41 protein-coding genes, 1 other RNA gene and 1 pseudogene are annotated in these 48,580 nt (G+C 45.1%); 28 read left to right on the top strand and 15 right to left on the bottom strand.

Translation table 11 applies throughout. The features are described from left to right. Positions 1 to 225 precede the first annotated feature (225 nt). The 4 genes from leuO to ilvN all read left to right on the top strand — a co-directional run bounded on the left by leuO (position 226) and on the right by ilvN (position 5,889). Positions 226 to 1,185 carry a transcriptional regulator LeuO gene (gene leuO / locus VOR_RS0111350; RefSeq protein WP_010319825.1) on the top strand — a complete coding sequence of 320 codons (960 nt, stop codon included), beginning with the start codon at positions 226 to 228 and terminating at the stop codon, positions 1,183 to 1,185. A 229-nt stretch (positions 1,186 to 1,414) separates the two neighbouring features. Next, positions 1,415 to 3,223 carry an AMP-dependent synthetase/ligase gene (locus VOR_RS0111345; protein WP_010319824.1) on the top strand — a complete coding sequence of 603 codons (1,809 nt, stop codon included), beginning with the start codon at positions 1,415 to 1,417 and terminating at the stop codon, positions 3,221 to 3,223. Between the two features lie 430 nt (positions 3,224 to 3,653). Then, positions 3,654 to 5,393, top strand: a complete 1,740-nt coding sequence (locus VOR_RS0111340; RefSeq protein ID WP_010319823.1) for an acetolactate synthase 3 large subunit — start codon at positions 3,654 to 3,656, stop codon at positions 5,391 to 5,393. 1 nt (position 5,394) lies between these two features. Further along, positions 5,395 to 5,889, top strand: coding sequence for an acetolactate synthase small subunit (gene ilvN, locus VOR_RS0111335; protein WP_010319822.1), 495 nt, complete (start codon positions 5,395 to 5,397; stop codon positions 5,887 to 5,889). A gap of 82 nt (positions 5,890 to 5,971) precedes the next feature. Here ilvN and serA read toward each other — a convergent pair whose 3' ends face one another. The 5 genes from serA to VOR_RS0111315 form a co-directional block, all read right to left on the bottom strand. Next, positions 5,972 to 7,201 (bottom strand): phosphoglycerate dehydrogenase, encoded by a 1,230-nt coding sequence (serA, locus tag VOR_RS0111330; RefSeq protein WP_010319821.1) that lies wholly within the window; start codon positions 7,199 to 7,201, stop codon positions 5,972 to 5,974. 262 nt (positions 7,202 to 7,463) lie between these two features. Continuing rightward, positions 7,464 to 8,120 carry a ribose-5-phosphate isomerase RpiA gene (gene rpiA, locus VOR_RS0111325; RefSeq protein ID WP_010319820.1) on the bottom strand — a complete coding sequence of 219 codons (657 nt, stop codon included), beginning with the start codon at positions 8,118 to 8,120 and terminating at the stop codon, positions 7,464 to 7,466. Positions 8,121 to 8,184: 64 nt separating this feature from the next. Continuing rightward, complete coding sequence (locus VOR_RS0111320) at positions 8,185 to 8,775, bottom strand: 5-formyltetrahydrofolate cyclo-ligase (protein ID WP_010319819.1); 591 nt, start codon at positions 8,773 to 8,775, stop codon at positions 8,185 to 8,187. A gap of 2 nt (positions 8,776 to 8,777) precedes the next feature. Further along, a non-coding RNA gene (gene ssrS / locus VOR_RS18460) (6S RNA) lies at positions 8,778 to 8,962 on the bottom strand. Positions 8,963 to 8,982: 20 nt separating this feature from the next. Next, complete coding sequence (locus VOR_RS0111315; protein WP_010319818.1) at positions 8,983 to 9,291, bottom strand: cell division protein ZapA; 309 nt, start codon at positions 9,289 to 9,291, stop codon at positions 8,983 to 8,985. Between the two features lie 243 nt (positions 9,292 to 9,534). On the opposite strand from VOR_RS0111315, the gene VOR_RS0111310 reads away from it, so the two are divergent. Genes VOR_RS0111310 through VOR_RS0111300 form a run of 3 tightly spaced genes read left to right on the top strand, consistent with a single transcriptional unit; the run spans position 9,535 to position 12,546 of the window. After that, on the top strand, positions 9,535 to 10,110 hold the full coding sequence (locus tag VOR_RS0111310) for a YecA/YgfB family protein (protein WP_010319817.1): 576 nt from the start codon (positions 9,535 to 9,537) through the stop codon (positions 10,108 to 10,110). A gap of 12 nt (positions 10,111 to 10,122) precedes the next feature. Then, positions 10,123 to 11,304, top strand: coding sequence for a 2-octaprenyl-6-methoxyphenyl hydroxylase (ubiH, locus tag VOR_RS0111305; RefSeq protein ID WP_010319816.1), 1,182 nt, complete (start codon positions 10,123 to 10,125; stop codon positions 11,302 to 11,304). A gap of 12 nt (positions 11,305 to 11,316) precedes the next feature. Next, positions 11,317 to 12,546 carry an FAD-dependent 2-octaprenylphenol hydroxylase gene (locus tag VOR_RS0111300; protein ID WP_010319815.1) on the top strand — a complete coding sequence of 410 codons (1,230 nt, stop codon included), beginning with the start codon at positions 11,317 to 11,319 and terminating at the stop codon, positions 12,544 to 12,546. Positions 12,547 to 12,620: 74 nt separating this feature from the next. Here VOR_RS0111300 and VOR_RS0111295 read toward each other — a convergent pair whose 3' ends face one another. Next, positions 12,621 to 12,827, bottom strand: a complete 207-nt coding sequence (locus VOR_RS0111295) for a DUF1107 domain-containing protein (RefSeq protein ID WP_010319814.1) — start codon at positions 12,825 to 12,827, stop codon at positions 12,621 to 12,623. Between the two features lie 636 nt (positions 12,828 to 13,463). After that, positions 13,464 to 14,436 (bottom strand): annotated as a pseudogene (gene ygfZ / locus VOR_RS17910) (tRNA-modifying protein YgfZ). Positions 14,437 to 14,583: 147 nt separating this feature from the next. On the opposite strand from ygfZ, the gene VOR_RS0111280 reads away from it, so the two are divergent. Then, positions 14,584 to 14,844 carry an FAD assembly factor SdhE gene (locus tag VOR_RS0111280; protein WP_010319812.1) on the top strand — a complete coding sequence of 87 codons (261 nt, stop codon included), beginning with the start codon at positions 14,584 to 14,586 and terminating at the stop codon, positions 14,842 to 14,844. Next, positions 14,768 to 15,241: a protein YgfX gene (locus VOR_RS0111275; RefSeq protein ID WP_350303900.1), complete on the top strand. Its 474-nt coding sequence runs from the start codon at positions 14,768 to 14,770 to the stop codon at positions 15,239 to 15,241. The genes VOR_RS0111280 and VOR_RS0111275 overlap by 77 nt, the downstream gene beginning before the upstream one ends. 54 nt (positions 15,242 to 15,295) lie before the next feature. Here the strand turns inward: VOR_RS0111275 and nadB are convergent, their stop codons facing one another. Continuing rightward, positions 15,296 to 16,903 (bottom strand): L-aspartate oxidase, encoded by a 1,608-nt coding sequence (nadB, locus tag VOR_RS0111270; protein WP_010319810.1) that lies wholly within the window; start codon positions 16,901 to 16,903, stop codon positions 15,296 to 15,298. Positions 16,904 to 17,303: 400 nt separating this feature from the next. On the opposite strand from nadB, the gene rpoE reads away from it, so the two are divergent. The 11 genes from rpoE to acpS all read left to right on the top strand — a co-directional run bounded on the left by rpoE (position 17,304) and on the right by acpS (position 26,449). After that, the gene (rpoE, locus tag VOR_RS0111265) at positions 17,304 to 17,876 is read left to right on the top strand and encodes an RNA polymerase sigma factor RpoE (protein ID WP_010319809.1); all 573 of its coding nucleotides are present in this window, start codon (positions 17,304 to 17,306) and stop codon (positions 17,874 to 17,876) included. 34 nt (positions 17,877 to 17,910) lie between these two features. Further along, positions 17,911 to 18,534 carry a sigma-E factor negative regulatory protein gene (locus VOR_RS0111260; protein ID WP_010319808.1) on the top strand — a complete coding sequence of 208 codons (624 nt, stop codon included), beginning with the start codon at positions 17,911 to 17,913 and terminating at the stop codon, positions 18,532 to 18,534. Continuing rightward, complete coding sequence (gene rseB / locus VOR_RS0111255) at positions 18,531 to 19,511, top strand: sigma-E factor regulatory protein RseB (protein ID WP_010319807.1); 981 nt, start codon at positions 18,531 to 18,533, stop codon at positions 19,509 to 19,511. Before VOR_RS0111260 ends, rseB begins: the two co-directional genes overlap by 4 nt. Continuing rightward, the gene (locus tag VOR_RS0111250) at positions 19,508 to 19,978 is read left to right on the top strand and encodes a SoxR reducing system RseC family protein (protein ID WP_010319806.1); all 471 of its coding nucleotides are present in this window, start codon (positions 19,508 to 19,510) and stop codon (positions 19,976 to 19,978) included. Before rseB ends, VOR_RS0111250 begins: the two co-directional genes overlap by 4 nt. A 112-nt stretch (positions 19,979 to 20,090) precedes the next feature. After that, a complete protein-coding gene (gene lepA, locus VOR_RS0111245) occupies positions 20,091 to 21,884 on the top strand; it encodes a translation elongation factor 4 (protein ID WP_010319805.1) in 1,794 nt (597 codons plus the stop codon). Between the two features lie 93 nt (positions 21,885 to 21,977). Then, complete coding sequence (lepB, locus tag VOR_RS0111240; protein WP_010319804.1) at positions 21,978 to 22,874, top strand: signal peptidase I; 897 nt, start codon at positions 21,978 to 21,980, stop codon at positions 22,872 to 22,874. Between the two features lie 36 nt (positions 22,875 to 22,910). Further along, positions 22,911 to 23,588 (top strand): ribonuclease III, encoded by a 678-nt coding sequence (gene rnc, locus VOR_RS0111235; RefSeq protein WP_010319803.1) that lies wholly within the window; start codon positions 22,911 to 22,913, stop codon positions 23,586 to 23,588. Then, complete coding sequence (era, locus tag VOR_RS0111230; RefSeq protein WP_010319802.1) at positions 23,581 to 24,555, top strand: GTPase Era; 975 nt, start codon at positions 23,581 to 23,583, stop codon at positions 24,553 to 24,555. The genes rnc and era overlap by 8 nt, the downstream gene beginning before the upstream one ends. A gap of 47 nt (positions 24,556 to 24,602) precedes the next feature. Continuing rightward, positions 24,603 to 25,331 carry a DNA repair protein RecO gene (recO, locus tag VOR_RS0111225; protein ID WP_029627126.1) on the top strand — a complete coding sequence of 243 codons (729 nt, stop codon included), beginning with the start codon at positions 24,603 to 24,605 and terminating at the stop codon, positions 25,329 to 25,331. Continuing rightward, a complete protein-coding gene (gene pdxJ, locus VOR_RS0111220) occupies positions 25,328 to 26,059 on the top strand; it encodes a pyridoxine 5'-phosphate synthase (RefSeq protein ID WP_010319800.1) in 732 nt (243 codons plus the stop codon). Before recO ends, pdxJ begins: the two co-directional genes overlap by 4 nt. Positions 26,060 to 26,068: 9 nt before the next feature. Next, complete coding sequence (gene acpS, locus VOR_RS0111215; protein WP_010319799.1) at positions 26,069 to 26,449, top strand: holo-ACP synthase; 381 nt, start codon at positions 26,069 to 26,071, stop codon at positions 26,447 to 26,449. Between the two features lie 73 nt (positions 26,450 to 26,522). Here acpS and VOR_RS0111210 read toward each other — a convergent pair whose 3' ends face one another. From VOR_RS0111210 to barA, 3 genes are all read right to left on the bottom strand, one after another. Further along, positions 26,523 to 27,452, bottom strand: coding sequence for a universal stress protein (locus VOR_RS0111210; protein ID WP_010319798.1), 930 nt, complete (start codon positions 27,450 to 27,452; stop codon positions 26,523 to 26,525). Positions 27,453 to 27,461: 9 nt separating this feature from the next. Continuing rightward, positions 27,462 to 29,123, bottom strand: coding sequence for a cation:proton antiporter (locus VOR_RS0111205; RefSeq protein WP_010319797.1), 1,662 nt, complete (start codon positions 29,121 to 29,123; stop codon positions 27,462 to 27,464). A gap of 156 nt (positions 29,124 to 29,279) precedes the next feature. After that, the gene (gene barA / locus VOR_RS0111200) at positions 29,280 to 32,057 is read right to left on the bottom strand and encodes a two-component sensor histidine kinase BarA (RefSeq protein ID WP_010319796.1); all 2,778 of its coding nucleotides are present in this window, start codon (positions 32,055 to 32,057) and stop codon (positions 29,280 to 29,282) included. A 183-nt stretch (positions 32,058 to 32,240) separates the two neighbouring features. On the opposite strand from barA, the gene rlmD reads away from it, so the two are divergent. The 5 genes from rlmD (at position 32,241) to eno (ending at position 40,026) form a co-directional block, all read left to right on the top strand. Continuing rightward, on the top strand, positions 32,241 to 33,563 hold the full coding sequence (gene rlmD, locus VOR_RS0111195; RefSeq protein ID WP_010319795.1) for a 23S rRNA (uracil(1939)-C(5))-methyltransferase RlmD: 1,323 nt from the start codon (positions 32,241 to 32,243) through the stop codon (positions 33,561 to 33,563). Positions 33,564 to 33,626: 63 nt separating this feature from the next. Beyond that, complete coding sequence (gene relA, locus VOR_RS0111190; RefSeq protein WP_010319794.1) at positions 33,627 to 35,849, top strand: GTP diphosphokinase; 2,223 nt, start codon at positions 33,627 to 33,629, stop codon at positions 35,847 to 35,849. 134 nt (positions 35,850 to 35,983) lie between these two features. Further along, complete coding sequence (mazG, locus tag VOR_RS0111185) at positions 35,984 to 36,781, top strand: nucleoside triphosphate pyrophosphohydrolase (RefSeq protein WP_010319793.1); 798 nt, start codon at positions 35,984 to 35,986, stop codon at positions 36,779 to 36,781. A gap of 223 nt (positions 36,782 to 37,004) precedes the next feature. Beyond that, positions 37,005 to 38,645, top strand: a complete 1,641-nt coding sequence (gene pyrG, locus VOR_RS0111180) for a CTP synthase (protein WP_010319792.1) — start codon at positions 37,005 to 37,007, stop codon at positions 38,643 to 38,645. Positions 38,646 to 38,724: 79 nt separating this feature from the next. Continuing rightward, a complete protein-coding gene (gene eno, locus VOR_RS0111175) occupies positions 38,725 to 40,026 on the top strand; it encodes a phosphopyruvate hydratase (protein WP_010319791.1) in 1,302 nt (433 codons plus the stop codon). A 113-nt stretch (positions 40,027 to 40,139) separates the two neighbouring features. Here eno and VOR_RS0111170 read toward each other — a convergent pair whose 3' ends face one another. Further along, complete coding sequence (locus VOR_RS0111170; protein WP_010319790.1) at positions 40,140 to 41,351, bottom strand: multifunctional CCA addition/repair protein; 1,212 nt, start codon at positions 41,349 to 41,351, stop codon at positions 40,140 to 40,142. 88 nt (positions 41,352 to 41,439) lie between these two features. Between VOR_RS0111170 and VOR_RS0111165 the strand changes: the two genes are divergently transcribed. Then, positions 41,440 to 43,038 carry an ExeA family protein gene (locus VOR_RS0111165; RefSeq protein WP_010319789.1) on the top strand — a complete coding sequence of 533 codons (1,599 nt, stop codon included), beginning with the start codon at positions 41,440 to 41,442 and terminating at the stop codon, positions 43,036 to 43,038. Beyond that, entirely contained in the window at positions 43,038 to 43,805 is a 768-nt protein-coding gene (locus tag VOR_RS0111160; protein WP_010319788.1) for a general secretion pathway protein GspB, read from the top strand. The genes VOR_RS0111165 and VOR_RS0111160 overlap by 1 nt, the downstream gene beginning before the upstream one ends. Before the next feature lie 59 nt (positions 43,806 to 43,864). Here the strand turns inward: VOR_RS0111160 and VOR_RS0111155 are convergent, their stop codons facing one another. The 3 genes from VOR_RS0111155 to VOR_RS0111145 all read right to left on the bottom strand — a co-directional run bounded on the left by VOR_RS0111155 (position 43,865) and on the right by VOR_RS0111145 (position 46,716). Continuing rightward, on the bottom strand, positions 43,865 to 44,473 hold the full coding sequence (locus VOR_RS0111155; protein ID WP_010319787.1) for a TIGR04211 family SH3 domain-containing protein: 609 nt from the start codon (positions 44,471 to 44,473) through the stop codon (positions 43,865 to 43,867). A gap of 158 nt (positions 44,474 to 44,631) precedes the next feature. Beyond that, positions 44,632 to 45,891, bottom strand: coding sequence for an inorganic phosphate transporter (locus tag VOR_RS0111150; protein ID WP_010319786.1), 1,260 nt, complete (start codon positions 45,889 to 45,891; stop codon positions 44,632 to 44,634). A 144-nt stretch (positions 45,892 to 46,035) separates the two neighbouring features. Then, the gene (locus VOR_RS0111145; RefSeq protein ID WP_010319785.1) at positions 46,036 to 46,716 is read right to left on the bottom strand and encodes a TIGR00153 family protein; all 681 of its coding nucleotides are present in this window, start codon (positions 46,714 to 46,716) and stop codon (positions 46,036 to 46,038) included. A gap of 205 nt (positions 46,717 to 46,921) precedes the next feature. Between VOR_RS0111145 and VOR_RS0111135 the strand changes: the two genes are divergently transcribed. Beyond that, positions 46,922 to 48,445 carry a CYTH and CHAD domain-containing protein gene (locus tag VOR_RS0111135; RefSeq protein WP_010319784.1) on the top strand — a complete coding sequence of 508 codons (1,524 nt, stop codon included), beginning with the start codon at positions 46,922 to 46,924 and terminating at the stop codon, positions 48,443 to 48,445. Positions 48,446 to 48,580 lie beyond the last annotated feature (135 nt).

Here is a 48,580-nt window from a genome sequence, read left to right as displayed (position 1 = left end):
GTTTTATGGTTTTTTATAAAAACACATCATACTGATAAATAAGAACAATCTTTTTGTTCGGATAAAAAAAACTGATATTTTATCAATCTTGTTGCTAATCGATAAATGCTTAGCAGATAGTAGCCTCCACCCAGTCGTGTCTGGGTAAATATAATAATGACAGGTTATCTATTCTAAAAATTTACTTTTACAGTATTGACGATAACAACAAGAGGCGTCCCAAAAATGTTAGATAAAAAAGATGCAATGAGCGCTATTGCTAGTTACCGCATGGAAAGCACATTACGTGGTGTGGATTTAAACCTGTTGACTGTTTTTGATGCAGTAATGCAAGAACAAAACATTACTCGCGCCGCCCATAATTTAGGTATGTCTCAACCTGCAGTGAGCAATGCGGTGGCACGTTTAAAAGTGATGTTTAATGATGAACTGTTTATGCGTCAAGGTCGCGGGATTCAACCGACCCAACGCGCGCGTCAGTTGTTTGGCCCGATGCGCCAAGCTCTGCAATTAATCCGTAATGAATTGCCAAGTTCTGTGTTTTCTCCTGAGACATCAACACGCTTGTTTAAATTAGCGATTTGTAGCCCTTGTGATATACGTTTCGCGGCGAAAATTATGTCATCAGTTCATGAGCAAGCACCTTTGGTCCAACTTCATCTTGATGCGGAATTTAACCGCTTGTTAGCCGAGCGTATGCGTTATCAAGAGATCGATTTTGTGATTGATTATGCACGTTTTGATGAGCAAGGTTTCTCCAGTACGGAAATTTTCCAAGATGAATTAGTGGTGGTGGCATCCAAGTTTCACTCTCGAATTCAGGGAGCCGTTAGCGCTGATAGTTTAATGGTCGAAAAGCATGCAAAGTTGTCTCGAGTGCACGGTCAACGCAGTTTTTCTGAGCAAGCATATCGCGAATTAGACTGTGTGCCTTCTTATGAAGGTACCAGTTTAAGTAACGTGCTTTATGTGGTTGGCCAGTCAGAATTGGTGACAATTGCGCCTCGTTGGATGGTTGAGAATGCGGCTAACCGAGATCAGTTACAAATCCTCGATTTCCCATTTGCAAATGGTCAAATCAGTGGCTATCTCAGTTGGCATGAGTCTAGCGAAAAAGACAAAGGCCATATTTGGTTGCGTGATCAGTTAATGATTATTTGCGGCGAAGTCGTTGCATTGAACTAAACGTTTACTTGTTAATTCGTACTGTGATCTAAACTTATTGATACGCCTCTTTTAGCCTTGAATCGGTTATACCCATTCAGGGCTTTTTTCTATGGATGTTTATTTTTTCTATGGATGTTTATATGCATGTTTAATCGATAACTTTGATATCAGTCAGTTGCCTTTTTTGCTTCTAAATGTACACTTGTGCGCTCAAAAAGCTTACATGTGTAAGCGATAGGTAAAAAAGATGTCCAATTTAAATTTTCATATCGTAACCAGAATTCGTGAACAAATAGTGAAAGGCGGCGAGTGCATTGCTCTAAAACACAAAATAGAGAAAGAGTGGCATGGGATCAGATGGAAGCAATTTGGTCAACGGATCGATGCGATGTCACTTGCACTTTTAGCACAAGCTATAAAAATCCAAGATAAAGTCGGGATTTTTTCTAATAACATGCCGCATTGGACGATAGCTGACTTAGCCGTTTTACAGGTAAGAGCGGTGACAGTTCCTATTTATCCAACCAATACGCCAGCGCAGGCTAGTTATATTATTCAAGATGCTGATGTCAAAGTGCTCTTGGTTGGTGAACAGGCACAATACGATGCGGCACTGGATTTTTTTGATGAGTGCGAACAGCTTAAATTAATTGTCGCCATGAGTGATGGCATTGATCTAAAAAGTTTTCAACATGGCATCCATTGGCATACTTTTATTGAACAAAATACAGATGGCCAGCAAGCGGAATTAGAGTCTCGCCTTGAACAGGCTAATATCGATGATCTGCTGACGCTTATCTATACTTCTGGCACCACAGGCCAGCCTAAAGGTGTAATGCTCGATTACCGCAATATTGGTGCTCAGCTTGAAGGCCACGACGAGCGCTTAAATATCACCAGCGATGATGTGTCACTCTGTTTTTTACCGCTTTCGCACGTGTTTGAGCGAGCGTGGACCTTTTATATTCTTTACTGCGGTGCAACTAACTGTTATTTGCAGGATACGATGCAAGTACGTGATGCATTGAGTGATCTAAAACCAACGGTAATGTGCGCCGTTCCTCGTTTCTACGAGAAAATATTTTCTGCTATCCATGAAAAAGTCTCGAAAGCGCCGTTGCATCGAAAAGTGCTGTTTACTTGGGCTGTTAATATGGGAGCTAAGATGGCTCTTTGCCACCAAGAAACACGCCAACCATCCTTCATGTTGAAAAAGAGCTACGCGTTAGCCGACAAAATCGTGTTGTCTAAATTGCGAGCATTGCTTGGTGGGCGGATTAATTTCATGCCTTGCGGCGGCGCAAAATTAGATGAAACCATCGGCCGATTTTTCCATGCCATTGGCATTAACGTGAAGTTGGGCTATGGCATGACGGAAACCACTGCAACGGTTTCTTGTTGGGATGATCGGTGTTTTAATCCTGATTCAATCGGCATGTCGATGCCAGGAGCTCAGGTCAAAATCGGTGACAACAATGAAATTCTAGTTCGCGGGCCAATGGTTATGCGCGGCTACTATAAAATGGCTGAAGAAACGGCGTTAGCATTCGATGAACAAGGTTTTCTCAAAACAGGAGATGCTGGGCATATTGATGAGCAAGGTAATGTCTTCATCACTGATCGTATCAAAGAGCTGATGAAAACCTCCGGTGGTAAATACATTGCGCCACAAGTTATTGAGGGAGCGATTGGTAAAGATCACTTTATTGAACAGATTGCGGTGATTGCTGACACACGTAAATTTGTATCGGCTTTAATTGTACCTTGTTATGACAGCTTGGAGGTTTACGCCAAAGAGCTCAACATCAAATATCATGACAGATTAGAGCTTATCAAGAACAACCAAGTGGTTGAGATGTTAGAAAAGCGAGTCAATGATTTACAAAAAGAGCTAGCCAAATTTGAGCAAGTGAAAAAGTTTAAATTATTACCTAAGGCTTTTTCAATGGACAAAGGTGAGCTGACGCCGACTCAAAAACTGCGTAGAAAAGTCATTAGCGATCGTTACCAAGATGAAATCGAAGAAATGTACAAAGAAAAGACTAAAGGCGAGTAGATTATCTTAAGATAGTTTTTGAATTGTTTAAAAATCCTCCATTTGCTTTTCAGATAAAGCGTGGGGGATTTTTTATATTACGATGGAAGTTAAGTCTCGCTTCCTTATGACGTTACATTGCTGAATGGTAATATTTTTTGCTTTATTTTTGCTAATTATGCATGAATTTAGCTGTTTTTAATGCCAGTTTTACGATAGTTGCCTAATAAAATTCCATTTAACCAAATATTCGCCAAAGTGTGCACTATTTGGTGTTCGACCCGATGATAAGAAAGAGTTACAGTTGTTGCGTTACCTTGTTTTTTGTTATGACAAAAGCAAGACATAGCCGAAAGTGGAAAGTTTTCGAATTAGGCTACAAATAAGCCCTAAACTATGTAAAACCAGGCCCATTTACTGACCATGTGTTGGGTACTGGTAAGGAGAAAAAATGGCAACGCAATCCAATCAACAGATGTTATCTGGCGCAGAGATGGTGGTTCAATCTCTGATCGAAGAAGGTGTAGAGCAAATATTTGGATACCCAGGCGGTTCCGTTCTTGATATTTACGATGCGCTGCACGCAAAAACCGACCAAATTAAACATGTCCTTGTTCGCCACGAGCAAGCGGCTACGCACATGGCAGATGGCTATGCTCGAGCAACCGGAAAAACGGGTGTGGTACTTGTTTGCTCTGGCCCAGGGGCGACGAATACCGTCACAGGAATTGCTACCGCTTACATGGACTCAATTCCAATGATTGTTATATCAGGCAACGTGCCAAATAACCTCATTGGTAATGATGCGTTTCAAGAATGCGACATCGTTGGGGTTTCTCGTCCGATCGTCAAACACAGTTTTCTTGTAAAAAAAGCCGAAGATATTCCTGAAACCATTAAGAAAGCCTTTTATATTGCTTCAACAGGGCGTCCTGGCCCTGTTGTGATCGATCTACCTAAAGATGTGTTGAATCCTCAGATCAAACTCCCTTATACATATCCTGAGTCAATCAAACTGCGCTCATACAACCCAACCACTTCTGGTCATAAAGGGCAAATTAAAAAGGCACTAAAAGCGTTGTTAGAAGCCAAAAAACCCGTATTGTACATCGGTGGTGGCGCTGTTATTTCAGGCGCAGATCAGCACATTTTACAGCTGGCTGAAACGCTCAATTTACCCGTAGTCAGCACGTTAATGGGGCTTGGTGCTTTCCCGGGGACTCATAAAAATGCGTTAGGCATGCTTGGAATGCATGGCATGTATGAAGCCAATATGGCGATGCACAATGCGGATTTGATTTTCGGCATTGGCGTGCGTTTTGATGACCGTACAACCAATAATCTAGAAAAATATTGCCCGAACGCTAAGATCATGCACATTGATATTGATCCTTCGTCGATCTCTAAAAATGTGCCAGTCGATCTGCCGATAGTAGGCTCCGCTGATCAAGTATTGGAAACGATGCTGCAATTACTCAGCGAACAAGGTGGCTGTAATGATTCGCAGGCGCTTGAACTATGGTGGCAAGATATCCAAAGCTGGCGCGACCGCCAATGCCTAGCTTATGAGAAATCCAGCGAACGCATTAAGCCGCAGCAAGTGATTGAAACTTTGCATAAACTGACTAATGGAGACGCATATGTGGCCTCCGATGTCGGTCAGCACCAAATGTTCGCCGCACTTTATTATCCATTCAATAAGCCTCGTCGTTGGATCAACTCTGGCGGTTTGGGCACCATGGGATTTGGTTTACCCGCGGGAATGGGGGTTAAATTTGCCATGCCAGAAGAAGAGGTAGTGATTGTCACTGGGGACGGCAGTATTCAAATGAATATTCAAGAGCTTTCTACTGCGTTGCAATATGATATTCCAGTGAAAATTATTAACTTAAACAACCGTTTTCTTGGCATGGTAAAACAGTGGCAAGATATTATTTATCAAGGACGTCACTCAAATTCTTATATGAGTTCTGTTCCTGATTTTGCAGCCATTGCAGAAGCTTATGGCCACGTTGGCATCCGTATCTCACAGCCTGATGAACTTGAAGCCGGGCTTAAAAAAGCACTCGATATGAAAGATCGATTGGTTTTTGTTGATATTAATGTGGATGAAACGGAGCACGTCTACCCAATGCAAATTAAAGGTGAAGGGATGGACAAAATGTGGTTAAGCAAAACGGAGAGAACATAATATGAGACACATTATTTCAATATTAATGGAAAACCAATCAGGTGCTTTGTCTCGCGTTGTTGGTCTATTTTCTCAACGTGGTTATAACATTGAATCACTAACGGTTTCGCCAACCGATGATGCAACATTGTCACGCTTAAACATCACCACTAAGACCGATGAAATGCAACTTGAACAAATTCAAAAGCAACTGCATAAGTTGATTGATGTGCTTAAAGTGCAAGAAGTGTCGGAGTGTGAACACATTGAACGTGAGCTGATGATGGTGAAAGTCAAAGCCAGCGGCTTTGCGCGCGCCGAAGTGAAACGTACGGCGGATATTTTCCGTGGGCAGATCGTGGATGTCACTGCGGCGCAATATACTGTGCAGCTTGCTGGAACCAGCGAAAAACTCGATGCCTTTATTCAAGCGTTGTCGGAAGTCACTGAAGTAATCGAAGTCGCGCGAAGTGGCGTGGTAGGTATTGCTCGCGGGGAGCGAGCGCTTAAAGCTTAATTTACCGAGTTCCCTATCGAAATAAGGAAGGCCACATTTTATGTGGCCTTTTTGTCGTTTGGTGCTTTTACTGGAGAAGTGCTTAGTGAAGAATACGCGCACGAATGGTGCCGCTGATGATTTTCAGCTTAGTAAGAGCTTCCGTAGAGCGAGCGGTTTCTACGTCAATCACCACATAACCGATATCCGCTGACGTTTGTAAGTATTGAGCGGCGATATTGATCCCTTCTTCAGCGAAGATGGTGTTGATTTGTGTCAGAATACCCGGACGGTTTTCGTGAATATGCAGTAAACGTGAACTATCGCGGTGAATTGGCAGCGATACTTCAGGGAAGTTCACGCTTGATAAGGTTGAGCCGTTATCTGAATATTTCGCCAACTTACCGGCTACTTCAATACCGATATTTTCTTGTGCTTCTTGCGTTGAGCCACCAATGTGCGGTGTCAGAATGACATTATCAAAATGCATCAGTGGGGATTCAAAAGGTTCAGAGTTTGTGGCGGGTTCTTCTGGAAATACGTCTATTGCAGCTCCAGCCAAATGGTTTGATGCCAATGCATCGCAGAGTGCGGGAATATCGACTACCGTTCCGCGTGCCGCGTTGATAAAGATAGCGCCAGGCTTCATACGTGCAAACTCTTCTTTACCCATCATATTTTTAGTATCTGGAGTTTCAGGCACATGCAGAGAAATGACATCACATTTATTCAGTAGCTCGCTCATGGTATGTATTTGCGTTGCATTACCGAGTGAGAGTTTGTTTTCTATGTCATAGAAATAGACTTGCATACCGAGGTTTTCGGCAATGATACCGAGCTGGGTGCCAATGTGGCCATAGCCAATAATACCTAAGCGTTTACCGCGTGCCTCATAAGAGTTATCAGCACTTTTTTTCCAAATACCACGATGCGCCAATGCATTTTTTTCAGGAATCCCACGCAGTAGTAGCAGTGTTTGGCCTAAAACGAGTTCAGCAACACTGCGAGTATTCGAAAATGGTGCATTAAAGACAGGAATACCGCGTTTTGCGGCGGCATTGAGGTCAACTTGGTTGGTGCCAATGCAGAAGCAGCCGATAGCAACCAACTTCTCTGCCGCGTTGATTACCGCTTCGGTCAAATTAGTGCGCGAACGAATGCCGATGAAGTGAGCATCTTTCACCGCTTCGATCAGTTGTTCATCACCCAGAGAACCTTTGTGATACTCAATATTGCTGTAACCAGCCGATTGCAGTACTTCAACCGTTGAAGGGTGTAGCCCTTCGAGGAGTAAGATTTTGATTTTGTCTTTTTCGAGTGACACTTTGGCCATTATTCTCGTCCTTAAAAATGGGAAGGTGGGCAAACACGGAGCACATAAAGCAAAAGGGCTAATGTAAAGAGGAAGATTAACCATTTTGTTGGAAGACAAACGTTTTCCTTGTGCGTCTTCTGACCAATAAAGTAACAAACTTTTTTGTTTTGGGTAAGAAAATTACGAAATAAGGCATGATTTTCTAGGACATAGCGAAGAAAAACGGCACCCATGGGTGCCGTTTGTAATGAAATAACGGAAAGTAGCCTTATTTTGTGACTTACTCTTCGATTTTGGCACCATTTTCCGTGCCAGTGATGACGACATCAGCACCTCGGTGAGCGAATAAACCAACGGTTACTACGCCGACAATCCCATTAATTTTATCTTCTAATGCTTTGGCATCAGTAATTTTTAGTCCGTGCACATCCAAGATAACGTTACCGTTATCCGTTATTACGCCATGGCGATAGGCTGGATCACCACCAAGTTTAACCAGTTGACGTGCCACATAAGAGCGTGCCATTGGGATCACTTCAACTGGAAGTGGGAATTGACCTAGAACATCGACCGCTTTTGTGCCATCAACGATACAAATGAATTTATCCGCAATAGCGGCAACGATTTTTTCTCGAGTGAGCGCAGCGCCGCCGCCTTTGATCATATCGCGCGCAGGGTTGATTTCATCTGCGCCATCAACATAAATATCGAGTTGATCGACATCATTGCAGTCGAACACTTCAATACCTAGGCCTTTTAGCTTCTCTGTTGAGGCGATAGAGCTTGAAACCGCACCTTTAATATCATCTTTAATCGAACCCAGTGCATCAATGAAGTGATTCACCGTTGAACCCGTCCCCACACCAACGATACTGCCTTTTTCTACATATTTGAGTGCGGCCCAGCCGGCGGCTTTTTTCATTTCATCTTGAGTCATGCCAATCTCCTGATATCGATTTATAGTGACGGTAATGTTGCGGGGCGATTATAGCCTCAATAATTTATGATTCCCATTGCCAGATTTGGCTTGGAGTCACTATTTGAGGTAAAGGTATATCCCATGCTTCGCTCGGCAGATGAGTCACTTGTTGGCAATCATGAGCTAAACCTATGGGTAGGGCACCTTTACCCGTTTTAAACCAAGCTTCTAACGTACGATCATAATAGCCGCCGCCCATCCCGAGCCTTTGCCCTGTTTGATCAAAGGCCACCAATGGTGTGCAGATGATATCTAGCTCATTTACTGGTTTGATCAATGTTTGGTTGAGCTTGGGTTCGGCAATGCCGTATTTATTTCGCGTCATTATGGTTTGAGCATCATAGTGCAAGAACAATAAATTCCCACTCGAGAAGGGGTGCAAAACGGGAAGATAGGTCTGTTTGCCTTGTTGCCATAACCACGCTATGAGCGGTTGTGTTTCAAGCTCACCATCGGTCGCTAAGTAGAGGGCAATGTGCTGACTCGTTAAAACTTCAGGCAGTGTTGAAAAACGAGAGACAAGTTCAATTGAAGCGTGTTTTTGCTGCGTAGGTGATAGCTGTTTACGCCGCTGGCGGATGACTTGACGAAGTGTGTGTCGAGTGTTTTGCATAAGGATACCCCAGAGTGCCGTTGCGGATTTTGGCCCTTGAACCAGCTGGTTCAAGGCGGATCAGCAATGGTAACCGCAGGCTTCTCGGTACGAGCCGAGCTTGCTCAATAGCTACCAAGTACTAACCCTTTGGTGTTGCTTATCGGCTCAGGGACTTAAATCCGGCTGACAAACACTCTAGGGTAAATTTGGTTACGCTGGTAAAGACTACTGCTGTCCTAGCTTCACTTTACTGATGGCATCTTCAAGAGATGCAGCGAGCTGTTCCATGCGCTCGGTTAATTGATTTTGTTGGCCTAGGCTCTCATTGTTTTTAGTTTGCAATTCATAACAAATGTTGAGCGCAGCAATCGTGAGTAGTTTTACTTCATTAGTAACTTTAGTACGCTCTGCCATCTCTTTCAATCGGTTATCAAGATCTTGTGCCGCTTGGATTAAAGACTGCTCTTGTCCCGCAGGGCAATTCACACGAGTCAATTTTCCTAAAATTTCTACGTCTACCGCTTGATTACTCATGATGGATGAACTCTTATCGCGCTGTCTAAGATGGTGCCACTCACATGCCCATCGAGGTGGAAACTATAGGTAAAGCGGCCCTAAGATTCAAGCTTTTCAAAGCGAGCAGTAAAAAATGAGGGACTAAAAACACAGTTATTAGGCAAATTGAGTAAAAGCTACCCACAATTAACGCTTTGAGCATTTTCGCATTGGAAGCTAAGTGGTAGGATCGCGCTTATTTGATTTTATTACGAGCTTCCCATGAGCGAAAAAAAACAACCGGATTATCTTTCTCTTGCCACTGCCCTTCAATCTGCAGCACTTGCGGTTAACCCTGCTGAGTTGCATGGGTTGCTAACGGGCATGCTAGCGGGTGGTCTGGGCTTAAATGATAAGAGCTGGCAGCCACTTATTTTTGATTACACTAACGAAGGTATGGGTTGGCCAGATCGTCCATTGACATTGGCTGAACAAGTACTCACCTTTACAATCGAAGAGCTCACTGGCAGCGAGATGGAGTTGTCACTGCTGTTGCCAGATGAAGAGGCGAGTGCCAGTGTATTTGATTTGGCTGATGGCGTAGCCGACTGGGTAAATCACTTCATTTCTGGGCTTGGCTTGATTGGGGTTGTTTTGAAAAAAGCGTCCGCAGAAACTAAGGAATCCTTGGCTGATCTAGAAGAAATTGCCAAGCTCGGTATCGATGAAGAGGATGATTTGGATGAGCAAGCTCAACTTTTGGAACACGTCATTGAGCATGTAAAAGCTTGCGTGTTAACAATTCATGCTGAATTTGGTATCAAACCTCTACAAGAAACTCAGCCGACCGTGCATTAAAGAGAGGTTACTGTGAAGCAATTTGATGTGATTATCGCTGGTGGGGCGATGGCTGGTGCGACACTGGCGTTGGCCTTAGATACGCTTTCTCAAGGAAAGCTTGCGATTGCTGTGGTCGAAGCGTATCCGCTGGATGATAAGCTCGCCCATCCCGGCTTTGATTCGCGTTCAATTGCTTTATCCTACGGTAGCGTGCAAATTTTGCAAAATCTCTGCTTGTGGCCATCACTGCAAGAGGTCGTCACCCCAATTACACATATTCATGTGTCGGATCGGTCTCATATTGGGATGACCGATATTACTTGCCAGCAACTCGATTTAGAAGCATTAGGTTACGTGGTTGAATTAGCCGATGCGGGGCAAATTTACGCGCAAAAAATGCAGCAGAGCCCGCATATTGAGTTATTTTGCCCAAGCGCGGTTCAGCAAGTGGAACGCAGTATGGATAAGGTCATTGTCACCCTTAACGATCAACAAACGATCCAAGCTAAATTATTGGTCGCAGCTGATGGGGCGATATCGACCTGCTGCGAGCAAATCGGCCTCATCCAACAAGAGCATGATTTTGAACAGGTCGCGGTTATTGCTAACGTGGTGAGCTCAAAAGCTCACCAAGGACGAGCGTTTGAACGATTTACCGCCGATGGTCCTGTAGCGTTATTACCAATGAGTGATAATCGACTCTCTTTAGTTTGGTGTTTACCTCCCGCGAAAGCCGAGCAAGTTTTGTCACTCAGTGATGAGGGTTTTTTAGCACAGCTTCAAGATGCGTTTGGTTGGCGTTTAGGGCGAATGAATAAAGTAGGCACTCGTGCCTGCTATCCATTACAACTGCGTTATCGAGAGCAGAACATTTCACATCGTTTTGCCATAGTGGGCAATGCCGCTCAGACATTACATCCGATTGCGGGACAAGGTTTTAACTTAGGTATTCGAGATGTGGCAAGCTTGGCGGATGAGCTTATCAAGCAGCAAGCCGATGTTGGCTGCTATCGCGGTTTACAAGCTTTTTCCCAACGCCGAGAAGCGGATCGTGATGCCACCATTAAGCTGACATCATCACTGGTGCATCTCTTTTCCAATGATTGGTTAACCACTCGTATTGGTCGCAATGTAGGCCTCATGATGATGGATAATTTACCGTGGCTGAAAATGCCGCTACTGCGCCGAACGCTTGGCGTAGTGAATAGATAAAAGGGTCTGTATATGATGCAAAGTGTCGATATTGTCATTGTGGGTGGCGGAATGGTTGGCCTTGCACTGGCCGCCGCATTAAAGCATAGCGAACTGCGCATCGCCGTGATTGAGGGCCGAGTGCCCAGCCTTGAACTGGCAGAGCTGCCTGATGTGCGAGTCTCCGCCTTAAGTCGTTCCAGTGAAATCATGTTGCGAAACCTTGGTGCATGGCAAGGTATTATTTCTCGTCGCGCTGCGCCTTATTCGGCGATGGAAGTGTGGGAACGCGATAGTTTTGCGCGGATCGAATTTAGTGCCAATCAAATGACTCAGCCGGATCTGGGACACATTGTTGAGAACCGCATCATTCAATTAGCCTTACTCGAACAAGTACAAAAGCAAGCGAATGTGACACTCTTTATGCCCACTCAATGCCAATCGCTGGCTGTCGGAGAGGGTGAGGCGTGGCTAACGCTCGATAACGGCCAATCACTCACCGCAAAATTGATAGTGGGGGCGGATGGCGCAAACTCTTGGGTTCGTCAGCAGCAAGACATTCCATTAACCCATTGGGACTATGGACACAGTGCGCTGGTGGCAAATGTCCGCACGGCGGAACCACATCAATCGACGGCAAGGCAAGTGTTTACACCACAAGGTCCGCTGGCCTTTTTACCTATGTCTGATCCTCATATGAGCTCAATCGTTTGGTCTACAGAGCCCAACCGAGCACAGCGCTTGCTCAGCCTGTCCGAGCTCGAATTCAATAAGATACTGACCGCTGAGTTTGATCATCGTTTAGGTTTGTGTGAGGTGGTTGGTGAACGTGCCGCTTTCCCACTTAAAATGCGTTATGCCCGAGATTTTGCCTTACAACGAATCGCACTCGTTGGTGATGCGGCGCACACCATCCATCCGCTAGCCGGGCAAGGCGTTAATTTAGGTTTACTTGATGCTGCAAGCTTAGCTCAAGAACTACTCACGTTGTGGCATCAAGGTGAAGATATTGGTTTGCTTAAAAATTTGCGAGGTTATGAACGTTGGCGAAAAACAGAAGCTGCCAAAATGATTGCCGCGATGCAAGGTTTCAAAGATCTTTTTGAAGGTGATAACCCGGCGAAGAAACTGATCCGTGGCATTGGCATGCACTTGGCTGGGCATCTTCCTGGGGCCAAAGATGAAATTATGAAAAGAGCACTGGGTTTAAAAGGTGATTTACCTGATCTGGCCAAGAGAAAAATGGTGCTGCTTGAGCCCTAACCGTGATTAACCTAATGATGGCAAAAGGGCTGGCTTATGGCCAACCCTTTTAAAATTCTTTAATGAAACTCGTATTATGCGTAGGCGCAGCGTAGTCTCATGATTTCCTGATTCACTTCCTTCACCGTCTGAAAGTGGCGCTTGTCTGCGCGCTCTGGCAAGATCAGTTTGCCATTATCGAATTCAAATTTTCCAACCCCGTAAATATAGATTCTTCCTTTAAAAAGTCGACTTACGTGTTTAGCTATCATACCAGGCGTATAGCGCTTAAACAGTCTCATACTTCACGATCCTTCTGTTATTCTAACACTGCAAATTATAAATAAATTGCGCCTCTAAATAGTGTGATTACCCTAGAGGAATATGCAGTTATTGGTGACTCTTTTGGATATTTGTGCTGCCGTAGGCAGAATGTTGGATAAATACCCATGTTTACGTGATTATCTCCTCAAAATAGTGCTGATAAAAAATGTTCAGTGCACCATTCACTTGATGCATATTAAGCACGATAAATATTACACTTTAAAGAATAGCTGCTGTTTCCGGAAAGTGTTAAATTTCGGTTAAAAAATGGACTAAAAAAAGCCCGCTTAAATAATAGGCGGGCGAATAGTCACAGATGCATTACACAAAAAGTGGATGTCCTGAAACAATCAGTGGATTCACTTTTTTGTTGGTCAGGGCAACTTTTTGTTTGCCCTTAGCCAACATCGTCAAGAGTACGTTAAAACAAATAAACCGACTATTTATGTTTTTAATATGATTAAAGATTCATTGATAATGTTGTGTAATTTAGAAAGCGATCACGCACAGAATGTAATCCATTACATTCTTTTTCATAAAATCTATTTGAGATAGGCGAGTGTGATAAAGGATACGCCCCGTAAAGAGGCGCATGGTTAACATGAGGAAGAAGCTTATTCGTCAGTAAGAGAGTAGGGGAGAGCTTGCATAAACCAACGAGTGTTTGGTTGGCTAGCAAGACGAAACTCAGTTTCTGGCTCGAGATTGTTTGGTAACACCACTAAACCGATAGCGGTATTATCAGCAAACGTGTAGTGAACCATTAATTGCCCAGCACTACGCCAGTTTTCTCCAACTGAGCGTTCGATCATGATTGGTTGATCATTACTTAGCGGTTGCTCAATGTTGCCTTGAAGGATGTACATTGCACGCTTATTAATACCTCGATATTTAGCGCGAGCGACGGTTTCTTGGCCTGTGTAACACCCTTTATTAAAGCTGATACCATTAAAGGCCTGAAGATTAACGGCTTGCGGTATGTGCTCATTTTGATCCGCTTGATGAAGGACGGGGACCGCTTCTTCGATATCAAAGCGAGTCCACGTTTCCTCGGTGACTTTCAGTGCTTCACTTTGCGTCATGAGCTGTTGCGCGGTTTGCTCTGAAACAAGTAATAGCCAACGTTGGGATGAAATTTTGATGGCGCTACCGCCGTCAATCAAACGCACCTCACCTTCATCCGCCGTTAATGTATTGATATATTGCTCAGCTTGTTCGCCCATAACACCCAGTGCGATGTCTTGGCTCTGGCTGATATTGACCTTAGAAAAAATAAGCGTATTTTTTCAGCTCTCTTAATTCAGCCTCTATCGCTGATAAAGGCTGGAACATCGCATAACCATCGTGATGGTGGAACAGGCGAAAGACCGACCACACTTTGCCCTTCGCATCACAATGGGCGCCTAAGGTTGACTGTGTTGGTTCAAGAGTGACGACATTACAGGTCACTTGGCCTTGCAAATAGGCTTTTTTATCATTGCCTGAAATGATGATAGCGCCCCAGGATGCAAGATGAGTCAGCATCAGTGGTGGAAGTGAGTCATTGGCGGTTACTGCGAGAGGTGTCAATGTGTTTTGCCAGTCCATAGTCGTTACCTAAAGAGAATCTTGAGCCCCATGTTAATCCGGAAATTTTTTTTTGTCAGCTTGAACAGGGACTGTGACTCATCTACTAGTTGTATCTTCATCCAGTTGATACACTCAACGCAAATAAACATAAGGTGAGGAAAACCGATGTACACCACTGAAGAAAAAGCAAGAATCAAGTGGGCATGCCGTCGTGGAATGTTAGAGCTCGATGTGGTTGTGATGCCGTTCTTTGAAGAGTGCTTTGATTCTCTGAATGAAAATGAGCAACGAGATTTCGTTTCCCTACTTGAGTCTGACGACCCTGATCTATTTACTTGGATTATGGGGCATGGTCGTAGCGAAAATCTTGGGCATGCGGCAATGGTGGATAAAATTGTTGCCCACAACCTCAGCAAAGTGCGTTAATTTCGTATTATTTCCTTCCCATTTTGCCCGCATTACTAACGTCATTTTTTTGATGATAGCCGTGTGGGCATTATTGATATCGCCCATTCCACTCGTCACGCTTCCCTTATTTTTCGCTCTTCTTATTATCGCGCAAAAGAGTACCTCACTGTTAGTCCCTAGCTTAATCGGCCAATTCAAGCTCACGAGTCACGGTGAGTGGCAATGTGCCGACCAGAACCTGTCCATTGAAAAGGTTTCTACACAGTTTGCGTTTATGGTGTTGATCATTTATGCACAACAAGGTAAGCGCTATCTAGTGTGGCGCGACAGTTGTGTGGAAACGGATTATCGCCGTTTATTGGTGCAGCTTCGGCAGGTTACCCATAACCAATCACCAACAATAAAGGAGCGATAAACGCTCCTTTATTCATTCGGTCAACTTGACGCCAACAGATGATCGTTGGCGAGGTTACTCGTCTGGCGTTAGGATCGTTGGGCCACTATTTTCGGCTAACTCTGGGTAATCGAGCGTGTAGTGCAAACCGCGGCTCTCTTTACGTTGCATAGCACAACGCACCATCAGCTCTGCCACTTGCAGTAAGTTACGCAGCTCAAGCAGGTTATTTGAAACGCGGAAATGACTGTAGTATTCGTGGGTTTCTTGTTGCAGTAATTGAATGCGGCGTAGTGCTCGCTCTAAGCGCTTATCTGTGCGGACAATCCCCATGTAATCCCACATAAATAGGCGCAGTTCATGCCAGTTATGTTGGATTACGACCTCTTCATCAGAGTTATTGACCTTACTTTCATCCCAACCGGGTAAGCTTGGTGGGAGCTGAGCCGTTGGTAATCCTTTTAAAATATCCTTTGCCGCTGACCAAGCATAAACGACGCATTCTAATAGAGAGTTCGACGCCATTCGGTTAGCACCGTGCAAACCGGTGTAGCTAACTTCTCCGATCGCATACAGGTTATGCAGATCCGTTTTACCTTGTTTATTGACAATAACGCCACCACAAGTGTAGTGCGCCGCAGGAACAATCGGAATCGGCTCTTTGGTCATATCAATGCCCAAATCCATCAAGCGTGTATAAATGGTTGGGAAATGTTTTTCAATAAAATCGGCCGGTTTGTGGCTGATGTCGAGATACATACAATCAGCACCTAAACGCTTCATCTCATAGTCGATGGCGCGAGCCACGATATCACGAGGAGCCAGTTCGGCACGTTCATCAAAATCGAGCATGAATCGTGAACCGTCTGGGCGTCTTAAAAAAGCGCCTTCGCCACGTAGTGCTTCTGTCAGTAGGAAATTACGTGCTTCAGGGTGGAAAAGACAAGTTGGATGGAATTGATTGAACTCAAGGTTCGCCACTCGGCATCCTGCACGCCACGCCATTGCGATACCATCACCTGAGGAAACATCAGGGTTAGAGGTATATTGATACACTTTTGAGGCGCCGCCCGTGGCTAAAACGACAAACTTAGCGCGGATCGTTTCAACGTGTTCCTCATTGCGGTTCCAAACATAAGCGCCAACTACTCTTTTTTTATCGCCACCGATTTTATCTTCGGTGATTAAATCCAGCGCATTGTGACGCTCAAGGATAGTAATGTTGGGGTGATTATGAACATTGTCTTGCAAGGAGGTTTGCATTGCCATGCCAGTGGCGTCAGCCGCGTGCAGGATGCGGCGATGACTATGACCGCCTTCACGAGTTAAGTGATAGCGAGGTGCTTCATCACTATCATTCTCTTCTCTGTCAAAAGGAACGCCGCCATCAATGAGCCACTGAACACACTCTTTAGCATGCTCGGCGATGAAACGGACAGTATCCTCTTCACAGATCCCTGCGCCCGCAATTTGAGTGTCTTCGACGTGTGACTCAATACTGTCTGATTCGTCAAAAACAGCGGCAATGCCTCCCTGTGCGTAATAAGTGGCACCTTCACTGCGTGGTCCCTTACTCAGTACAATGACTTTACTGTGTTTTGCTACGCGTAGTGCGAGCGATAAACCCGCTGCGCCACTGCCTACGACTAATACATCGCATAGATGTTCACGGTTTGCGTTCATAAAACTTTTAAATTCCCGAACTAGAGTTGTCCAACTCTCATTTTAAATATGCATTGCATGTATCTATACTCTTGAAGTGATTCAGCCGCAAGGTTTATCCACTAACGGTATCGCTATGGCTTCAAGCCAATAGCAGCAGAGAAAGATTCGATGCAATACTTTGTAAATGCCATTGTCTTTCATCTTATCGACCCTCACTATATTGGGGATACCCTATAGTGAAATTAGATCACATTTATTGAATAATGCTTGGCAAATATTTTTAGACAGAATGGAACTTTCTATTCTCCCTTGAGTCACAATAGTGCTCATGTAAGCGGTGGTGTCAATACTACATTTTGCATAATGAATGCCCATATCTGAGAAGGTAAGGGGAATAACAATAGGAGTACAGGCTCGAATGAACGAGCAGCTGACCGATCAAGTATTGATTGAGCGAGTTCAGAGTGGAGATAAGCAAGCATTTAACCTTTTGGTTTTAAGGTACCAAAATAAAGTCTGCAACCTTATTTCTCGGTATGTGAGCAATTCCGGAGATGTAGCCGATGTCGCACAAGAAGCGTTCATCAAAGCGTATCGGGCTATCCCCAGTTTTCGCGGAGAGAGTGCCTTCTACACTTGGCTATACCGTATTGCTGTTAATACCGCTAAGAATCACATTGTAGCCCAAAGTCGTAGACCGCCCGCTAGTGATGTTGATGCTGAAGATGCTGAATATTACGAAAGTGGTAACGCACTGAAAGAAATATCGAACCCAGAGAACATTACGTTGTCCAAAGAGTTACAACGAGTCGTCTTTGATGCGATAGAAGCGTTGCCTGAAGATTTGAAAACTGCGATGACCTTGCGTGAACTGGATGGTTTAAGTTACGAGGAAATAGCAGAAGTCATGGATTGTCCTGTAGGAACGGTGCGTTCTCGCATCTTCCGTGCTCGTGAAGCGGTAGAAAAGAAGATTAAACCTCTTTTATAGCGCTCAAACTGGTAACGAAAATGGTGAATAAATAATGGCTGACAAAGAAAAACTTTCAGCACTCATGGATGGGGAAATGGTCGATAAAGCGCTCATTCAAGAATTAGAGCTCGACCAAGAAAGTTTACAAACGTGGAAAAATTACCATTTGGTTGGTGATGTGATGCGTGGAGATGCCCCAGTCCGTGCTGAGTGGGATATTGCACAGAGCGTCGCGTTAGCATTGGATGACGAACCCGCACACAGTCGTTTACAATCTGCTTCGGTTATTGATTTTCGTGATACAAGCCGTGAGTCTCAGCCGACGCCAGCTCAAGCTCGTCGGCAGTTGCCGGCTTGGCTTTCCCAATTTGGCCAGGTTGCGGTTGCTGCGTGTGTGTCGTTTGTGGTGATTTTAGGTGTTCAACAATACGGTGGCCGTGATTCAGGAGTGGATCAAAACGACCAATTACCCGTACTGCAAACCATTCCGTTTGCTGGCAGCGCAGAGCCTGTGAGCTTAACGCGCGATTCAGTAGAGCGCCAAACCAGCGAAAGCCGCGTGCAAGAACAACGTCGCCGCGTAAACGCATTATTGCAAGACTACGAGCTGCAACTTCGCCTGAACAGTGAAAGTGCAAGCCCACATAACGATGTACTTGAATCGGTAGTTGAATGAATAAATTTCTGATCAGTGCACTGGCGCTGTTCAGTTTGAACTCTACATTAGCCTTTGCAGAAGACCAACCTGCAGAAGCTTTGTTGCTTCAAATGAACGAGGCCAGTCAGCATTTAAATTATGATCTGTCTTACATTCTGATTAAGAAAAACAGCATCGATCCACTACTGTATCGTCATGCAAGTCAAGGCGATCAGCAATTTGCCCATCTCGTTTATCTCAGCGGCCCGATCCGTGAAGTAATTCGCCGTGGTAATGAAGTGAGTTACATTGAACCTGGGGTAGAACCGTTCACCATTGAGTCAAGCACTATGGTTGCGCCGACGATTCCGATGCTAACCAGCAATGTCACCGAATTAGGCCGTTACTACGATTTCGTCAAAGTTGGTCGTGCGCGTGAAGCGGGCACGGCTTGCCAAGTGGTGCGAGTGGTACCGAAAGATGGATTACGCTATTCCTACATTTTATGGGTAGATGAAGCCAGCAAATTGCCATTGCGAGCTGATTTAGTCGATCGCGACGGCGAGGTGCTTGAGCAATATCGCACGATTTCTTACGCCATTAGCGACAAATTAGCACAGGCGATGCAAGGGCTAAATGACGTTGAGTTACCCGAGGTGTTGACGTTACCAAAAGGCAACCTTACCGAAAGTTTTTGGCAAGTGAGTTGGAAACCAGAAGGTTTTGAACCTAAAGAACTCAACCGTTATCGCATGGCGATTACTGAGCGTTTGGTCGAGAGCCAGATGTTCAGTGATGGGCTATTTAGTTTTTCTGTCTATATTTCCGATAGTGACAACCATTCGCTGAAAGGCCAACTGGTTCGTCAAGGCCGCCGTACCCTGCATAGTGTGGTGAAAGGAAACAATGAAATCTCAGTGGTCGGTGATATTCCACCGGCAACGGCGCAGCGCATTGCTCAATCGGTGACGTTTGTCCAGCCTGCGGCGCTCTCAACAGAGGAAACCAAACCATGATGACGGCGTTAGCAACAGTCACCGCTGTTCAACCTGATGCTAACGGGTTTCACGTTGAACTCAGTTGTCAGCAGCAGACAAGTTGCAGCAGTTGTTCGTCCTCCAAAAGTTGTGGTACTGGGATCGTATCGAAAGCAATTGGCAATAAAGCGTTGTTATGGCAACTCGATACGAAAAAACCAGTCAAGCAAGGCCAGACGGTTGAAATCGGTTTCCCCGAAAAAAGCTTGCTTCAATCGGCCGCCTTAGTGTATTTGGTGCCGCTTTTTATGATGATGTTTGGCGCTTGGCTGGGTGAGAGCCTCTTGGCCCCTTTGCTAGGTTTAGGTGAGGGCATCGTGATCATCACGGCCGCGGTTTTTATCGCGCTGGGGATCGGAATTGCCAAACGTTGCTCTGTGGTTCTTGAAAAACGATCGCAGCAAGAGGTGGTTTTGGTTCGAGTCCTTGGTGAACCTATCGCCTAATTTATGATGCGAACCCTACCGAAATTGGGTAGAATCGGCCAACTTTATGGAAACGCCGCTTGATGTGGCTTTCTTGTGTCCCTTTTTTCAAGAGTTTAGTCATCCCAAATCTATGAAGCACATTCGTAACTTTTCGATTATCGCCCACATCGACCATGGTAAGTCGACCCTATCTGACCGTTTGATCCAAGTTTGTGGTGGATTAAGTGATCGTGAAATGGAATCTCAAGTTCTAGACTCTATGGACCTTGAGCGTGAGCGTGGCATCACCATCAAAGCACAGAGTGTGACGCTCGATTACAAAGCAAACGATGGCGAGACATACCAGCTCAACTTTATCGATACTCCTGGACACGTTGACTTTTCTTATGAAGTTTCCCGTTCTTTAGCCGCCTGTGAAGGTGCTCTATTGGTAGTGGATGCTGGTCAAGGCGTTGAAGCGCAAACATTGGCTAACTGCTATACCGCCATTGAAATGGATCTTGAAGTTGTCCCGATCCTAAATAAGATTGATTTGCCAGCCGCAGAGCCTGAACGCGTAGCGGAAGAAATTGAAGACATCGTCGGCATTGATGCTATTGACGCAGTGCGCTGCTCTGCGAAAACAGGCCTTGGTGTGGATGAAGTGCTAGAAAAAATCGTTTCTGGTATTCCGGCTCCTGAGGGCGATCCTGCTGCGCCGCTGCAAGCGTTGATCATCGATTCTTGGTTTGATAACTACTTAGGTGTTGTCTCTTTAGTGCGAGTGAAAAATGGTGCGCTGAAGAAAAATGACAAAATTAAAGTGATGAGCACAGGCCAAACTTGGGGTGTTGACCGTTTAGGTATTTTTACGCCAAAACAAGTCGACAAAACCATGTTGAACACTGGTGAAGTGGGCTGGGTGGTTTGTGGTATTAAAGATATCCTTGGCGCGCCCGTCGGTGATACCCTGACCAGCGCGAAAGATCCGTGTGAAAAAGCATTGCCGGGCTTTAAAAAAGTGAAGCCACAGGTGTACGCGGGGCTTTTCCCAGTCTCTTCTGATGATTACGAAAACTTTCGTGATGCATTAGGTAAACTGAGCCTAAACGATGCCTCGTTATTCTATGAGCCAGAAAGTTCGGCCGCTCTTGGTTTTGGTTTCCGTTGTGGTTTCTTGGGTATGCTCCACATGGAGATTATTCAAGAGCGTTTAGAGCGCGAATACGATCTTGACCTTATCACCACTGCGCCAACGGTAGTCTATGAAGTGAAGAAGACCGATGGCACGATGCTTTATGTTGATAGCCCGGCTAAATTGCCTGCGGTGAACGACATTGAAGAGATTCGTGAACCGATTGCGCGTTGTAACATTTTGACCCCTTCTGAATATTTGGGTAACGTCATTATGTTGTGCGTTGAAAAACGTGGCGTGCAGGTTGATATGGTCTATCACGGTAACCAAGTAGCCTTGACCTATGATGTGCCGATGGCCGAAGTGGTGCTTGATTTCTTTGACCGCTTGAAGTCAACGTCTCGTGGTTATGCATCACTTGATTATGGTTTCCAACGCTTTGAAGCTTCAAGCATGGTCCGTGTGGATATCTTGCTAAATGGTGACAAAGTGGATGCGCTAGCCATCATCACTCACAAAGACAATTCGCAAACGCGCGGTCGTCAAGTGGTTGAGAAAATGAAAGAGTTTATCCCTCGCCAAATGTTTGATATCGCGATTCAAGCGGCGATCGGTAACCACATTATTGCTCGTTCAACCGTGAAGCAGCTGCGTAAAAACGTACTGGCGAAATGTTACGGTGGCGATATTAGCCGTAAGAAAAAACTGCTTAAGAAGCAGAAAGAAGGTAAGAAGCGCATGAAGCAAATTGGTAATGTTGAGTTGCCACAAGAAGCCTTCCTTGCCATTTTGCACGTAGGTAAAGATTAAGCATTGCTTTGGCTTTCTTATGCATGCAGCAGTCACCATTAAGTGAAAGAGTTTCGGCTCTTTCACTTTCGTATTTTTAGATAAGGGAACTCCATGGCGAATACATTTTCACTCATCTTGGTGATCGTCACATTAGTGACTGGCATAGTTTGGGTGCTGGAGAAGTTGGTGTGGGCGAAAAAACGTCAACAGAAGATGGCCGCTATTGAAGCGCAAACCAATGGCTTGGATGGCAAACTCAGCGCCAAAATTTCCGCGCAACCTTGGTGGATTGAAAACAGTGTTTCCATCTTCCCTGTGATTGCTTTTGTGCTGGTGCTACGCTCTTTTGTGTACGAACCTTTTCAGATTCCATCTGGCTCAATGATGCCGACGTTGCTGGTGGGCGACTTCATCTTAGTTGAGAAATACGCTTACGGTTTGAAAGACCCAGTATGGCGTACTCAACTGGTCGAAACTGGTAAACCAGAGCGTGGTGATGTCGTGGTGTTTAAATACCCGCCGCAACCAAGCATTGACTACATCAAGCGCGTGGTCGGCATGCCGGGCGACACAGTTCGTTATAGCAGCAACAAAGAGATTTGTATTCAAGCTCAAGGTTCAACAGAATGTAAACAGGTCAAACTGTCCAATGTTGAAGAGAGTGAGTTCAACCAAAATGGCATCCCTTTAATTCAAGTGAATGAAAAGTTAGGTCAGGTTGAACACCAGATTTTGATCAATCCATTGCGTCGTGATCGTGTTGATGCTTATCAACCACGCCATGGCGTTAATGAATGGGTTGTTCCTCAAGGTCAGTATTTTGTGATGGGTGATAACCGTGACAACAGTGCTGATAGCCGTTACTGGGGCTTTGTTCCAGAAGCAAACTTAGTCGGTAAAGCGGTCGGTATTTGGATAAGTTTTGAATTTGAACGTGGTGCCGATAGCGTTTTACCTTCGTGGATCCCAACTGGTGTGCGTTTTAACCGCATTGGTGGCATTAACTAGGCTAGCTTTGGCTAGCCATCACTACATCGAGAGAGCATGAATTCTCCAATTAGTAAATTAGAAACTAAACTCGGTTATTCATTTAATGATCCCGAGTTTATTTCCTTAGCACTGACACATCGCAGTGCAAATGGTAAGCACAATGAACGTCTTGAGTTTCTGGGCGATTCAATTTTAAGTTTTGTCATCGCTGATGAGCTGTACCACCGTTTCCCTAAAATTAACGAAGGGGATATGAGTCGTATGCGCGCTACGCTTGTGCGTGGTCACACATTGGCTGAACTGGGCAGAGAATTTTGCCTAGGAGATTACTTAAAATTAGGTCCAGGTGAGTTGAAAAGTGGTGGTTTCCGCCGTGATTCAATCCTTGCTGATGCCGTAGAAGCCATCATTGGTGCGATTTATTTAGACAGCGATACCGAAGTAGTACGACGTATTATTTTGAGCTGGTATCAAGAGCGCCTTGACGCCATTGAGCCGGGCGTATCGCAAAAAGACCCAAAAACTCGCCTACAAGAGTTTCTGCAAGGTAGAAGAAAGCAACTGCCTATCTACACAGTGACTAATATTAAAGGTGAAGCACACAACCAAGAATTTACGGTATCGTGTGATGTAGCAGGAATGGGAACGCCTGTAATTGGTAAAGGCACCAGTCGTCGTAAAGCTGAACAATCGGCGGCTGAAATTGCACTAGAGCAACTGACAAATGGCTGATAACGAATTTGATTTGGATGCGTACTTCGCATCAAACACCAACAGCAATGAAGCAACTCCCGAAAGTGGTGAGCAGCACTGTGGTTTTATCGCCATTGTGGGTCGCCCCAATGTCGGGAAATCAACCCTGCTGAATAACTTACTGGGACAAAAGATATCCATCACATCGCGCAAGCCTCAAACCACTCGTCACCGCATTATGGGTGTCGATACAGAGGGGCCGTACCAAGCGATTTACGTTGATACTCCGGGGTTACACATCGAAGAAAAACGTGCGATTAACCGCTTGATGAACCGTGCGGCAAGTAGCTCGCTCAGTGATGTTAACTTAGTGCTGTTTTTAGTCGATGGCACTCAGTGGACCGCCGATGATGAAATGGTGCTCAACAAGTTACGCAATGCTAATTTCCCTGTAGTCTTGTGTGTCAATAAAGTCGATAACGTGAAAGATCGTAACGATGTAATGATGCATATGCTAGAGCTATCGAAGAAAATGGAATTTGTTGATGTCGTGCCGATTGCGGCAAAACATGGCAAAAATGTCGATGTATTGCGCAAACATGTGCGTGAGCATTTACCTCAAGCCACGCATCACTTCCCTGAAGAGTATGTGACCGATCGCTCACAGCGTTTCATGGCTTCCGAGATTGTGCGTGAAAAACTGATGCGCTTTACTGGTGAAGAGCTGCCGTATTCAGTGACCGTTGAAATTGAACGTTTTGACTATAACCCTGAAACTGATGGTTTTCATATTAACGCGTTGATCCTCGTTGAACGCAGCGGCCAGAAAAAAATGGTGATCGGCAAAGGTGGTGAAAAAATCAAAACCATCGGCCGTGAAGCGCGTTTAGATATGGAAGAGTTGTTTGGTCGCAAGGTTTACCTAGAAACTTGGGTGAAAGTGAAATCCGGGTGGGCAGATGATGAACGTGCCCTTCGTAGCCTTGGTTATATTGACGATCTATAACCTCTATTCGAGGTGGGCGAGAACATCGCTCACCTTTGAGTGCTGATATGTCAGACGGTTTACAGCGCTGTTTTGTCCTTCATCGACGTCCTTATAGCGAGTCGAGCCTAATCCTTGATGTGTTTAGTGAGGAGTATGGCCGCGTCACCTTAATGTCCAAAGGCGCACGCAGTAAACGATCAAACTTAAAAGGTGCACTGCAACCTTTTACCCCCTTATTGCTCAAATGGTCAGGCAACGGTTCAATGAAAACCTTGCGCCAAGCTGAACCGATTAGCCTTGGCTTACCGCTCAGTGGTATTCATCTCTATTCTGCCATGTACGTCAATGAGATGATTGGCCGCGTGCTTGCGCAAGAAGTGCCTTGCCCAGGTCTGTTCCATGATTATCTACATGCACTCACCGAGTTGGCTCAGTGTGAAAATCCAGAACCAGCACTGCGCCGTTTTGAACTCGCGTTGCTAGCTTCAATGGGTTATGGCGTTGATTTCTTGCATTGCGCCGGAACGGGAGAAGCTATCGATCCTCGCATGACTTATCGCTATCGCGAGCAAAAAGGTTTTATCGCTTCTGTTAGGCGCGATAACCTCACGTTTATGGGCGATGAGTTGATTGCCATTAGTGAGCGGCGCTTTGTCAGTAAAGAGCAGCTTCAAGCGGCAAAACGCTTTACACGCATAGCGTTAAAGCCGTATCTTGGCGGCAAACCTTTAAAAAGCAGGGAGCTTTTCCTGCCCATGTCTAGTTTTTCCAGAATACGGAGTATAGGAAAATGAGCGCAATTTACTTAGGCGTTAATATTGATCACATCGCCACGTTACGAAATGCCCGCGGTACTAAATACCCAGATCCCGTGCATGCTGCTGAAATGGCAGAGCGTGCCGGAGCCGATGGCATTACCATTCACCTACGTGAAGACCGACGCCATATCAAGGATCGCGATGTGCGTATTTTGCGCGAGACGTTGCAAACTCGAATGAACCTCGAGATGGCCGTTACCGACGAAATGATTGATATTGCTCTGCAAACCCAACCTGAATTTGTGTGTTTAGTGCCTGAAAAGCGTGAAGAACTCACGACGGAAGGTGGGCTGGACGTATTAGGACAGCTTGACAAAGTGAAAGCGGCAACCGAAAAACTGACCGCTGCAGGCATCAAAGTCTCTCTGTTTATTGATGCTGATCGTGAGCAGATTAACGCAGCTAAAACTTGCGGTGCACCGTTTATTGAATTGCATACTGGTCATTACGCCGATGCAACAACCGAAGCGGATCAGCAAGATGAGTTAAATAAAATTGCGGCGGCTGCGAGTTATGCAAGTGATTTGGGCATTACGGTGAACGCTGGTCACGGTTTGACTTACCACAACGTAGCTTCCATTGCTGCACTGCCTGAAATTTACGAACTCAACATTGGTCACTCGATTATCGGGCGTGCTGTATTTGATGGTTTGGAAAAATCGGTCGCCGATATGAAAGCCATCATGCAAGCGGCTCGCAAATAAGGTCTACCGATGGCGATTATCGGCTTAGGGACTGATATTGCGGAAATTGAACGCATAGAAAAAGCATTGTCACGCAGTGGTGATGCTTTTGCCGAGCGGGTGCTCACCCAAGATGAATTGGCGGTGTTCTATTCGCTCAAGAAAAAAGGGCGCTATTTAGCGAAACGTTTTGCCGCTAAAGAAGCGGCATCTAAAGCGCTTGGTACGGGTATTGCGCATGGTGTTAGCTTTCAGGATTTTACCGTAACCAACGACGCCAACGGAAAACCCACGCTGACATTATCTGGTAAGGCGAAGCAGTTGGCTACCGCAGCTAGTGTGAATCACATTCACCTAACCATTTCCGATGAGCGTCATTATGCGGTGGCGACGGTGATTTTAGAGTCCTAGAGCCGTCGTTTGCTCATCAAACCATAATATACTGCTTAACGTTAATGCCAAGGCAACCCTCGTCGTATTGCGTTTATTCAACAGAGCTAATGAAGTCTTTTGGCTTAACGGCTAAGATAGAACAATTTAATTGATTAATGATCTCTTCAGAAGTATTGCCTATCAACATTCCGCTGATCCCTGTTCTTGATAAAGTACCCATTACCACCAAATCAATGTTCAAAGAGGTGATTAATTTGGGTAGCACTTCCACCGCATTTCCTTTTGGTAGGTGTACTAAGGGTTTTAAATAATCAATCGATGTATCACCGAAAGTGATCTCTAACTTATTAAGGATGTTGTCTATCTGAGAATAACGGCTGGCTTGTTCTTCTTGCTGCATTTTGTTTTCAACATGAGTAGACGAATCTAACCATACGCTTGCAAATCCTGCATAAGGTATTTCCCACGCATTGGCGATATGCAGTTGAGCAAACTCTGCAATGGCAAGATTGAATGCTAAACCACAGATTTGATCATTAATGTGACTCTCTTTATCGAATAGGCCAAAATCGACAGCCGCTAAGATATTTTTATAATGGATAGAATCATTTGGCTTCATTAATAGCAGCGGGCATGGGCATTTTCGCAACAAATGAATGTCGTTGCTGCCGAATAAGCGGTCTGTCCAATGCTGATTGTCGGCCTTTTTTATGACAAGATCGATGTCACTTGCAAGTACGGTACGGATGACTTCCAGATAAAGTTTACCAACGGCAAGGATAACGCTTGGTGGGGTGATAAAGGGGAGCTTTTTACAAAGACTCTCAATTTTATCTCGCTCAAAACAGAGAATACTGTGTTCGATTTCATCTAAATTTCGTGCACTATTATTTTTTTCGAGCACATAAATGATGGTTAATTTGGCCTGTGAATTTGAGGCTAATTGCAATGCGTTGGCTAAACTTGCCTCTTGCTCACTATCATCATTATAAACAAACAGCGCGTGCTTAAACATATACATGTTGATCACCTATTGTGTTTCCAGAAGTTTTTCAACACTTATATCTGAAGCATCTTGAAAAGGTTCTAGGACGATGCTAACACCCTCATCTTTCAAGTATTGAGTGTCTTGAGGTGTATGAGAGGTAAACGCCAACTTGCCTTTAAAACCGTAGGAACGGCATAGCTGAATTAAAGTGACTCGAGCATCTTCATAGCTAAGGCCAGTTAAGTGAGGCGGATAGGTTGCAATAATCCACTCAGCATTACGAATGGGGAGCTCAGAAATGAACTCTGCATCGGTCGCATCGCCATAATGGGCATCGATTCCTAGCTGTTGCCATTTTTTTACCGCGTCAGGATTAAAGTCGATACCAAGTATTGTTTGATTTTTATTTTTTAAACGTGTACCGAGGGCGGTTCCAAAACGTCCTAAGCCAAAGATAATGATTGAATATGAATTTGTAGGTTGATCTGGGGTTACGCTCTCTCTTGAGGTTTTTTTTCGCTCAAAAATGCCAAGCATAGGTTCACATAAAGCATAAAGATGATGAGAATAGGTGATCATATAAGTTGATGCGGCAATAGTCACAATTCCGACCATGGTAACTAAGCCTAAGGCTTGCGATTGTACATGACCAATCGATACACCCATCGCAATAAAAATCAGTGAAAATTCGCTTATTTGAGCAACAGTCAATCCAGCAAGAAAACCAGTACGCTTTCTATAGCCGAGTAAGCCCATAATGATCAAAACAATCAGTGGGTTTCCAATCAGTACGAAGAGAGAAAATACCGCTGCGTTAGTGAGATTGTCACCTAAAGAGGATAAATCAAGGTGAGAGCCCAAAGCGACAAAAAAGAATAGTAGTAGAAAATCTCTCAATGGTCCCAATCGTGAAGCAATGGTTTCTCTATAGGGGGTTGATGCTAAGGAGATACCAGCTAATAACCCTCCTACTTCTTTGCCTAACCCCATAATCTCGCCAACCGTGGCAAACAATGCGGTTTGTGTGACTGCAAAAATGAGCAGCAGTTCCGGAGTTTTAGCCAACTTACCGACAAGGGGGGTCGCGATGTAACGCACAAAAAAAGCCACAAATGAGACTGCAAAGATGGCAGAGAGAATGACATTGATTAGGGCGTTTGGATTCTGCTCTGAGGCACCGATGCCTATTGTAGAAAGGGCAACCATAGCAATCACGACGACTAAATCTTGAACAATGAGAAAGCCTAAGGCTATTTGGCCGTGCAGTGAGTCAATTTCTCGCTTATCAGAGAGTAGTTTCACAATAATAATGGTTGATGAAAAGGTCAGTGCGATAGCGACATAAAGGCTTGTCATATGATCAAGACCTAATAGCAAGCCTAGACCGTAGCCAACAATAGAGGTAAAGGCAACTTGGCCTAAGCCAGTTAAGACAGAGACACCACCAAGAGAACGGATCAGTTTTATATCGAGTTTAATACCAACAAGGAAGAGTAATACGGCAATCCCTAGCTCAGAGAGTAGGTCAATTTGTTCTTGTGAATGGACTAGGTCAAGGCCGGATGGGCCAACAAGTAGCCCTACACCAATAAAACTAACAATCAAGGGTTGCTTGAGTAAAATACCGATGAAACCGAGTAGGGTTGCAACAAGCAGTAACAGTGATATTTCGATGAAAATCGATTGTTCAATCAATTCAGCCATACGGACTCCTTGTGATAGGTTTAGAACTGATAACCAACAGTAAGATACGCTTAAAATATCAGTGATAAAAGTATACAAGGGTTAGCAAATATTGCGCGTGATCTTTCTTATGGTTTCATCTGCGAGAAGATGTATCCCTATCCTATTAACAGAGTGCTAGGATAAATACGGTTTAGCGGTGATGATCACTTTGTCCATCTCATCTTGTAGCTCGAATAATTCCGGTTCGACATCGCTGATAGATTTGCCCGATCGCAATGCCTGTTCGAGCGCCGCGCACACTTTTTTCAAGCGGGGTACGCTACTGTATGAGCAACTGCCGTGCAGTTTATGAATATGGTGCAGTAGATCTTGTGTAGGGTATTCATCGTCTTCCAACGCCATACTGACGACTTGGTTCACCTGTGGAATCGAATCAACTAGCATCTGTAGCAGCTCTTTGGCCAAATCTTCCTTGTTGGCCGATTGTTTGAGTGCACTTTGCCAGTCAATGATAATGGTATGGTTAGGCTGCTCAGCTTCCTGTGATGATGGCGGTATGACTTGTTCTGTGAGTTGTAATTTTTCCAATTGTTCACGGTTGGCGTAGGGGTTCCAGTGTGCTAACACTTGCTGCAAGATGTGCTCTTCGATCGGCTTGGTGAGGTAATCATCCATTCCTGCTTTCAGTAGACGATCGCGCTCTCCTATCATCGCGTGAGCTGTTACCGCAATCACGGGCGTTTGGTGATTGAGCTCCGTTTTCTTAATTTCTTGGCAAGCGGTGACTCCGTCCATCTGTGGCATTTGGATGTCCATCAAAATCATATCAAATTTCTGGCGGCTTGCTTGTTCGACCGCTTCTTGACCGTTGGTACAGGCAATGACGGTTTCAACACGTTCTTGCAGCAGGGCCATGATCAATTTGAGGTTGGCAGGGTTATCATCCACCGCCATTACTTTCAGGGGTAATGTATCGAGTGTGATCGGTAGATCTTGAATGGCAGTCTGTACAGGTTGGTGCGCGATTAACAGTTGCAGCAATTTTTTACGCGACAGTGGCTTGGTAATGCACTGCACTGGATGATGCTGCATTAAATAATCGGATAGTGCGAGCTCGGTACTTGGTGTACCGATAATCACGTTGTCAGCAAGCTGAATAGCCTTTGTGACCCACTGCTCAACCAAATTCAAATCAGTCTCTCTACTTGGGGCTAAATTAAGCAGTACATAATCGAAGCGATCTGTTTCTTCTGGCATTACAGCTCGATATGTGACGGTTAACCCTGCCTGCACCAACATTTGCTGAACGATAGAGGCCGCTTGCATATTGGGTTCAACGAGCAACAGCTGTTTATTGCTCAAAATATGTGGGTCAAGCCAGTCACTCATCGGCATTTCAGTGGTATTGAGACGCAGCGTAAACCAGAAGGTGGAACCTTGGTGAAGGCGGCTGGTTAGGCTAATTTCGCCGCCCATATGGTTGACCAATTTTTGAGTAATAACCAAACCAAGCCCAGTGCCGCCGTAGCGACGAGAAATACTGGCATCGGCTTGGCTAAAGGCTTGGAACAGCTGTGCTTGTTGGCGCTCTGAAATACCAATGCCGGTGTCGCGTACCATAAATTGCAGCTCAACCACATTGTCGCGTTGTGAGCGCAATTCAACACTGATGTCGATGTTGCCACGTTCGGTGAACTTAATCGAGTTACCGACAAGGTTGGTCAACACTTGCTGGATACGAAGTGGATCACCTACCAAGCCTGCTGGGATTTTTTGATCCACTTTAAGGGTGATTTCCAATCCTTTTTCATGCGCACTGATCGCTTGGAGGTTAACCACCTCTTCCAAACTTTCTTGAAACTCGAACGGAATATTTTCCAGCGCTAACTTACCCGCTTCTAGCTTGGAGAAATCCAAAATGTCATTGATGATGTTCAATAAGTTATTGGCCGATTTTTCAATGGTTTGTAAGTAATCCGCTTGGCTATTCGTCAACTGGGTTTTGAGCATTTGGCGGGTGAAGCCAATAACACCATTAAGCGGCGTGCGTAGCTCATGGGACATGTTGGCAAGAAATTCTGATTTTATGCGCGCGGCTTCTTGGGCGCGTTTCTTGGCAATGTCCAATTCAACGTTTTGGATTTCTAACTGCTCTAAGGTTTCTCGCAAATCCGAGGTGGCTTGGTCGATACTGTGCTGCATTTCGACGTGATATTCCGATAGCGATACCGCCATCGCGTTGATCCCTTTTTTGAGCGAATCTAACTCACCGTGCATTTTGCCTTCGATCCGCACATCAAGGTGGCCGCGACGAATTCTATCCACCATGTTTTTCATGTGTGAGATAGGGCGAGTCACATCGTGCAGGAGTCGGAATGCGAACATCCCCGATAAACCGAGCCCAAGCGCAAGCACTAAAAAGGCGGAAAAGACCTCTTGATACTGTTGTAAACGCAATGAAGAGAGATCCAACTCTATCGCGATATAGCCGAGCGCAGGCGTTGATGTATTGGCATTTATGCCTTCGGTTAGACGGTTTTCAGCCAAAATTGGCGTGCGCAGTATTAAAGTGTTCTCGGTGAGATTTGAGCTGCTTAAAATCGGAATGGGCTTTTCTTTTGGATAAGTTAAGCTTTCAAAGTTAGGGTGAAAATTCGAGGTGACAAACAGTTCGTGGTTGGCGTCAAACACCGCAATACTGCGGACAAATTTAGAGTTCTTCCGATGCGCGTAGCTGATAATGCGGCGTACCGACTCACGGCTTTGGTTTTTTAAGGCGTCTTCACTGGCAATGGCCAAGGGCTCGATGATGCTCGCCCCCGCATTGATCACCTGTTTTTCCAGATCATGGTAGCGATTGAATGAGAAAAAAGCACTGAGCAACAAGCCGATAATTAAGGTTGGAGCTAAGGTTAAAGTAATAACGCGCGCGCGTAAGCCATATCTGGTCATTATTGTCTAAACATCGTGGTGTGGATATGGGAAAATAGCCCGCAATTTGATGAGCAAGCCTGTACGAAAATCGTTTAATTGACGGCTAGCTTAATCAAGTCGAGTAAGTTCGACAATCATCCCCGCACTAAATAGTGACGCTAGGGCAAAAAACATCGATTTAATTTTACTTAGGCACAGAGCATGGCACGTTTTTTCCAACCGAAAAAGAAAGCGCAATTAGAAACAAAACATCAAACGGTATTGATTGAACGTCTTGATCATCAAGGTTCTGGTATCGCTTATCAACACAATAAACTGCTTTTTGTTGATGGCGCACTGCCCGGTGAGCAAGTGCTGATGCAGCTAACTGAAAGCAAAAGTAAATACTCTCGCGGTCAGTTGATTAAAGTCTTAACGGCCAGTGAACAACGCGTGACGCCATTTTGTCGCCATTACGCTCAATGTGGTGGTTGCGATCTGCAGCATTTAGAGCACAGTGCGCAGGTCGCGCACAAAGAGCAAACGCTTTCGCAATTGATGAGTAAATTCGCCGGACAAACGTTGGCCTTGAGCCCCGCAATAAGTTGCGCCGATAAAGGCTATCGCCGTCGCGCCCGCATCAGCGTGTTGTGGGACAAAAAGCAGCAACAGCTGCAATTTGGCTTTCGTAAAAAGCAGAGCAAGCAAATCGTTAACGTGACGGACTGCCCAGTGCTAGAACCACCACTCAACACGCTACTTACACCTATCCAAGCGCTGTTAACGCAATTTAAATCTCAGCAAGCGATTGGCCATGTTGAATTGGTGCTGGGTGATCAAGGCGCTGTGATGGTGTTGCGCCATCTTCAGCCGCTGCCAAGTGAAGATCACGCGGCGCTGCTGGCGTTTGCTCAGCGGCATCATCTCACTTTGTATGTGATGCCAGAAAGCGATCAGCTCGAACGTCTTCACGGAGAGATGGCAAGCTACCGTGAAACCGGATCCGTTATCGAATTTTTGCCCTCCAACTTTATTCAAGTCAATCGCCAAATAAACCAAAAAATGGTGGCTCAAGCATTGGAATGGTTAGCCTTGACTGAGGATGATCGAGTGTTGGACCTATTTTGTGGCGTAGGGAACTTTAGTTTGCCGATGGCCCAATACGCTCAATCGGTGGTGGGCATTGAAGGTGTGGACGAGATGGTTGAGCAAGCGACACAAAACGCTCAGCGTAATCAAATCGACAATATCACGTTCTACCAAGCAAATTTGGAACAAGATATGTCAACGCAAGCGTGGGCAAAGCAAAAATTTGCTAAAGTACTACTCGACCCAGCGCGAGCCGGGGCGGCAGGCATTGTCGACCAATTGGCTAAGCTCGGCGCTCAGCGCGTGGTGTACGTTTCTTGTAACCCGGCGACACTGGCAAGAGACAGTCAAAGTTTACTCAGCCAAGGTTATAAGTTGGTAAAACTTGGCATGTTGGATATGTTTCCACACACCAGTCATTTAGAATCGATGGCGCTATTTGTAAAAAGTCGGTAGACAGAGAACTAACCCAGTTGGCGTTAGTCGAATACCACAAACTATAAAACTAGGACGAATCAGATGGTTGCGGTACGAAGCGCACACTTGAATCCAGACGAACAGTTTGAGCTAGATAAATGGATTGCGAGTTTACATCAAGATAAAAGCACAGCCTCTAAACTGACGGACGTATACCGTCAGTGTGAAACGTTATTAGAAGGTCAGGCCAAAGGACCGCTACTGCTGTGGCGCGGCCGTGAAATGATCGAAATCCTGATTACTTTATCGATGGATCGCGCCACTTTAGTCGCGGCTCAGCTCTTTCCTATCGTCAGTAGTGGGCTTTTTGATCGTGAAGTATTAGAAGAGACCTATGGTAAAGGCATAGTGAAGCTGATTGATGGTGTCGAAGAGATGGCGGCGCTTGGTCAGTTAAACGTCACCTTGCAAGGCAGTGAAGCTTCAGAGCAGGTGGATAACGTTCGCCGCATGCTGCTTGCGATGGTGGATGATTTTCGTTGCGTGGTGATCAAATTAGCGGAGCGCATTTGTAATTTACGTGAAGTAAAAGATGAACCTGACGAAATTCGCCGTGTAGCGGCTAAAGAGTGCGCCAATATCTATGCCCCTTTAGCAAACCGCTTGGGCATTGGTCAGCTCAAATGGGAAATTGAAGATTACGCATTTCGCTACCAGCAGTCCGATACTTATAAACAAATTGCCAAGCAGCTTTCAGAGCGCCGCATCGTGCGCGAACAATATATTCACGATTTTGTCGAAGATCTGCGCGCCGAGATGAAGCTTTCTCATATCAATGCTGAAGTGAGTGGCCGTCCGAAACACATCTATAGCATCTGGCGCAAAATGCAGAAGAAAGGTTTGGCTTTCGATGAGCTGTTTGATGTACGTGCGGTTCGCATTATTGCTGATCAACTGCAAGACTGTTACGCCGCCTTGGGCGTTGTTCATACCAAATACAAACACCTGCCTAGCGAATTTGATGATTACGTTGCTAATCCGAAACCGAATGGATATCAATCCATTCATACGGTGATTTTAGGGCCAGAAGGCAAAACCATCGAAATTCAAATTCGTACTAAGCAGATGCATGAAGAGTCTGAACTTGGGGTTGCCGCGCACTGGAAATATAAAGAGGGCGCAACGGTTGCCCGTAGTGGTTACGATGAGAAAATTACTTGGTTGCGTAAGCTTCTTGATTGGCAAGAAGAGATGTCTGATTCGGGTGAGATGATCGACGAGCTGCGTAGCCAGGTGTTTGATGATCGCGTTTACGCCTTTACACCTCGTGGTGATGTGGTTGATTTACCCATGGGAGCCACGCCGCTCGATTTTGCCTACCATATTCACTCTGAAGTGGGGCATCGCTGTATCGGTGCCAAAGTCGCGGGTCGTATTGTTCCATTTACTCATAAATTATCTATGGGTGATCAAGTCGAAATTATCACCCAGAAAGAGCCGAATCCGTCGCGTGATTGGCTAAATCCAGCAACGGGGTTTGTCCATTCAGGCCGTGCGCGCGCCAAGATTAACGCTTGGTTCCGTAAACAAGGCCGCGAGAAAAACCTTGAAGCCGGACGAGAGATCCTCGAATCAGAATTAGCCAAAATCGGTGCTACGTTAAAAGATGCCGATAAATACGCGCTCAAACGTTTTAACGTCAATACGCCTGACGAGCTGTACGTCGGCATTGGCAGTGGTGATTTGCGAATCAACCAAATTGTCAATCACATCAATGCCTTGGTGAATAAGCCGACCGCTGAGCAAGAAGATCAACAAGCACTGCAAAAATTGCAAGATGCGCAAACTCGTCCAGCTCAGCCACATCGAGCGCACAAAGATGCCGTTGTGGTGGAAGGGGTAGATAACCTCATGACACACCTAGCGCGCTGTTGCCAACCTATCCCGGGTGATGAGATCAAAGGTTACATTACTCAAGGGCGTGGTATTTCAGTCCATCGCAGTGACTGTGAACAGCTAGAAGAGCTGAGCCATCACGCACCTGAACGCATCATTGATACCGTTTGGGGGCGTGGGTTTGTTGGAACCTATATTTTGACTTTGCGCGTTGAAGCGATGGAGCGAGGTGGGTTACTCAAAGACATCACCACCCTGCTGGCGAATGAGAAAGTGAAAGTCATCAGCATGAAAAGTCGTAGCGACTACAAAAGACAGTTGATTATCATGGATTTTGATCTTGAAGTGAGCAACATCGAAGCGCTGTCACGAGTATCAATGCGAGTAGAACAGATCAAAGATGTCATGCTGGTGAAACGCCTAGGCTAAATTTCATATCACAGTAACACTCTTATTGGCGTGAATCGCAATTAAATCGCGACGCAAGCGCCTTAGGTTTTCAAAGGCGAGTGGCAATGACTGCTCGCTTTTTTATTTTAAATATTGATGTAAGGAGCGGATAAATGAGCCACCCAATCGAACAACTGGAACAGATCATGGCACAGTTGCGTGACCCAAAAACAGGTTGTCCTTGGGATATCAAGCAAACTTTTGACACGGTTGTTCCTTACACAATCGAAGAGACCTATGAAGTGGTGGAAGCGATCCACAACCAAGATTGGCCTAATCTCAAAGAAGAATTGGGTGACTTGCTGTTTCAAGTTATTTTTTATAGTCAAATGGCGAAAGAGCAAGGGTTGTTTGATTTCTCGCAAGTTGTTGAAACGGTGAATGAAAAACTTACGCGCCGCCATCCTCATGTTTTTGCGAGTGCTAAGTTTGAGGATGAAGCGCAAATCAACGCCAATTGGGAAGCTGAAAAAGCCAAAGAAAAGGCACAAGCAGGAAAAAAAGATCAAAGTATTCTAGACTCAATACCACGCGCTTTTCCGTCTCTTTTACGTGCTACAAAGATTCAAAAAAAGTGTGCCCAATATGGCTTTGATTGGGATTCTATCGGCCCAGTGGTTGATAAAGTTCAAGAAGAGATCGAAGAAGTGATGGAAGAGGCGTTGCAAATCAACCCTGATCCGGTTCGAGTAGAGGATGAAATGGGCGATCTATTATTTGCCACCGTTAACTTTGCTCGGCACTTAAAAATTGATCCAGAGGTGGCGTTAAATAAAGCAAATCGAAAGTTTTCACGTCGATTTAAAGGCATTGAGATGCTGGTGGCACGTCAGCACAAAACCTTGACCGATTTTTCTCTCGAAGAATTGGATGTTATGTGGAATGAAGTGAAGCGCTTGGAGTCGAAGTAATGCCCTGTGTTGGCAATCCACAACAAAACCCACCCATTGAGACAAATTTGACTCATTTGAGTGGTGTGATAAGCCATATCAAGCGGTGCTCTTTGATTTGAAGCAAAAAATAAAAAATGACAGTGTGATAGATTTCACGTTGTAGCGAATAAGGGCTTCTGGTATATTTTTATCCCGTCCAGAAGAAATCCATTTCCCTCATTCAACCAATTTCAGGTTAAACATGACGACAAATTACATTTTTGTTACTGGCGGGGTTGTATCCTCTCTAGGTAAAGGTATTGCAGCAGCATCTCTTGCGGCGATTTTAGAAGCTCGTGGTCTTAAAGTGACTATGATGAAGCTTGACCCTTACATCAACGTTGACCCAGGCACAATGAGCCCAACTCAACATGGTGAAGTGTTTGTCACGGAAGATGGCGCTGAAACTGACCTTGACCTTGGTCACTACGAACGTTTTATTCGTACCAAAATGACCAAGCGCAATAACTTTACTGCTGGTCGTGTTTATGCCGATGTATTGCGTAAAGAGCGCCGCGGTGACTACCTAGGTGCAACGATTCAGGTTATTCCACACATCACCAATGCGATTAAAGATCGCGTTATCGCAGGCTCTGAAGGCCACGATGTCGCTATCGTTGAAGTGGGTGGAACCGTTGGTGATATTGAGTCATTGCCATTCATGGAAGCGATTCGTCAGCTTGCGATTGAAGTGGACCGTGAACACGCAATGTTTATGCACCTGACTTTAGTTCCTTACCTTGCCGCTGCAGGTGAAGTGAAAACCAAACCGACTCAACATTCCGTTAAAGAGCTGCTTTCTATCGGCATTCAGCCTGATATTTTGGTTTGTCGTAGTGATCGCGTTATCCCAGCGAACGAACGTAAGAAAATTGCTTTGTTCTGTAACGTGCCTGAAAAAGCCGTTATCTCGATGAAAGATGTCGATTCTATCTATAAGATCCCTCAACTGATCAAAGCTCAAGGTTTGGATGATATCGTTTGTAACCGTTTTGCTATTAAAGCGCCAGAAGCGGATCTTTCTGAATGGGAACAAGTGATTTACGAAGAGGCTAACCCAACTGCAGAAGTTGTGGTCGGGATGGTTGGTAAATACATTGAATTACCTGATGCTTACAAATCGGTTAACGAAGCGCTGAAACACGCAGGTTTGAAAAACCGCTTGAGCGTGAAAATCAAATACATCGATTCTCAAGACGTTGAAACCAAAGGTGCGGAAGTGCTGACTGGTTTGGACGCAATCCTCGTACCTGGTGGTTTTGGTGACCGCGGTATCGAAGGCAAAATTCTTGCTGCGCAATATGCTCGTGAAAACAAAGTACCTTACCTAGGAATTTGTTTAGGTATGCAAGTAGCGCTGATAGAATACGCGCGTAATGTTGCGGGTATGAAAGGTGCGCATTCAACAGAATTTAACAAAGAGACTCAATACCCTGTGGTAGGCTTGATCACTGAATGGGTAGATGACGAAGGTAACGTAGAAGAGCGTACTGAAAAGTCTGATCTTGGTGGTACTATGCGCCTTGGTTCGCAGCTATGTCACTTAGAGAAAGGCACTAAAGCGTATGAGCTTTACGGTAGTGCAACCATTCATGAGCGCCATCGTCACCGTTATGAAGTTAATAATAAACTTCGTCCGCAGATCGAAAAAGCTGGTTTGAAAGTATCAGGTCTGTCTGCTGATAAGAAGTTGGTTGAAGTGATTGAGAACCCTGCTCACCCATGGTTTGTAGCAGCTCAGTTCCACCCAGAATTCACGTCAACCCCTCGTGATGGTCACCCACTATTTGCAGGCTTTATTAAAGCGGCAGGTGAGTTCCAACGCGGTGAATCAGAGAAGTAACAAGGATACGGGCAGTTGCAATTGTTGTGCTGCTGCCCTTTATAGTTTTGACATTTAAATTCAACGAGAGGAAACATTAATGTCTAAGATCGTTAAAGTTCTAGGTCGCGAAATCATCGACTCACGTGGTAACCCAACAGTAGAAGCTGAAGTTCACCTAGAAGGCGGTTTCGTAGGTATGGCAGCTGCGCCATCTGGTGCATCTACTGGTTCTCGCGAAGCTCTTGAGCTACGTGACGGTGACAAATCACGTTTCCTAGGTAAAGGTGTTCTTAAAGCGATTACAGCTGTAAACGGCCCAATTGCTGATGCTCTAGTTGGCAAAGATGCTAAAGATCAAGCAGCTATCGACCAAGTGATGATCGACCTTGATGGTACTGAGAACAAATCTAACTTCGGTGCGAACGCAATCCTAGCGGTTTCTCTAGCGAACGCAAAAGCGGCTGCGGCTGCGAAAGGCATGCCTCTATACGAGCACATTGCTGAGCTAAACGGTACTGCTGGCCAATTCTCTATGCCTCTACCAATGATGAACATCATCAACGGTGGCGAGCACGCAGATAACAACGTAGACATCCAAGAGTTCATGATCCAACCTGTTGGCGCGAAAACTCTTAAAGAAGCGGTTCGCATGGGTGCTGAAGTATTCCATAACCTAGCTAAAGTTCTCAAGTCTAAAGGCTACAACACTGCGGTTGGTGACGAAGGTGGTTTCGCTCCTAACCTAAAATCTAACGCTGAAGCGCTAGAAGTTATCGCAGAAGCGGTTGCAGCGGCTGGCTACGTGCTAGGCAAAGACATCACTCTAGCGATGGACTGTGCAGCATCTGAATTCTTCGACAAAGACGCTGGCATCTACAACATGAAAGGTGAAGGCAAAACGTTCACTTCAGAAGAGTTCAACCACTACCTAGCGGGCCTTGTTGAGCAATTCCCAATCGTTTCTATCGAAGACGGTTTGGACGAGTCTGATTGGACTGGTTTCAAACACCAAACTGAACTTCTAGGCGACAAAATTCAGCTAGTGGGTGACGATCTATTCGTTACTAACACTAAGATCCTTAAAGAAGGTATTGAGAAAGGTATCGTTAACTCAATCCTTATCAAGTTCAACCAAATCGGTTCTCTAACTGAGACTCTAGCTGCAATTAAGATGGCTAAAGATGCAGGTTACACAGCGGTAATCTCTCACCGTTCTGGCGAAACTGAAGATGCAACTATCGCTGATCTAGCGGTAGGTACAGCTGCAGGTCAAATCAAAACAGGTTCTATGAGCCGTTCTGACCGTGTTGCTAAGTACAACCAACTAATCCGTATTGAAGAAGCGCTAGCTGGTCGTGCTCCTTTCAACGGTCTTAAAGAAGTGAAAGGTCAAGCTTAATCCCACGGGGTACAGCTTAGCATCATTACTTTAGAGAACGCCCTGCAATGCAGGGCGTTTTGTTTTTTCTGCCGCAACTCGCATTTTGAATTGCGAGTTGAGAAGGGAAAGATTTACACCGTGCTAATCGCTGCGATCCGTCGTTTATCCAGCTCTTCTTTGATCGCTTTCCCTTGAAAACCATCACGGATCACCTGTTGTACATCGACACTCAGTGCGGCTTGATAGGCTTCGAGGAAAATATCGCGTTGCGGATAAGGGGTCTCTTCGCAACCTAATCGACCCGCATGATCGGCCTGACAACAAAGTAAAACGTCCAGCAAGCGCTCAGGCTTGCGCCATGCATCGAGTTTATCGAGTATTTTGAGTTTGGTGCTGGGTTTTAATTCTGCCGCTCGATGAATATTGGAGTGCTGCTCGCAGACGAGCAGTGCCAACTCTTTACACTCATTTGGAATGCGCACCCGCTCGCATAAGGCTTTAATGATGTTAACTCCTGTGTGACAGTGCATTTTATGGCTGGGCCATTCGTTTTTAGGTGTGACTCCTTTGCCTAAGTCATGCACTTGCGCTGCAAAACGAACCGCTATCGATGAAGAGAGCTTCGCCGCTTGCGCTGCAACCATCAAGGTGTGTACTCCGGTATCAATTTCAGGATGCCATTTTTCCGGTTGAGGAACACCAAACAGGCGATCCAGTTCGGGTAATACTACTTTGAGCGCACCGCATTGACGTAAAGCAGAAATGAAAATTTCTGGATGCTGAGTGGCGAGTGATTTCTGCCACTCTTGCCATACGCGCTCGGCGGTTAAGTGTTGCAACTCACCTGATTGCGTTATCTGTTTCATCAGTGCCATGGTTTCATCGGCAATGGTAAAACCTAAATGCGCAAATTTGGCTGCAAAGCGTGCCACGCGAAGGACGCGCAGAGGATCTTCGATAAAGGCATCAGAAACATGGCGCAGTAGGCGATTGCGCAGATCGCGCTGGCCGCCATAAGGGTCAATAAGCTTACCAGCGTTATCTTGTGCGATGGCGTTAATGGTCAGATCGCGGCGGGCGAGATCCTCTTCCAAAGTCACATCGGGTGCGTAGTAGCAGGCAAAGCCTGTGTAGCCTGCGCCAGTTTTGCGCTCAGTGCGAGCAAGGGCATACTCTTGTTTCGTTTTCGGGTGAAGAAATACGGGAAAATCTTTTCCTACAGGAGTAAAACCAGTGGCCAGCATTTGCTCTGGGCTGCTGCCTACTACAACCCAATCTTTGTCATAGATATCAATATGGAGCAACTGATCGCGCACCGCGCCCCCAACTAAGTATACTTGCACCGGATTACCTTAAATATGCTGAAACGCCATTGGCGATTGATGTTACTAATGGTACTTTTCCTCACAGTGAAATGATAGAGACGAGAGAATGTATAAGGAATTTTTTGGATTTACTGAGCCGCCATTTTCAATTGTACCGAGCTCTCGTTACCTATTTTTGAGCCATCGTCATCGTGAAGCGATGCAGCATTTACAAGCAGGGCTGGGTGATGGTGGTGGTTTTGCGCTATTAACTGGCGAAGTGGGGACTGGCAAAACAACCATCGCAAGAGCGATGCTTGCGGCACTCGATGAGTGTACTCAGGCGGGGTTTATTTTAAATCCAACTTTTTCGAACATCGAGTTGCTTGAAGCGATTTGTGATGAGTTTGCGCTGTCTTACTCACCTTCAGGGAGTTTAAAAGCACTTAGCCAACTGATTTATCATCATTTACTGCATAACCACGCGCAAGGGAAACAGACGCTATTAGTGATAGATGAAGCGCAGCATCTGGCCGCCGATGTACTGGAACAGTTACGACTACTGACTAACCTTGAAACGGAGAGCCGTAAGTTGCTTAAGGTTTTACTGATTGGTCAGCCTGAGTTACAACAAAAATTGCAATTACCTCAATTACGCCAACTTGCGCAACGTATTACCGGTCGTTATCACTTGCTGCCTCTCAATGCTCAAGAGACAGAGCAGTACATCCACTTTCGTTTAGCGTTAGCCGGCGGTCACAAGGACTGGTTTGATCAGAAAAGTATCAAATGGATAGCAGAACAGACCCACGGTATTCCGCGTTTAATTAACTTAGTGTGCGATGCGAGTTTGAAGTTGGCCTATCAGCAGGGTATGAAAACACTCTCATTTGAGTTAGTGCGTACCGCGGGTCAAGAGGTCATGAATTTTCAGTCCTCGGTCTATCAGTCGCCCAATATTCGTCTTGCACCATCTTCAATATCGCATTGGTCTCCTCTTATTGTGGGCTTGATGTTAGCTGTGTTCATTGCGTGGTTTAGCCCGCCATGGATTAATCACATGATGCGCTTTGCGTTGCCTTCCCCTGAATTACCTAAACCGATCACTCAAGTGGTGATCAGTACTCAATTGGAACAAGATCTAGAACGCTCGAAGGCATTGGAAGCGGCCATTAGCGATCTTTATAAAGTGTGGGGTTACAGTGCATCTTTGGCCGATAGTTTTTGTGATGCTCAAGCACAAGGACGCTTTCAATGTCAGCGTATGCAGGGTGATTTCAACCAATTAAAGCAGTTAAATTTGCCAGTGGTGCTTACTTTAGCTGCGGAGCAAACACAAGCTTATGCGGTGCTGTACCAGATCAATGCTGAACAGGTGCAATTGTTAATGGCAGGCAAGCATGTGCAAATTAACCAAAGCCAGCTCAATGACGTATGGACGGGAGAATATCACTACATTTGGCAGCATGATTTACTTCGAACTTTGAAGCTAGGTATGCAGGGGGACGATGTTGAGCTGCTTGATCAAAAATTGTCTCAGCTACTTGGAGAGCAAGCCACAGGACATCAACGTTTTGATGGGGAAGTGAAACGCAAGGTAGAATTTTTCCAACGCTGGCAAAAAATGGATGTTGATGGTATTGCAGGTGCTCGCACGATAAGTAAGCTTGAGCTATTGACTCAACACAACGCACCTCGTCTTCTCATTACTAAGGAGCAAGGATAATGTCGCAAGTGCTTAAAGCATTAGAGCAATCAGAGCTGAGCCGCCAGAATAAAGGTTCAACTCAATCTTCTCCAGTGACGCTATTTCATCAATTACCGTCGTTTTCGTGGTGGTCGAAAGCATCACTCACCGCGTTGCTTGCTCCATCGATACTCTGTTGCGGTTATCTTGTTTATCATTCATACCAGACTCGAATCGATGAGCTAGAACAATTGAAGCGCAATGCGCCACAAGTTGTGCCACAAGAGGGGGCTTACCAAGTTCTCGAATACCCTGACCTTGGTGAGTTACAAACCAATACACCACGAGTGAAAACACTTACCGAGACAAGATCTGCCCAGCCATTTACTCCTTTATATGGCACTCAATTGACGACTCGTGATCAGCAAGATAAAAACGCAGATCAGGAGTTCGGTCTTAATGATCTCGACTTAAGTCAATTATCCCCAGAATTGATACAACGAGTTGAGCTGGCGATTCAAGGCAAAGATCAAGTCGTACTGGTAGGAGACTCATCAAAAGATCATCTTCTGCTCACAGAACATCTTGATACCTTTTCAGGACGTATCCCAGCGCTGAATTTCCAAACTCACGTTTATTCAAGTCGCACAGATAAGCGATGGGTAAAAATTAATGGTGTGGAGCGAAAAGTAGGTGATGACGTTGCGAATGGCGTGCAATTAGTCGAGATTAATCCGCAATCAACCTTGATACGCTTCGGTGGTGAATTGATTGAAGTTCCAGCACTTTATGATTGGAAAGGATAAAAACGGTCACCTTTATCAGGTGACCGTTTTTTAATTGAAGATCCAATTTGTTAGGGAAATTATGCCCAACCTGAAGGGTGTTTTTTACGACGTGGAATAATGTGTGGCAAAATTAATCCAAGTAACAGACCAATCCCCGCTACGCCGCCCCCGTAAGTAAAGTATTTAAGCAGTAGATCCTCTTTCTGAGTATCCAGCTTAGCACGCAGTTCGCGGATTTCAGTTTGTGAATCAGTAAGCTGCTTGCTGATATCGCTGTAGTTTTGTTCTAACTCTGAAATTTGTTGATTGCGAGCCTCTAATGAATTGGCCAATCCGGCTTTTTCACTGTCTGCATTTTTCTTTGCATTCGCTAATTTATTTTTCACTTCGGCCAACTCACTTTCCAACTTAGGTAAGCGCATTGCCATACTTTCTTGGCGAGTGATAAAACGGCTTTCAACCCAACCCGTGCGGCCTTTCTCATCGATAATTTGGCTATAACCGGTATTTTTGTCGACATCAAGCAGTTTTACCTTATCGCCCGCATCAATGCTTCCAAGAATACGGAATTGATTACTTGGACCTGAATGCATATAAGTAAAGAGTTTGTCCGCAATATAGCGGTCTTGCGCAAACGTTGGCGCAGCCAACATAGTCAGTAAAACCATGCAGATCAGTTTTTTCACGATAAGTCCTTTAGCTATCAAATGAGGTATTAAAATGCTGTCGACAAATATTAAGAAGTTTCGTTGATTGGTGCAACAAAGAAGGGAGGCTAAGCCTCCCTTTCTGTGCGTTTGAGTCAATTAATGACATTGCACTTACAATCTATTGACTTATTGTGTTAGCCAAATATTGCTTGCAGGGCATAGAAGAAAATAACCGCAAGTAAAGCGCCTGCTGGCAAAGTCACAATCCATGAGGCAACGATATTACGCACCACACCTAAATTCAGTGCCGCAATTCCACGAGCAAAACCAACCCCTAATACCGCACCAACAAGCGTTTGTGTGGTTGAGATTGGAAGGCCAGTACCTGATGCCAAGACGACCGTTGATGCTGTTGCTAACTGAGCTGCGAAGCCACGGCTTGGTGTCAGTTCAGTGATACCGGTACCGACTGTTGCCATAACTTTGTGACCAAGAGTCGCTAAGCCAACCACAATACCAAAACCACCCAGTGGCAAAATCCACCAAGCAATTGAGCTTTTAGCACTGACAGCGCCCAAGCTTTCAACCGTTGAAACCACCGCAGATAGAGGGCCAATCGCGTTCGCTACATCATTTGAACCATGCGCAAAAGCCATTGCGCACGCTGTGATCACCATTAATACGCTAAAGATACTTTCAACGCCGGAAAAGCCATGGTCCTCTTCGCGGTTAGCAAATTTTTTCTTAATGTAGTAATAACCACCGACCATAACAAGGCCTGATAACGCCGCCGAACATAACCATGCCTCACCAGTGCTCAAGTGTAAGCCTATATGTTTAAGGCCTTTTTTGATGGTAACTAGTGCGATCACCATAGTGGTGATGAACATATAAATAGGAACAAAGCGTTTGGCGTTCATCAGTGGATTTTCAGTATCGAAAATCAAGCGTTGAGCACTGACGAAGATTAAGTAGGCGAATAAGCCAGAAATGACTGGGGTGACAATCCAACTGCCTACGATACCTTTTACAGAGGCCCAATCGACCGCTTCTGGGCTGACGGATATGCAGGCAAATCCGATAATAGCGCCGATGATAGAGTGAGTGGTTGATACTGGCCAGCCCATGTAGGAGGCGAGTAATAACCATGTTCCTGCAGCGAGCATCGCAGACATCATGCCATAGACGAGAACGTCGGGTTGGTGAGCGAAAAGTGCGGGTTCGATGACGCTGTTACGAATGGTTTCGGTTACTTCACCACCCGCTAAATATGCACCAGCGAATTCAAAAATCATCGCAATGATAATAGCTTGTTTTACGGTTAGCGCTTTTGAGCCTACTGAAGTTCCCATTGCATTAGCAACATCATTCGCACCAATACCAATCGCCATCATGAAGCCAAAAGCGGCTGCAACAAGAATCAGGACAGTGCCGTAGTTCGCAAGGATATCCATCGTAATACCTAGTCTTTTGATAACAAGCTGAGCATAACTGGACTCATTTTCTTGAAGCGAGTCAAAACCATCAGCGGAGAAAATAATCAACGCCTAAACTGATGGATCAAGTTTTGCTCTTCGTTATTTGGTTAACTTACTGATTTAAGAGCGAGAAAGCATTAGTTCAAGACGAGCGCCAACGCGCTGAGCTTGATCGGCAATGCCGCCTACCCATTCTAGAATTTTGTATAAGAACATCACATCAATCGGATTTATTTTCGACTCAATAGCCATCAATTGTTGACGGAGTCGAACCTGCATCGTATCGGTGTCATCTTCAATCACATCCAGTTGATTGATCATTTCTGCCACAAGCGTGACTTCACGACCTTTAAATCCTGTTTCCAATAACTCATCGAGCTCATTGATCACTTTTTGCGCTTGATTTGCTGCATCAAGACAGCGTTTTACATAGGCAATAAAGTTTTCTTGAAGAGGCTCTGGGATGATCAATTGACGACCGTAGACACGGCCTGCAATATCTTTTGCAAGGTTGGCCAGTTTATCTTGCTGAGTTAACAGCTCTAGCATGTCAGTACGATCGACAGGCATAAATAAACCGCGTGGTAGTTTAAGACGAATTTCACGCTTGAGTACGTCCGCTTCTTTCTCTAAATGAGAAATTTGGGCTAGAATTTCACCTGCTTTTTCCCAGTCACCCTTTGAACAAACTTCAAAGAAATTGACTAAGTGAGAGCAACATTCATTCACACACACAACGTGGCGCTGCAAAGGCTTTATAGGGGACTTTGCAAATAACCCCATAATTGTATTTACTGGCATGGTCGTTCAACCTAAAAAATATAACCTTAAAATAACATACACCTTTTCATGGCGAAATGTTGAGCGATGGCTATAAAGGCGCGCATGTTAACCCATTAAATCTCTCATTAAAACTGTTTTAGATCATCATTCCGGTGATATTTGTTACTTGCCCCACTGTGCATTAGGCCATATTCTTTCGCTATCTGCTTTGGAAGGGTTAGTTATGGAAACCGAGATAGAACTTAAGTTTTTTGTTTCTCCAGAATTTTCAGAAATTTTGCGTTACAAGATCTCTGAAATCAAAGTACTTCAGCACAGTTGTCGAGCGTTAGGGAACACTTACTTCGATACACCTGACAATTGGTTGCGTCAACATGACACAGGGCTTCGTATTCGTCGTTTTGATGATGTGTATGTTCAAACTGTTAAAACAGCTGGTCGAGTCGTTGCAGGGCTGCACCAAAGACCAGAATACAATGCTGAGCACAACAGCAATGAGCCGAACTTGACGCTTCATCCGGAAGATATCTGGCCACAAGGTAAAGATATTACGACCTTACAATCTGAACTGATGCCTCTATTTTCAACTAATTTTACACGCGAACAGTGGCTGATTGGCATGGCCGATGGCAGCCAAGTTGAAGTGGCTTTCGATCAAGGTTTTGTCGTTGCAGGTGAAAAACAAGAACCTATCTGCGAAGTGGAGCTTGAGTTGAAATCAGGTCAAACCGATGCCTTGTTTACGTTAGCTCGCCAGTTTTGTGAGCACGGTGGTATGCGTCTGGGTAACTTGAGTAAAGCGGCGCGAGGCTATCGTCTTGCGTCTGGTTATCAAGGTGATGAAGTTCACGCCTTAACCTTGGTCAATACAGTCAGTACTGATAGCGTGGAAGAGTGCTTTATTCATTCGCTAGAGCATGCATTATCCCATTGGCATCACCATGAGCAGATCTACACCGAGCGCGATTCAATTCCGGCGTTACATGAGATAAGCCACGCTACCAGTTTTTTACGTCAGATCTTAAGCATTTATGGTGGCGTTGTGCCACGCCGTGCTAGCGCTATTTTGCGTCAGGAATTGAAATGGTTAGAGCAAGAGTTGTCATGGCTAAAAAGCCATGACTACCTAACCAATCTGCTTGAAGATAAAGGCCACGCATTGCGTAAGCTCGACGCTCGTAAGTTGCTTATTGCTGAATTAAAAGAGCAACAAGAAGCACTGCCCAACCGTGAAGAAAACATAAAGCTGCTCAATTCGGCGCGTTATACCGGATTACTGCTTGATCTCAGTCGTTGGATTTTAAGTCGTGGTTGGCAACCTTTCTTAGATGATAAAGCTAGGGAAAAAATGGCGCGTAACGTCGGTTCGTTTTCAGTGAAACAGTTGGATCGTACTTGGGCCGAATTGATGGAAGCCTTTCCTCCTAAAGTTGAGTTAAGTCCTCAAGAGTATATCGATCAGCAATATCGTTTAATGCGTAATCTCTATACAGGTATTGGCTTTGCTAGTCTTTATGATGTTGAAGAGCGTAAGAACTTCCGTCTTCCTTGGGCCGATTTACTGCAAGGAATCGATGATTTATTGATGCTCAAGCCGCTAGAGAATTTGATCGACAAGTTGCAAGAAGAGGAACAAGAACAACTCAAGCGCTGGTTGGTTCGTCAACAAAACTCGATTGTTCATGCAATGGAGCAGACGCGACAAATAGGTATTGAAGCGGAGCCTTATTGGCGCAAAAGCCGTTAATGAAAACGGTTTAAAATAAATAATTCAAAAAAGAGACGGTGATGTCTCTTTTTATCTCTTTATTGATCCTGACGAGCTGCAACTGATTTGTCGATGAGATCAAATCTTCAGTGCTTTACACAATGAAAAGGCTAC

Origin of the sequence: Vibrio ordalii ATCC 33509 (assembly GCA_000257205.1) — a bacterium.
In the GTDB taxonomy this organism is placed as follows: Bacteria; Pseudomonadota; Gammaproteobacteria; order Enterobacterales; family Vibrionaceae; genus Vibrio; species Vibrio ordalii.
This window is presented reverse-complemented; position numbering and strand designations above follow the sequence as displayed.

What these genes read in the sequence shown, in the direction of transcription:
- leuO (WP_010319825.1), top strand. Translation starts at nt 226, where the DNA reads ATGTTAGATAAAAAAGATGCAATGAGCGCTATTGCTAGTTACCGCATG.
- VOR_RS0111345 (WP_010319824.1), top strand. Translation starts at nt 1,415, where the DNA reads ATGTCCAATTTAAATTTTCATATCGTAACCAGAATTCGTGAACAAATA.
- VOR_RS0111340 (WP_010319823.1), top strand. Translation starts at nt 3,654, where the DNA reads ATGGCAACGCAATCCAATCAACAGATGTTATCTGGCGCAGAGATGGTG.
- ilvN (WP_010319822.1), top strand. Translation starts at nt 5,395, where the DNA reads ATGAGACACATTATTTCAATATTAATGGAAAACCAATCAGGTGCTTTG.
- serA (WP_010319821.1), bottom strand. Translation starts at nt 7,201, where the DNA reads ATGGCCAAAGTGTCACTCGAAAAAGACAAAATCAAAATCTTACTCCTC.
- rpiA (WP_010319820.1), bottom strand. Translation starts at nt 8,120, where the DNA reads ATGACTCAAGATGAAATGAAAAAAGCCGCCGGCTGGGCCGCACTCAAA.
- VOR_RS0111320 (WP_010319819.1), bottom strand. Translation starts at nt 8,775, where the DNA reads ATGCAAAACACTCGACACACACTTCGTCAAGTCATCCGCCAGCGGCGT.
- VOR_RS0111315 (WP_010319818.1), bottom strand. Translation starts at nt 9,291, where the DNA reads ATGAGTAATCAAGCGGTAGACGTAGAAATTTTAGGAAAATTGACTCGT.
- VOR_RS0111310 (WP_010319817.1), top strand. Translation starts at nt 9,535, where the DNA reads ATGAGCGAAAAAAAACAACCGGATTATCTTTCTCTTGCCACTGCCCTT.
- VOR_RS0111300 (WP_010319815.1), top strand. Translation starts at nt 11,317, where the DNA reads ATGATGCAAAGTGTCGATATTGTCATTGTGGGTGGCGGAATGGTTGGC.
- VOR_RS0111295 (WP_010319814.1), bottom strand. Translation starts at nt 12,827, where the DNA reads ATGAGACTGTTTAAGCGCTATACGCCTGGTATGATAGCTAAACACGTA.
- VOR_RS0111280 (WP_010319812.1), top strand. Translation starts at nt 14,584, where the DNA reads ATGTACACCACTGAAGAAAAAGCAAGAATCAAGTGGGCATGCCGTCGT.
- VOR_RS0111275 (WP_350303900.1), top strand. Translation starts at nt 14,768, where the DNA reads ATGGTCGTAGCGAAAATCTTGGGCATGCGGCAATGGTGGATAAAATTG.
- nadB (WP_010319810.1), bottom strand. Translation starts at nt 16,903, where the DNA reads ATGAACGCAAACCGTGAACATCTATGCGATGTATTAGTCGTAGGCAGT.
- rpoE (WP_010319809.1), top strand. Translation starts at nt 17,304, where the DNA reads ATGAACGAGCAGCTGACCGATCAAGTATTGATTGAGCGAGTTCAGAGT.
- VOR_RS0111260 (WP_010319808.1), top strand. Translation starts at nt 17,911, where the DNA reads ATGGCTGACAAAGAAAAACTTTCAGCACTCATGGATGGGGAAATGGTC.
- rseB (WP_010319807.1), top strand. Translation starts at nt 18,531, where the DNA reads ATGAATAAATTTCTGATCAGTGCACTGGCGCTGTTCAGTTTGAACTCT.
- VOR_RS0111250 (WP_010319806.1), top strand. Translation starts at nt 19,508, where the DNA reads ATGATGACGGCGTTAGCAACAGTCACCGCTGTTCAACCTGATGCTAAC.
- lepA (WP_010319805.1), top strand. Translation starts at nt 20,091, where the DNA reads ATGAAGCACATTCGTAACTTTTCGATTATCGCCCACATCGACCATGGT.
- lepB (WP_010319804.1), top strand. Translation starts at nt 21,978, where the DNA reads ATGGCGAATACATTTTCACTCATCTTGGTGATCGTCACATTAGTGACT.
- rnc (WP_010319803.1), top strand. Translation starts at nt 22,911, where the DNA reads ATGAATTCTCCAATTAGTAAATTAGAAACTAAACTCGGTTATTCATTT.
- era (WP_010319802.1), top strand. Translation starts at nt 23,581, where the DNA reads ATGGCTGATAACGAATTTGATTTGGATGCGTACTTCGCATCAAACACC.
- recO (WP_029627126.1), top strand. Translation starts at nt 24,603, where the DNA reads ATGTCAGACGGTTTACAGCGCTGTTTTGTCCTTCATCGACGTCCTTAT.
- pdxJ (WP_010319800.1), top strand. Translation starts at nt 25,328, where the DNA reads ATGAGCGCAATTTACTTAGGCGTTAATATTGATCACATCGCCACGTTA.
- acpS (WP_010319799.1), top strand. Translation starts at nt 26,069, where the DNA reads ATGGCGATTATCGGCTTAGGGACTGATATTGCGGAAATTGAACGCATA.
- VOR_RS0111210 (WP_010319798.1), bottom strand. Translation starts at nt 27,452, where the DNA reads ATGTATATGTTTAAGCACGCGCTGTTTGTTTATAATGATGATAGTGAG.
- VOR_RS0111205 (WP_010319797.1), bottom strand. Translation starts at nt 29,123, where the DNA reads ATGGCTGAATTGATTGAACAATCGATTTTCATCGAAATATCACTGTTA.
- barA (WP_010319796.1), bottom strand. Translation starts at nt 32,057, where the DNA reads ATGACCAGATATGGCTTACGCGCGCGCGTTATTACTTTAACCTTAGCT.
- rlmD (WP_010319795.1), top strand. Translation starts at nt 32,241, where the DNA reads ATGGCACGTTTTTTCCAACCGAAAAAGAAAGCGCAATTAGAAACAAAA.
- relA (WP_010319794.1), top strand. Translation starts at nt 33,627, where the DNA reads ATGGTTGCGGTACGAAGCGCACACTTGAATCCAGACGAACAGTTTGAG.
- mazG (WP_010319793.1), top strand. Translation starts at nt 35,984, where the DNA reads ATGAGCCACCCAATCGAACAACTGGAACAGATCATGGCACAGTTGCGT.
- pyrG (WP_010319792.1), top strand. Translation starts at nt 37,005, where the DNA reads ATGACGACAAATTACATTTTTGTTACTGGCGGGGTTGTATCCTCTCTA.
- eno (WP_010319791.1), top strand. Translation starts at nt 38,725, where the DNA reads ATGTCTAAGATCGTTAAAGTTCTAGGTCGCGAAATCATCGACTCACGT.
- VOR_RS0111165 (WP_010319789.1), top strand. Translation starts at nt 41,440, where the DNA reads ATGTATAAGGAATTTTTTGGATTTACTGAGCCGCCATTTTCAATTGTA.
- VOR_RS0111160 (WP_010319788.1), top strand. Translation starts at nt 43,038, where the DNA reads ATGTCGCAAGTGCTTAAAGCATTAGAGCAATCAGAGCTGAGCCGCCAG.
- VOR_RS0111150 (WP_010319786.1), bottom strand. Translation starts at nt 45,891, where the DNA reads ATGGATATCCTTGCGAACTACGGCACTGTCCTGATTCTTGTTGCAGCC.
- VOR_RS0111145 (WP_010319785.1), bottom strand. Translation starts at nt 46,716, where the DNA reads ATGCCAGTAAATACAATTATGGGGTTATTTGCAAAGTCCCCTATAAAG.
- VOR_RS0111135 (WP_010319784.1), top strand. Translation starts at nt 46,922, where the DNA reads ATGGAAACCGAGATAGAACTTAAGTTTTTTGTTTCTCCAGAATTTTCA.